Source organism: Actinomadura rugatobispora (genome assembly GCF_055379765.1).
Genome location: NZ_AP029191.1, coordinates 10,341,717 through 10,399,387, shown reverse-complemented (window position 1 = coordinate 10,399,387; position 57,671 = coordinate 10,341,717). Strand labels below are relative to the sequence as shown.

At 73.4% G+C, this 57,671-nt stretch carries 44 protein-coding genes (2 of these 44 cut by a window edge); 24 read left to right on the top strand and 20 right to left on the bottom strand.

What is annotated here, in order from left to right; all coding sequences use genetic code 11:
• From ACZ466_RS46430 to ACZ466_RS46410, 5 genes are all read left to right on the top strand, one after another.
• Nucleotides 1-2,190 carry the 3' portion of a thiamine pyrophosphate-binding protein gene (locus tag ACZ466_RS46430; RefSeq protein WP_464041969.1) on the top strand. The gene continues 1,041 nt to the left of window position 1, outside the view, so 2,190 of the gene's 3,231 nt are visible here — the last part of the coding sequence; its start codon lies off the left edge, out of view; its stop codon occupies nucleotides 2,188-2,190.
• Entirely contained in the window at nucleotides 2,187-2,873 is a 687-nt protein-coding gene (locus ACZ466_RS46425; RefSeq protein ID WP_378279402.1) for a transmembrane-type terpene cyclase, read from the top strand. The genes ACZ466_RS46430 and ACZ466_RS46425 overlap by 4 nt, the downstream gene beginning before the upstream one ends.
• Entirely contained in the window at nucleotides 2,870-3,100 is a 231-nt protein-coding gene (locus ACZ466_RS46420; RefSeq protein ID WP_378279400.1) for a ferredoxin, read from the top strand. Before ACZ466_RS46425 ends, ACZ466_RS46420 begins: the two co-directional genes overlap by 4 nt.
• A gap of 15 nt (nucleotides 3,101-3,115) precedes the next feature.
• Nucleotides 3,116-4,315: a cytochrome P450 gene (locus ACZ466_RS46415; RefSeq protein ID WP_378279398.1), complete on the top strand. Its 1,200-nt coding sequence runs from the start codon at nucleotides 3,116-3,118 to the stop codon at nucleotides 4,313-4,315.
• 111 nt (nucleotides 4,316-4,426) lie between these two features.
• Entirely contained in the window at nucleotides 4,427-5,203 is a 777-nt protein-coding gene (locus tag ACZ466_RS46410) for an aldo/keto reductase (protein ID WP_378279396.1), read from the top strand.
• An 18-nt stretch (nucleotides 5,204-5,221) separates the two neighbouring features.
• On the opposite strand, the gene ACZ466_RS46405 is transcribed toward ACZ466_RS46410, so the two are convergent.
• Together ACZ466_RS46405 and ACZ466_RS46400 are read right to left on the bottom strand one after the other, a co-directional pair.
• Nucleotides 5,222-8,554, bottom strand: a complete 3,333-nt coding sequence (locus tag ACZ466_RS46405) for a DUF4132 domain-containing protein (protein WP_378279394.1) — start codon at nucleotides 8,552-8,554, stop codon at nucleotides 5,222-5,224.
• Nucleotides 8,555-8,629: 75 nt separating this feature from the next.
• Nucleotides 8,630-9,559: a VOC family protein gene (locus ACZ466_RS46400; protein WP_378279393.1), complete on the bottom strand. Its 930-nt coding sequence runs from the start codon at nucleotides 9,557-9,559 to the stop codon at nucleotides 8,630-8,632.
• Nucleotides 9,560-9,639: 80 nt separating this feature from the next.
• Between ACZ466_RS46400 and ACZ466_RS46395 the strand changes: the two genes are divergently transcribed.
• Nucleotides 9,640-10,218, top strand: a complete 579-nt coding sequence (locus ACZ466_RS46395) for a TetR family transcriptional regulator (protein ID WP_378279391.1) — start codon at nucleotides 9,640-9,642, stop codon at nucleotides 10,216-10,218.
• A gap of 12 nt (nucleotides 10,219-10,230) precedes the next feature.
• Here ACZ466_RS46395 and ACZ466_RS46390 read toward each other — a convergent pair whose 3' ends face one another.
• Genes ACZ466_RS46390 through ACZ466_RS46355 form a run of 8 tightly spaced genes read right to left on the bottom strand, consistent with a single transcriptional unit; the run spans nucleotide 10,231 to nucleotide 17,153 of the window.
• Nucleotides 10,231-10,860, bottom strand: a complete 630-nt coding sequence (locus tag ACZ466_RS46390; RefSeq protein ID WP_378279389.1) for a LysE family translocator — start codon at nucleotides 10,858-10,860, stop codon at nucleotides 10,231-10,233.
• Between the two features lie 39 nt (nucleotides 10,861-10,899).
• Complete coding sequence (locus ACZ466_RS46385) at nucleotides 10,900-11,667, bottom strand: SDR family NAD(P)-dependent oxidoreductase (protein ID WP_378279387.1); 768 nt, start codon at nucleotides 11,665-11,667, stop codon at nucleotides 10,900-10,902.
• Entirely contained in the window at nucleotides 11,664-12,101 is a 438-nt protein-coding gene (locus ACZ466_RS46380) for a nitroreductase family deazaflavin-dependent oxidoreductase (protein ID WP_378279385.1), read from the bottom strand. Before ACZ466_RS46380 ends, ACZ466_RS46385 begins: the two co-directional genes overlap by 4 nt.
• A 23-nt stretch (nucleotides 12,102-12,124) precedes the next feature.
• Entirely contained in the window at nucleotides 12,125-12,886 is a 762-nt protein-coding gene (locus ACZ466_RS46375; protein ID WP_464041968.1) for a sugar phosphate isomerase/epimerase family protein, read from the bottom strand.
• Between the two features lies 1 nt (nucleotide 12,887).
• The gene (locus tag ACZ466_RS46370) at nucleotides 12,888-13,889 is read right to left on the bottom strand and encodes a TIGR03621 family F420-dependent LLM class oxidoreductase (RefSeq protein ID WP_378279381.1); all 1,002 of its coding nucleotides are present in this window, start codon (nucleotides 13,887-13,889) and stop codon (nucleotides 12,888-12,890) included.
• Nucleotides 13,886-15,082: a DUF1214 domain-containing protein gene (locus tag ACZ466_RS46365; RefSeq protein ID WP_378279379.1), complete on the bottom strand. Its 1,197-nt coding sequence runs from the start codon at nucleotides 15,080-15,082 to the stop codon at nucleotides 13,886-13,888. Before ACZ466_RS46365 ends, ACZ466_RS46370 begins: the two co-directional genes overlap by 4 nt.
• A gap of 5 nt (nucleotides 15,083-15,087) precedes the next feature.
• A complete protein-coding gene (locus ACZ466_RS46360; RefSeq protein ID WP_378279377.1) occupies nucleotides 15,088-16,230 on the bottom strand; it encodes a sulfotransferase family protein in 1,143 nt (380 codons plus the stop codon).
• Nucleotides 16,231-16,235: 5 nt separating this feature from the next.
• Complete coding sequence (locus tag ACZ466_RS46355) at nucleotides 16,236-17,153, bottom strand: NAD-dependent epimerase/dehydratase family protein (RefSeq protein ID WP_378279375.1); 918 nt, start codon at nucleotides 17,151-17,153, stop codon at nucleotides 16,236-16,238.
• 85 nt (nucleotides 17,154-17,238) lie between these two features.
• On the opposite strand from ACZ466_RS46355, the gene ACZ466_RS46350 reads away from it, so the two are divergent.
• Nucleotides 17,239-18,141 (top strand): acyl-CoA thioesterase, encoded by a 903-nt coding sequence (locus ACZ466_RS46350; protein ID WP_378279373.1) that lies wholly within the window; start codon nucleotides 17,239-17,241, stop codon nucleotides 18,139-18,141.
• A gap of 20 nt (nucleotides 18,142-18,161) precedes the next feature.
• On the top strand, nucleotides 18,162-18,737 hold the full coding sequence (locus tag ACZ466_RS46345) for a VOC family protein (RefSeq protein WP_378279371.1): 576 nt from the start codon (nucleotides 18,162-18,164) through the stop codon (nucleotides 18,735-18,737).
• Between the two features lie 23 nt (nucleotides 18,738-18,760).
• Here the strand turns inward: ACZ466_RS46345 and ACZ466_RS46340 are convergent, their stop codons facing one another.
• From ACZ466_RS46340 to ACZ466_RS46315, 6 genes are all read right to left on the bottom strand, one after another.
• The gene (locus ACZ466_RS46340; protein ID WP_378279369.1) at nucleotides 18,761-19,429 is read right to left on the bottom strand and encodes a GntR family transcriptional regulator; all 669 of its coding nucleotides are present in this window, start codon (nucleotides 19,427-19,429) and stop codon (nucleotides 18,761-18,763) included.
• Between the two features lie 143 nt (nucleotides 19,430-19,572).
• Nucleotides 19,573-21,498, bottom strand: a complete 1,926-nt coding sequence (cysN, locus tag ACZ466_RS46335) for a sulfate adenylyltransferase subunit CysN (protein ID WP_378279367.1) — start codon at nucleotides 21,496-21,498, stop codon at nucleotides 19,573-19,575.
• On the bottom strand, nucleotides 21,498-22,397 hold the full coding sequence (cysD, locus tag ACZ466_RS46330; protein WP_378279365.1) for a sulfate adenylyltransferase subunit CysD: 900 nt from the start codon (nucleotides 22,395-22,397) through the stop codon (nucleotides 21,498-21,500). Before cysD ends, cysN begins: the two co-directional genes overlap by 1 nt.
• A gap of 741 nt (nucleotides 22,398-23,138) precedes the next feature.
• A complete protein-coding gene (locus tag ACZ466_RS46325) occupies nucleotides 23,139-24,506 on the bottom strand; it encodes an NtaA/DmoA family FMN-dependent monooxygenase (RefSeq protein ID WP_378279363.1) in 1,368 nt (455 codons plus the stop codon).
• Entirely contained in the window at nucleotides 24,503-25,609 is a 1,107-nt protein-coding gene (locus ACZ466_RS46320) for an LLM class flavin-dependent oxidoreductase (RefSeq protein WP_378279361.1), read from the bottom strand. Before ACZ466_RS46320 ends, ACZ466_RS46325 begins: the two co-directional genes overlap by 4 nt.
• 175 nt (nucleotides 25,610-25,784) lie before the next feature.
• Nucleotides 25,785-27,017, bottom strand: coding sequence for a hypothetical protein (locus ACZ466_RS46315; RefSeq protein ID WP_378279360.1), 1,233 nt, complete (start codon nucleotides 27,015-27,017; stop codon nucleotides 25,785-25,787).
• Nucleotides 27,018-27,159: 142 nt separating this feature from the next.
• Here ACZ466_RS46315 and ACZ466_RS46310 point away from each other — a divergent pair, with 142 nt between their 5' ends.
• The 11 genes from ACZ466_RS46310 (at nucleotide 27,160) to ACZ466_RS46260 (ending at nucleotide 40,273) form a co-directional block, all read left to right on the top strand.
• Nucleotides 27,160-28,140, top strand: a complete 981-nt coding sequence (locus ACZ466_RS46310; protein ID WP_378279358.1) for an ABC transporter substrate-binding protein — start codon at nucleotides 27,160-27,162, stop codon at nucleotides 28,138-28,140.
• Entirely contained in the window at nucleotides 28,137-29,147 is a 1,011-nt protein-coding gene (locus ACZ466_RS46305) for a FecCD family ABC transporter permease (protein ID WP_378279356.1), read from the top strand. Before ACZ466_RS46310 ends, ACZ466_RS46305 begins: the two co-directional genes overlap by 4 nt.
• A complete protein-coding gene (locus ACZ466_RS46300; RefSeq protein WP_378279354.1) occupies nucleotides 29,144-30,220 on the top strand; it encodes a FecCD family ABC transporter permease in 1,077 nt (358 codons plus the stop codon). The genes ACZ466_RS46305 and ACZ466_RS46300 overlap by 4 nt, the downstream gene beginning before the upstream one ends.
• Before the next feature lie 60 nt (nucleotides 30,221-30,280).
• Nucleotides 30,281-31,141 (top strand): ABC transporter ATP-binding protein, encoded by an 861-nt coding sequence (locus tag ACZ466_RS46295; RefSeq protein ID WP_378279352.1) that lies wholly within the window; start codon nucleotides 30,281-30,283, stop codon nucleotides 31,139-31,141.
• A 76-nt stretch (nucleotides 31,142-31,217) separates the two neighbouring features.
• A complete protein-coding gene (gene amiA, locus ACZ466_RS46290) occupies nucleotides 31,218-31,334 on the top strand; it encodes a streptamidine family RiPP (RefSeq protein WP_378279350.1) in 117 nt (38 codons plus the stop codon).
• A 114-nt stretch (nucleotides 31,335-31,448) separates the two neighbouring features.
• Nucleotides 31,449-32,354: a hypothetical protein gene (locus tag ACZ466_RS46285; RefSeq protein WP_378279348.1), complete on the top strand. Its 906-nt coding sequence runs from the start codon at nucleotides 31,449-31,451 to the stop codon at nucleotides 32,352-32,354.
• A 14-nt stretch (nucleotides 32,355-32,368) separates the two neighbouring features.
• Nucleotides 32,369-33,910: a CocE/NonD family hydrolase gene (locus ACZ466_RS46280; protein ID WP_464041967.1), complete on the top strand. Its 1,542-nt coding sequence runs from the start codon at nucleotides 32,369-32,371 to the stop codon at nucleotides 33,908-33,910.
• Nucleotides 33,907-35,334: a YcaO-like family protein gene (locus ACZ466_RS46275; protein WP_378279345.1), complete on the top strand. Its 1,428-nt coding sequence runs from the start codon at nucleotides 33,907-33,909 to the stop codon at nucleotides 35,332-35,334. Before ACZ466_RS46280 ends, ACZ466_RS46275 begins: the two co-directional genes overlap by 4 nt.
• A 15-nt stretch (nucleotides 35,335-35,349) precedes the next feature.
• Nucleotides 35,350-36,798: a nitroreductase family protein gene (locus ACZ466_RS46270; protein ID WP_378279343.1), complete on the top strand. Its 1,449-nt coding sequence runs from the start codon at nucleotides 35,350-35,352 to the stop codon at nucleotides 36,796-36,798.
• The gene (locus ACZ466_RS46265; protein ID WP_378279342.1) at nucleotides 36,795-38,516 is read left to right on the top strand and encodes an ABC transporter ATP-binding protein/permease; all 1,722 of its coding nucleotides are present in this window, start codon (nucleotides 36,795-36,797) and stop codon (nucleotides 38,514-38,516) included. The genes ACZ466_RS46270 and ACZ466_RS46265 overlap by 4 nt, the downstream gene beginning before the upstream one ends.
• 17 nt (nucleotides 38,517-38,533) lie before the next feature.
• Nucleotides 38,534-40,273, top strand: a complete 1,740-nt coding sequence (locus tag ACZ466_RS46260) for an ABC transporter ATP-binding protein (protein ID WP_378279340.1) — start codon at nucleotides 38,534-38,536, stop codon at nucleotides 40,271-40,273.
• Nucleotides 40,274-40,291: 18 nt separating this feature from the next.
• Here the strand turns inward: ACZ466_RS46260 and ACZ466_RS46255 are convergent, their stop codons facing one another.
• The 3 genes from ACZ466_RS46255 to ACZ466_RS46245 form a co-directional block, all read right to left on the bottom strand.
• Nucleotides 40,292-41,707 (bottom strand): tetratricopeptide repeat protein, encoded by a 1,416-nt coding sequence (locus tag ACZ466_RS46255; RefSeq protein ID WP_378279338.1) that lies wholly within the window; start codon nucleotides 41,705-41,707, stop codon nucleotides 40,292-40,294.
• A gap of 84 nt (nucleotides 41,708-41,791) precedes the next feature.
• Complete coding sequence (locus ACZ466_RS46250) at nucleotides 41,792-43,732, bottom strand: arabinofuranosyltransferase (protein WP_378279337.1); 1,941 nt, start codon at nucleotides 43,730-43,732, stop codon at nucleotides 41,792-41,794.
• Between the two features lies 1 nt (nucleotide 43,733).
• Entirely contained in the window at nucleotides 43,734-47,261 is a 3,528-nt protein-coding gene (locus ACZ466_RS46245) for a bifunctional glycosyltransferase/CDP-glycerol:glycerophosphate glycerophosphotransferase (protein ID WP_378279335.1), read from the bottom strand.
• A gap of 220 nt (nucleotides 47,262-47,481) precedes the next feature.
• Between ACZ466_RS46245 and ACZ466_RS46240 the strand changes: the two genes are divergently transcribed.
• Genes ACZ466_RS46240 through ACZ466_RS46225 form a run of 4 tightly spaced genes read left to right on the top strand, consistent with a single transcriptional unit; the run spans nucleotide 47,482 to nucleotide 51,339 of the window.
• On the top strand, nucleotides 47,482-49,794 hold the full coding sequence (locus ACZ466_RS46240) for a hypothetical protein (protein WP_378279333.1): 2,313 nt from the start codon (nucleotides 47,482-47,484) through the stop codon (nucleotides 49,792-49,794).
• A 44-nt stretch (nucleotides 49,795-49,838) separates the two neighbouring features.
• Complete coding sequence (locus ACZ466_RS46235) at nucleotides 49,839-50,201, top strand: metalloregulator ArsR/SmtB family transcription factor (protein ID WP_378279330.1); 363 nt, start codon at nucleotides 49,839-49,841, stop codon at nucleotides 50,199-50,201.
• Nucleotides 50,198-50,701 carry an SRPBCC family protein gene (locus ACZ466_RS46230; RefSeq protein ID WP_378279328.1) on the top strand — a complete coding sequence of 168 codons (504 nt, stop codon included), beginning with the start codon at nucleotides 50,198-50,200 and terminating at the stop codon, nucleotides 50,699-50,701. The genes ACZ466_RS46235 and ACZ466_RS46230 overlap by 4 nt, the downstream gene beginning before the upstream one ends.
• Nucleotides 50,698-51,339, top strand: a complete 642-nt coding sequence (locus ACZ466_RS46225; RefSeq protein ID WP_378279327.1) for a class I SAM-dependent methyltransferase — start codon at nucleotides 50,698-50,700, stop codon at nucleotides 51,337-51,339. Before ACZ466_RS46230 ends, ACZ466_RS46225 begins: the two co-directional genes overlap by 4 nt.
• A gap of 21 nt (nucleotides 51,340-51,360) precedes the next feature.
• On the opposite strand, the gene ACZ466_RS46220 is transcribed toward ACZ466_RS46225, so the two are convergent.
• Nucleotides 51,361-52,365 carry a hypothetical protein gene (locus tag ACZ466_RS46220; protein ID WP_378279326.1) on the bottom strand — a complete coding sequence of 335 codons (1,005 nt, stop codon included), beginning with the start codon at nucleotides 52,363-52,365 and terminating at the stop codon, nucleotides 51,361-51,363.
• A 351-nt stretch (nucleotides 52,366-52,716) separates the two neighbouring features.
• Between ACZ466_RS46220 and ACZ466_RS46215 the strand changes: the two genes are divergently transcribed.
• Nucleotides 52,717-57,671: the 5' portion of a SpvB/TcaC N-terminal domain-containing protein gene (locus ACZ466_RS46215; RefSeq protein ID WP_464041966.1), read on the top strand. 2,767 nt of this gene lie beyond the right edge of the window; only the first 4,955 of its 7,722 coding nucleotides appear in the window; it begins with the start codon at nucleotides 52,717-52,719; its stop codon lies off the right edge, out of view.

Sequence of the window (57,671 nt, the reverse complement as noted above, 5' to 3'; positions counted from 1 at the left end):
CTGCGGACCGAGCCGTCCGGCCTGCCCTTCTGGGAGGCTCTCGACCGTTCACTGCCCGCCGACGCCGTGGTCGCCCTCGAACCCGGACGGATGCTCGACGGCGCGTTCGGCGCCCTGCCGGTCCGTGACAGGGTGCTGACCTCGTCCTACGGGCTGCGCGTCGCAGGCGCCGCCCTGCCCGCCGCCATCGGGGCGTCCTTCGCCCACCCCGACCGCCGCGTCCACGCCGTCACCACCGACCGCGGCCTCCAGGACTTCGCCGCCGAGCTGCTCACCCTGGCCCGCTACCGCCTGCCCGTCTCGCTGGTGTGCGTGGAGGAGGACCGCCGGACGGACGTGCGCCGCCTCGCCGCCGGGGGCGGGCTGGCCGCCGAGCGCGCCGCCTCGGTCGCCGACCTGGAGCGGCTGCTGGCGGCGCCCCCGGACGGGCCCTCCGTGATCACCGTCCCGGCGGACGGGCTCGTCGAGCCCGCGCGCGAAGAGGTCACCCTGACGACCCCGGCCGCCGGTTCGACCCGATCCGTGCTCGCCGAGGTCCTGGCCGGTCTCGACGTCGCCGCCGCCTACGTCCGGCCCGGCGCGGGCACCGAGCCGCTCGCCGCGCTGTGCCGCGACGCCGGGATCACCGTGCACGCCGTCCACCATCCGGAGTCGGCCGCGATGACGGCCTCGGCGGTCGCCAAGCACACCGGACGGCTCACCCTGTGCCTGACGGCCGCGGACGCCGACACGGTCCTCCAGTTGAACGGCCTCTACGACGCCTCGTTCGACCACGCCCCCCTCGCCGTCCTCGGACCGCCGGGCACGGTGGTGGACGGCACCAGCCTCCTGGCCGACGCCGCCCGCACGCTCCGGGTCGGCGACGACCCCGGCGCCGTCGCGGAGGCCGCCCACGCGCTCGGCACCGCCGCGTCCGAGGGCCGCGCCGTCTACCTGGAGATCGACCCCGCCGTCCTGGACCGGCCGGTGCGAGGGCCCCTCCCGGCCCCCGCACCCCCGGCCGCCACGGCCGTCCTGCCCGGGAACACCGAACTCGACGCCGCCGCCGCGCGCCTCGCCGGCGCCCGCCGGCCGGTCATCCTCGCCGGGCGGGGCGGCCGGGGGGCCGGGGCGGAGATCGCCGAACTGGCCGGCGCGCTCGGCGCGCCCGTCGTCAGCACCATGCCGGGCCGCGGCGTCCTGCCCGACCACCACCCGCACTACGCCGGGGCGGTCGGCTCGTCCGGCCACCAGTGCGCGACCGAGACCCTGGAGGCCGCCGACGTCGTCGTCGCCTTCGGCGTCTCACGGCGCGGCGCCTCCGCCTTCGACCTGCCCGGCGGCTACTTCCTCGTCCAGATCGACCACGACCTCGGCCGGCTCGCCGGCGCCGCCCGCGCCGACGTGGCCCTGCACGGCACCGCCCGGCACACCGCCCAGGCGCTCGCCGAGCGGATCGGCACCGCCGCCCCGCCCGAGGCCGGCCGGCAGGCGTTCGTGCGCGCCCGGCACGACAGGTTCCTGGCCACCCGGCGGCGGCGCAGCCGCATACCCACCCGGGCGAGCAGCCCGATCAGGCCGTCCGCGCTGGCGCTGGCGCTGGCCGACGAGCTCGCCCGGGGCCCCGCCGCTCCCCTGATCACCGTGGACGTCGGGCTCACCACCCTCTGGATCTACCGCTACCTCACCGGCCGGCAGGACTTCGTGTGGACCAGTTCGTTCGCCACGATGGGCTTCGCCGTGCCCGCCGCCGCCGGCATCGCCGCGTTCACCGACCGGCCCGTGCTGGCCGCCGCCGGCGACGGCGGAGTCGCCGTCACCCTCGGCGAGCTGGCCACGCTGCGCGACCTCGACCGGCCCGTCGTCGTGGTGGTCTTCGACAACGGGCGGCTCGGCGCCATCAAGTTCGAGCAGGAGATCATGGGCTGGCCCGAGTACGGCTCCGCCCTCCACAACGGCGACCTCGCCGAGATCGCCCGCGGCTACGGCCTCGCCGCCGAACGGGTCACCACGATGGCCGGGCTGCGCGCCGCACTGCGGGTCGCGCGCCTGGCGCGGCGCCCCTACCTGATCGACGTCGTGTGCGACGACAACGAGATCCCGGCGCCCGCGCAGCAGCGGCCCGCCGCCGCCCAGATCGTCGGCTACGCGCTGGCGCTGGCCCGCGAGGCCCGCCGGGGCCTGAGCCGATCCGGAGGTACGACGCGATGACCGGCATCATCATCCAGTCCCTGGCGGGCGTGATGTGGACGCTCGCCTACATCCTGATCATCCTGCGGTCCCGCCGCGACCGGATCTACGGCATGCCGCTGGTGGCGCTGTGCGCCAACCTGACCTGGGAGTTCTACTACACGCTGGTCGAGCTGCCCCCGCACGACGACCCCACCAAGCTGGCCGCCCAGTTCGTGGTCAACTTCGTCTGGCTGGTCTTCGACCTGGTCATCCTCGTCCAGGTGCTGCGCTACGGGCCGCGCCAGTTCGGCTGGCTCTCCCCCGCCACCTTCTACGGGCTCTTCGCGCTCACCCTGGCGATCACGGGCCCGACCATCGTCCTGCTGAACAAGGAGTTCGACGACATCTACGGGGTCCGCGCCTCGTTCGTGCAGAACCTGGCCATGTCCGCGCTGTTCCTGGTCATGCTCAACGCCCGCAGGTCGGACGCGGGCCAGTCGGTCGGCATCGCGGTCTGCAAGATGACCGGCACCGCCCTGGCCGCCCTCGGCGTCTACCTCTACCCGCCGGCCCCGGTCTACGACGAGTCCGTCCTGCTGCCGTTCCTCTACCTCGCCATCCTCGCCCTCGACCTCGTCTACACGGTCATGCTCGTGCGGATCCGCCGCGCACGGGCCGCCCGGGACGAGGCGTCGCCCGCCACGGAGGCGGTGCCGGCGTGAGCGAGGCGAACTGGAACGTCGAAGTGACCGCGGCCTGCATCGCCAGCGGGATGTGCGTCGGCACCGCACCCGGCCACTTCGAGCTGGACGGCGACCGCAACCGGTCCGTTCCCCGGTCGGCGCACCCCGCCCCCTCCGACCTCCTCCTCGCCGTGGCCGACTCCTGTCCGCTCGAAGCCATCCGCGTCCGCGACGCCGACGGCACACTCCTGGCACCCCTCGACTAGAAGGGCATCACCACCGTGACCGACAACGCCCCCGGCTACCCCTTCGGCGACGGAACCGGCCTCGCCCTCGAACCCGAATACGGGCACCTGCGCGCCGACGAGCCCGTCAGCCGCGTCCAGCTCCCCTTCGGCGGGCCGGCCTGGCTCGTCACCCGCCACGCCGACGTGCGGAAGGTGCTCACCGACCCCAGGTTCAGCAGCCGGGCCACCACCGCCAACCCCGACGGCCCCAGGTTCACCCCGCAGCCGCTGTTCCCGGCGGGGGTGATGAGCATGGACCCGCCCGAGCACACCCGGATCCGCAGCCTGGTCTCCAAGGCGTTCACAGGCAACAGGGTGGAGGCGCTGCGCCCCCGCATCGCCGAGATCGCCGGCGGCCTCGCCGACGCGATGCTGGAGCACGGCCCGCCCGCCGACCTGGTCTCCATGTTCGCGCTCCCGCTCCCGGTGACGGTGATCTGCGAGCTGCTCGGCGTCCCCTACGCCGACCGGGACCGCTTCCGCGAGCTGTCGGACGCCCTGCTGTCGACCACGGCGCTCCCGCCCGAGGAGATCTTCGCCGCGGTCATGGCGCTGAACGAGTACCTGGCCGGCCTGATCGAGGAGCGGCGGGCCGGGCCCCGCGACGACATGCTCAGCGATCTCGTCCGCGCCCGCGACGAGGACGACCGGCTCTCCGAGCAGGAACTGGTCGAGTTCGGCGTGGGCCTCCTGGTGACGGGCCACGAGACCGCCGCCACCCAGATCGGCAACTTCGTCTACATGCTGGCCCGCAACCCCGGGCAGCTCGCCGCCCTGCGCGCCGACCCCGCCCTCGTGCCGCGGGCGGTCGAGGAACTGCTGAGGCACACCCCGCTCGGCGCCGTCAGCGGCATCCCCCGCGTCGCGGTCGAGGACGTCGAGCTGTCCGGCGTCACCATCCGCGCCGGCGACTCGGTGATCCCGTCCATCAACTCGGCCAACCACGACGAGTCGGTGTTCGAGGACGCCCACCGCCTCGACGTCCACCGCCCGTCCAACCCCCACATCGCCTTCGGCCACGGCGTCCACTTCTGCCTGGGCGCCCAGCTGGCCCGGGCCGAACTCCGGACGGCCCTGGAGACCCTTCTCGTCCGCTTCCCCGGTCTCGAGCTCGTGGCCGGCGACGACGCCGGGCTCGCCTGGAAGAAGGGCCTCCTGATCCGGGGCTTCTCCGAACTTCCCGTCACCTGGTGAAACCGCCGCATCGGGCGCCCGGTCCGCACGGACCGGGCGTCCGATGCGGATCGGCGACAGGCGCACCGCCGTTGCACCGAACCGGAGGTGCCAGGGGGCACAATGCGGTGCATGATCCGCACTGTGAACCTGCCCGGCGGCACCGCGCTGCCGTTGATCGGTTTCGGGACCTGGGAGCTGCGGTCCAAGACCGCCTACGAGTCGGTGCGCGCGGCGCTCGATATCGGTTACCGGCACATCGACACCGCGACGCTGTACAAGAACGAGTCGGAGGTCGGCAGGGCCGTCAAGGACGGCGGCGTGGACCGGGAGCAGGTCTTCATCACCACCAAGCTGCGCCCCCAGGACGCGCGGCACGCCCGCCGCGCCCTGGAGTCGAGCCTCCGGCTGCTCGACACCGGCTACGTCGACCTGTGGCTGATCCACTGGCCGCCCGGCCGGGACGCGCTCGTCCCGGCGTGGGAGGAGCTGCTGGCGGCCCGGGACGCGGGACTGGCCCGCAACGTCGGGGTCAGCAACTACAGCCCGGCCCAGATCGACCTGCTGACCGAGGCCACCGGGCGGCGGCCGGCGGTCAACCAGATCCCGTGGAGCCCGGGACAGCACGATCCGGCCCTGCTGGACGAGCACCGCCGCCGCGGCGTGGTCGTCGAGGGCTACAGCGGCCTGAAGAACACCGACCTGAACGACCCTGCCCTCACCGAGATCGCCCAGCGGCACGGTGTCACTCCCGCGCAGGTCGTCCTGCGATGGCACCTGGAACACGACATCGTGATCCTCCCCAGGTCCTCGCACCGGGAGCGCATCGCCGCCAACTTCGACCTGGAAGGCTTCGACCTCACCGCCGAGGAGGTCGCCGCGATCGACACCCTCACCCGCACCGGCTGATCGGGCCCGGCGGTGCGTTCACTCCGCCGAGCCTTTCAGCTGGATCAGGTCGTCGAGGAGCTCGGAGGCGACGATCGGGTCGAGGTCGCCGAACCGCAGGGACGTGGGCTCGTCTCTCCGGTAGTGGTAGGGGTGCTGGGCGAGCCGGACGTCGACGAGGGTCTGCGGGCCGTTCTCGTCGGGCATGCCGATGCTCATGCCGGGATCGAGGGTGAGGACCAGGTGCCGGTCGTCCGCGACACGGCGGGAGATCCAGTGCTCGATGCCCGCATCCATCGGCGCCCCGCGCTCCCAGCCGCGCCGGACGAGGCCGAGAAGGGCACCGGCCGGGACTTCGAGACCCTCGAAGCGGGTCAGGCGCCCCGCGTCGCGCTCGTCCTCGTCGAGGGTGTGGACCGGATGCTCGAGCTGCGGGAACGGCTGCAGGATCTCGTAGTCGGCGAACAACTCCTTCCAGGCGGACAGGTCGTCGCCGAGGTCGATGGGGTGCGCGACGCCGATCCGCGCGGTCTCGGGGAGGGTGACGGTGTCGTCGACGGCGTTCGCGTACGTGCCGTCCTCGGCCACGCGGAAGGCCGCGGTGGCCCCCTCGCCGTTCTCGGCGACCCAGACCAGGCGGCGGACGATGTGCCCGACCAGCGGGTGCGCGACGAGGAACTCCCGGAACTCGCCACCGGGCCAGCGGCGGCCCGTGACCATGGCGGTCCTGAAGCGGGTGAGCTGGTCGGCGGCGGCCGTGCGGACGTCCTTCTTGAGGTCCGAGAACCGCTTGTACGCGGCGGGTGCCAGCTCCGGATCGTCTCCCTTTCCCGGCTTCGGGAGCGACCTGCGGGGCCTGCCGTCCTCGTCGGCGACGGTCGGCCTGAGCGACTCGTCGAACCCGATCACGAAGCGGCGGGGGCCGTAGTCCAGGAGCATCGTGCCGGACGCGGCCAGGCCGAAATCGGGGACGAGACGGTCGGCGAGCTGGTCACCGGTGAGTTCGAGCCCCGCCGCGACCTCCTCGATCTTCTCCCGGGCGCGGGCCTTGAGGCCCTTGAACTTCACCCGCTGGGAGATCGAGTGCAGGTGGATCAGTGCGCTGCCGGTGCCGATCGCGGCGAGGACGTCCAGGCCCGTCACCGCCCTGGCGTGACCGCCGTCGCCGGGCCACGCGCGGATCAGCGGGGTCAGGCGGCGGACGGTCCCGTCGTCTCCGGTCAGCCCCAGCTGGGTGAACGCCCAGTTCTCCCTTGAGTCGGCGCCGCACAGCTCCCACCAGCGGAACAGCGCCCACCCGAACTCGGCGAGCGACGCCGGGTCGCACAGCTCGCGGACGACCCGCACCCCCGCGTACACCTCGCGCGGCTTCGACATCGCCAGCATGGTGAGGACGTGCCCGACGGCGTCGTCCGGGAGGGTCTGCGCGCGGTCGCGCAGGAGGATCCGCGGGAGCATGCGCGGGTCGACCCAGCCGACGGCCGGGACCTTCGCCGGCACGTTGTCCAGCGGGCCGTCGGGGAGCATGGCCTCGATCGCGTCGGCGGCCTTGTCGCCGTGGCGGCGGGCGGCCTCGACGATCGGGGCTCTGCCGTGCCGCTCGGCGAGCATGCGCAAGGCCCCTTCGGCCGCGCGGCGAGCGGGGCCGGCCTTGCCGAGCGCGTCCGGGACGAGCGCGGGGACGGCGGCGAGGCCGTGCCGGGCGAACCAGGCGCGGGCGGTCTTGTCCAGCTTCTTGCGGCGGACGAGCCAGTCCGCCATCGTCCGCGCGATCTCGTCACTGAGCAGAGGCATCAGGGCCGCTCCGTCGGCGGCCTTGTCGCGGCGGGCGATGAACAGGGCGCAGTCGGCGGCGTCGGCCCCGAAGCGCGCGACGATGGCCAGGATGAACCGGTTCACGTGCCAGATGGCGCCGGGTTCCCAGCGCGCGAGCAGCGGGCGGGCCAGCTCGTCGGATCCGTTCATGAGGACGGCGGCCTGGTGGAAGGAGGAGATCTTGTCGAACTCCTCGGCCCACTCCTCGATGAGGTGGTCGGGTTTGTGCTCGGCCTCCGCCGCCCACGACTCCCGCTCGCCCGGCTCCCAGGCGGTCGCGCGGAGGCCGGGCATGGGCAGATCCCTGATGACGACGGGCTTGGCCTTGGGGCGGGTCCACGGCGGCGCGACGAGCAGGGGCGGCAGGTCGGTGGCGCTCGGGAAGCGGGTCGTGGCGTCCAGGATCTCCCGGACCCTCGCCCCGGCCTCGGCGGGAAGGCCGGGAAGCACGGTCTCGGCGAGGGACGGGTGGACGCGGACATGCGCGTTGAGGAGGTCGGCGGCCCGCGGAGCCTTCGACCGGGGCAGCAAACGCATCGCACGGGCGGGGTAGCGGCGGGCGGCGGCCACGAGAGCGGGCCCGACGTCCAGGTCGGGGCCTCGGTCGATGAGGGCCTGGAACGCCTCGTCCAGGGGGAAGGTGAGGAGGATGTCCTGCGGAGGCGGGGCGTCGTACCCGACGGCCGACCGGTCCACGGCATCGGCGAGGAGCGGCACGGCGGCCTCGGGGCCGACGCCGTCGATCAGCGAGGCGATGACGTCGATACCGTGCCCGGCGTCGAGCCGCAGGCCCAGCTCGGCGGGCTGGTGCGGCCCACCGAGTGCGCAGAACGGCATCCACCGCTGGAACGTTTCGGTCGCCGACGGTTCGGTGTTCGCGCACAGGTCGTCGACCCAGTCGTCTCTGGTCGGCACCAGGTAGGCGGTGATGAGCCGCTGCAACTGGTGCCCGCGTCGCGCCTCAAGGCATTCGACGGCCTCGGAGTAGACGTCGTCGGGCGCGGCGGCGAGAAGGGTGCGCAGCCACTTCACGGGCGTGCGGTTCAACCACCAGCCGGCCCGATGCTCGTTCGCGTTCCGGTACCGCACGCCCGTCCACCGGAACACATCGCGGAACGGCTCTCCCGGCGCCGGTTCCCTGACGGTTCGGCCGTCGGCCCAGATGCCGGCGAAATCCGCGTACGCGGCGACGGCGAAGGCGACGCCGTGATCGATGACCCAGGCGTCCGGGGCCGCGACAGGTTGTCCCGTCCTGTCCATCGGGCGCGCCGGGAAGGTGGCGACGAAGGCGACCGTCGCGGCACCGAGGGGATTCGGGTCGCCCTTCAGGTGGGCGCGGGCGGCGTCGGCGAGCTCCGGCACGGTGCCGGGGAGGGCGATGACCTCCTCGATGAGGTCCCGGGCTTGGTCCACGAGGGACCGCGCGTGTTCGGCGGCGGCCTCGTCCGGCGCGGCCAGCCGCGGAACGCCAGGACGGTCGCGGCGCGGGTGCCGCGCGCCGAGCCAGGAGTCCGGCATCACGAACGTGGTCTCATCGATCTCCGAGGCGTTGATCACGGTAATGACCGTAAAGGAGATCACCGACATCCCGCCGCAAATCACCGCGCGGCACCCGGCCGCGATCGGCTGCGCTCAGGCGTCCTGGCGGAAGGTGATCGCGGTGCCCAGCGCGGCGGCGGCCGGGACGAGGACTTCTCCCCGGCCGGTTCGCGTGGCCGGTACGCCGTTGCCGCGCAGCAGCCGCTCGGTGGCGGCGATGTCGCGCACCGACACCGCGTACCCGGCGAACGCGGGCAGGGCGGCGGGACGCTCGCCGGGCAGCAGGCCGGCGAGCGCCGACGCGGGCACGACGGTGAGCTTCGCCCGGTCGAGCCGCTCCCCGAAGTAGGCGCCGTAACGATGTTCCGTTTCGGGCAGGTCCCGGTCGGCGACGCACAGCACGCACCCGGCCAGGCCGGTCGCGCCGTTGGGATGGTCGATGTGCGGCTGCTCGCCCGGGGCGTTCTCGGCGAACCCGATCCTGCCCTCCGGCACGCGGCCGGCGGGCAGGCCGGGAGCGGAGATCTCCAGGTAGCGGGCCGGCTCCATCCTCGTCCCCGCGCCGGTCTCGACGGGGCGCTGGACCGCGTGCACGCCGCCGTGAACGACCCCGGCCGACGCCAGCCGCGCGGCGACGCCGTCGATGTCCGGAGTGTCGGCGATCATGATGTGGAGGCCCTCGAAGCGTTCGAGGAAGGACGTGATGTTCGCGGCGGTGGCGCGGATCGCGGCCGTCAACCGCGGCCGCTCGTCGTCGGGCACCCGCAGCGGGATCGGGCGGGCGCCGGCGGGCATGCGACCGGTGTCGTCGACCACGGCCACCAGTTCGACGAAGCCGCCGGGGAAGTGCACATGCGTGTTGGCCACCCCGAAAGGCTCGGCGGGACCTCCCGCGACGCGCGGCAGCACGGGATAGGCGGGCGCCGGCACGGTGAAGCCGAGCCGGCGGTACAGCTCCATGGCCTCACGCATGTCCCGCACGATGTGCCCCACATGATGCAGGCCGTTGATCGCGTCGCCCACCCGTCCACCTCCATAGAATTTGATAGTCGACCTTCAAATGAGAGGCTAGCATCACTTGAGTGCGCGATAGGGTTCGGCGCATGGGTGAGAGCGGGCTGCGCCAACGCAAGAAGGCCAGGACCAGGGAGACGATCCTGAACGAGGCGTTCAGGCTCTTCCGCGAGCGCGGCTACGGCGGCACCACCGTCGAGCAGATCGCCGAGGCCGCCGAGATCTCCCCCGCCACCTTCTTCCGCTACTTCCCGACCAAGGAGCACCTGGTCACGCTCGACCGGTTCCTGCCCCTCGCCGAGGCCCTGGCCGCCCAGCCGCCGGGTCCTCCGGTCACCGTGCTGCGCGGCGCGTTCCGCACGGCGTTCGCCGCCCTGTCCGCCGAGGAGATCGCCGGCGGGCACGCCCGGGAGGTGTTCGCGGCCACCGTGCCCGAGCTGCTGGTGGCCAACCTGCGCAGGAGCCCCGGCGTGATCCGCGAGGTCGGCGAGGCCGTGGCGGAGCGGGCCGCGTGCGCCGCGGACGATCCACGGCTGCGGAACGCCATCGGCGCGGTCTTCGGAGTCGTTGCCATCGTCTGGCTGCAGTGGGCGCATGACCCCGGCATGGACGGGCCCGCCGAGATCGACGCCGCGCTGGCGCACCTGGAGTCCGGCCTGAGCCCGTAGCCGGGGCGCCGGTCAGCTCTCGGCGGCGAGGGTGACGCCCATGCCGATGAACACGCTTCCGGTCGCCGCGTCGATCCTGCGGCGGACCGCCTTGCGGCCGCGCAGCCAGCCGCCGATCCGCCCGGCCAGGACGCCGACCGCGCCATCGGCCAGGAACTCCAGGACGATCAGGACTCCCCCGAGAATCGCGAACTGCAGCCAGACCGGCCCCGCGGCGGGGTCGATGAACTGCGGCAGGAAGGCGACCATGAACGTGAACGTCTGCGGGTTGGCCGCCGACGACACCACGCCGTTGAGGTAGGCGCGCCGGCCCGACATCCCGCCGGCCGCCGGATCGTCGTCCAGGCCGTTCCTCCGCTTGCGGATCATCTGCACGCCGAGGTGGATCAGGTACGCGGCACCCGCGATCCGCAGCACCGTGAACGCGACCGGGAAGGCCGTGAGCAGCGCGGCGAGCCCGGCGGCCGCGGCGGCGATGTACAGCGCGTCCCCCGTGATCACGCCGAGCGTGGCCAGCAGCCCGGCGCGGGCGCCGCCCCGCACCCCGCACCCGAGCACGAAGAGCATGTCGGGCCCCGGGGTGATGAGGGCGACGATGGTGGTCACCGTGAACACGGCGAGCAGCTGCGGGTCGATCGGCATTCCCTGATGATCTCACCCTCCCGCCCGTTGCGCCCGCGCTCAGCGCATGGTCGCGCCGCCGTCCACGCTGAGGATCTGGCCGTTGACCCAGGCGGCGTCGTCGGAGAGCAGGAAGGCGACGGCGGCGGCGATGTCCGCGGGTTCGCCGAGCCGGGTGGACGGCAGCGCGGCGAGGGAGCGTTCCAGGACGGTCGTGTCCCCGGCGGCGCGGGCGAGGACGCCCTCGGTCAGGACGTGGCCGGGCGCCACGACGTTGGAGCGGACGCGCTGCTTGCCGTAGGCGTGGGCGACGTGCCGCGACAGCGACAGGATCCCGCCCTTCGACATCGCGTACGCGCCGCGCCCCGACGTGCCGGTGACGGCCGCCGCCGACGCGGTGTACACGATGCTGCCGCCGCGCTCGCGCAGCTCGGGCAGGACGCGTCTCGTGACGAGGAGATGGCCGCGGAGATTCACCGCGATGGTGCGGTCGAAGACCTCCAGCGGCACCGCCGCGGGGTCGGCGTCCCGCCCGAGCGTGCCCGGCAACAGGTCGGCGGCGTTGACGTGGACGCCGTCGACGCGGCCGAAGGCGTCGAGCGTCCGCCGGACGAGCGCGTCGACCGACGGCTCGTCGGCGATGTCGAACGGCACGGCGATCGCGGAGGCGCCCTGCCCGATCCGGTCCGCGACCCGTTCCGCGTTCCCGGCGTCGAGGTCGCCGACGACGACCGACGCGCCCTCCTCGGCCAGCCGCACGGCGGTGGCGGCGCCGATCCCGGAACCGCCCCCGGCGACGATGCAGACCTTCCCGGCGAGGCCTCTCATCGCGGACTCAGCACCACGACGGGGATGATCCGGTCGGTGCGCGCCTGGTAGACGTCGTAGTTCGGCCACAGGCCGGTCATGATCTTCCAGAGGCGCGGTTTCTCGTCCTCCGCCGCGGTGCGCGCCGTGACCTGGAGGATCTCCCGCCTGACCTGGATCTCGGCCTCCGGGTCCGCCTGGAGGTTGAGGTACCAGTGCGGATGCTTCGGCGCGCCGCCGCGCGAGGCGACGAGCAGGTGATCGGCGCCGACGCGGCCGTAGATGATCGGGATCGTCCGCGGCAGGCCGCTGCGGCGGCCGGTGGTCGTCAGCAGCAGGGTGGGGGCGCCGTTCCAGATGTAGCCGACCTCGCCGCCGCTCTCGCGGTACGCGCGGACGTGGTTCTCGCCGAGGAGCGAGTAGTCGTGCTCGCCGGGGAAGTCGGGCTTTGTCATGACACTCCTGGTTCCACGGGGGCTCATCGCCAGTACCGGACGGTGGTCTCGAAGGCCAGTCTCGAGAATTCGGGGACGGGGAGCTCGCGCAGCCGGGCGTTGAGCACCTCGACGCTCACCAGACCCGACCAGCCCCGCTCCAGCAGGGTCGAGGCGAACCGGTCGAGCTCGAAGGTCCCGTCGCCGGGCATGACGCGGCGGTGCATCGTCTCCTTCATCGCGCCGTCCGACACCGCGGGCGGGGCGTCGTCGAACTGGACGTAGGCGATCCGGTCGAGCGGCACCCGCTCCAGCTGCTCCCAGGTGCCGTCCCCGCGGAAGAAGTGCCAGGAGTCGATCAGCACCCCGGCCCTGGCGGCGCCGGCGGCCTCGACCACGTCCAGGGCGGCGGAGATCGAGGTGACCGCGCCGAGCGGGCTGAACTCGACCGCCATTCCCGTGCCGGCCTCGGCGAGCACCTCCGCGCATCGCCGGATCAGCGGGGCGGTGGTTCCGTCCAGCGGCACTGTGAACGTGGTCAGCACCCACGGCGCCTTCACGGCCGCCGCCGCCTCGGCGAGCCGGCGCGTGTGGCGCAGCGTGGACTCCTCGTCGCCGGTCACCACCAGGGCCAGCACCTCGTGGCACCGCAATCCGGCATCGGCCAGTGCCCTCGCGCAGGCGGCATCGGCATGCCGGGCGAGCATTCCGACGGCGGAGAAACCGGCGCCGGCGGCCGCCGCGGCAAGGCCCGCGCCGTCGACGTCCCACGTGCCGTCCGGGGTCAGCGCGAAATCGATCGTCATGTCACCGCCCCGACAGCCGTTCGATGACCGGTGCCAGCGATTCGGGCCTCGCCCCGATCGGGGCCATGAGATAGCTGATCCCGAAGCGCTCCCGGGTCAGCAGGAGTCTCTCGCACACCTCGTCCAGCGTCCCGATCGCGAGCAGCGGCGAGGCGCGGAGCTCGTCCCGGGACGGGACCGCGTCGCCGAGCCGCCGGCCGAACCGCTGGAAGAAGACCTCGAAACGCTCGTCCGGGTCGTCGGTGATCGCCAGCTCCAGCAGCTGGGCGCCCAGTTCGATGTCGTCGAAGCGGTCCCCGGCGGCCTCCCGGATCCAGCCGATCCGCTCCTCGTAGGCGTCCGCGGTGAACGGGCGCGGCCCGCCCGCTCCGGCTCCCGTCGATCCGGTGCCCGCTCCCCCGAGAGGGCGGGGCAGGATCTGCACGATGTCGGCCTGGCGACCGGCGGCCGACAGCAGCCCGCGGCCGCCGCCGCCGATCATGATCGGCGGGTGCGGGCGCTGCACCGGCTTCGGCGTCCCGTCCAAGGCCGCGATGGTGACGTGCTTCCCGCCGAAGGTGAAGGGGCCCTCGGCGAACAGCCCCTTGAGGACGGCGACGACCTCCTCGAGCCGCTCGATCCGCGCCGGCGCCGAGTCGAAGGCGATGCCGGCCTGCTCGTACTCGGCACGCATCCAGCCGGCGCCGATCCCGATCTCCAGCCGGCCCTCGGACAGCACGTCCAGCGTGGCCAGTTCCTTGGCGAGCACGGCGGGGTGCCGGAAGTCCTGGTTCAGGACGGTCTGGGTGACCCGCACGGTGCTCGTCGCGTCGGCGACCGCCTGCAGGGCGAGCAGCGGGGCGAACGGCATCGTGAAATGGTCGGGCAGGGCGAAGGTCGCGTAGCCGAGCCGCTCGATGGTCCTGCCCGCCTCGACGAGCGCGGCGCGGTCGGGAAGCCTGCCCGGGCCGGCGCAGAACCGGAACGGCCGGACGGCGGCCGCGGCACGCCCGCTCCGCCTCACCAGATCCGCCGGAGCTGCGCGCCCTCACGCCGGGCGCGCAGCTGCTCCCGCCGCTCGGCCGGCGTCAGGACGGGCGTGCCGGACGGCAGGTGCTCGCGCACCTCGGCGAAGGGGACCCTGGTGACCGTGGCCTCCGGGTACGCGTTCGCCCGGTAGAAGCGCATCTGGATGATGCCCCAGCGGAAGTCCGCCTTGTCCAGCCAGTTGTGCACGCCCGGGTCCTGCTTGGAGATGACGACGCGGAGCGTGCCGTCGCCGTCGACGCGCGCCTGCAGGTCGTTGAGGCTCGACTGGCGATTCACCCAGTCGACGGTGGCGAAGCGGTCGTCGGCGACGAGGATCTGCCAGTAGTGGCACCGCTCGGGGAGGGGCACCTCGACGATCAGGGCCTCGTCGTCGCCGATCTCGTGGATCCCGTCGTAGTACGCCTGCTTCGCCAGCCCGCCCACATCCTCGATCCACTGGGAGCGCAGCAGGACGTTGATCCCGTGGTGCTCCCTGTAGTAGCGGACCAGCAGCATGTCGAACTCGATCATTCCCTGGATCCACACCGCCATGTCGGAGAAGCGGCGGGCGATCTCCTCGGGCGTCATGTCCTCGCCCGGATCGTCCAGGCGGTTGACCGCGACCCGGGCGTCCTCCTCGTGCTTCCAGTCGCACGAGCACTTGCGCATCAGCAGCCGCCGGGTGCGCGGGTCGAGCGGCCACCAGTCGCCGGTGTGGCCCTCGGGCCGCTCGGCGCTGACGATGACGCTGAAGTAGCCGTCGTCGCCGAGGGTGAGCTCGTCGAGGTCGTTGGTGACGCGCAGCGGCGGTCCGGTGCGCGGCTCGGTCAGGAGCTTCGGGGTGGTCATCTCCGGTTCCTGCTGCGTGATCTCCACGAAGCGGGTCGTCCCGCGGTACCCCGAGATCTGGTAGACGCCTTCCGGGTCGACCTCGATCATCGAGTACACGTAGTCGGGGTTGGGGCCGCCCTGGTTGCACGCGTAGTTCCACAGCGGCATGAACACGGGGCGGCGGGCGTCGGTGTACACCCGGCACATGTACCCGCAGGCGAGGATCGAGAGCGCGAGCTTGTTCATGTCCTGCACCTCGGCCTCGGTCGCGCCGTCCGGGCGCCAGGTGGCGAGGAGGTCGTCCACCACGCCTTCGAGGGCCTGCATCTGGTCGGACCAGGTCGGGAGTTCGCTCATCTTCGTCAGCCCTCCAGCGCGACGTCGAACCGGCGGATGTAGGCGTCGTAGTCGGAACGGATCTGACCGGTGCTGAGGCCGAACCGCTCGGCGGTGTACCGGTGGGTGCCGTGGGCGCCGACGCGGTTGGCCTCCTGCCAGTCGCGGATCGACTCCTCGACGGGCGGCGTGAGCTCCATGCCGAGCCAGTCGTACACGTCGCGGACGGTGCCCATGGGGTCGGCGATCAGCCGCCGGTGGTGGACGTCCAGGAACCGGTCCTCGCCGATGCGGGAGCGCGCTCCGATGGCGTGTTCCATGCCGATCCGCAGGTGGTCGCAGATCTCCCGGCCCAGCCTGGCCAGATCGCGCTCGCCGTCGGCGGGCGGGGTGATCGAGGAGACCAGGCTCGCGTACGACGGCACCACCTTGGCCGGGTCCCGGTGGGTCATGACGAAGCGGATGTCCGGATAGGCCGCCGCGAGCGCCTCCAGGTGGAACTTGTGGTGCGGTGCCTTGAACAGCCACAGGTCCGGCGGGCGGCGCGACCCCAGGAGCTTCACCACGCGCCGGTGGTAGCGGTAGGTCTCGGTGAGGTCGGCCTCCCGCCACCAGTCGCGGTAGCCGGGCACCGGCAGCACCATCTGCTGGCCGTGGAAGGCCATCCCGAGGAGGTCGGTGTCCTCCATCGTGGCGTCGAGCTCGAAGATGTGCATCGCGCGGTGCTCGGCCGACTGGTTCTCCCAGTCCCTGGCGAACTTCACGCGCCGCGGGTCGGCGGCCTCGTTCTCGCGGACCGGGGGCGGGCAGGGTCTGGCCTGCTCCCAGCCCCGCAGGCAGCGGAACCGGGGGTCGAGGGAGAGCATGTCGGCGAGCGCGGTCGTGCCCGTCCGCGGCAGGCCGTTGATGTCGACGGGGCCGCGCACGGCGACGTCCTCGACCTCGGGGTGCCCGGCGTACCACGCCTCGACCTCGAGCCGGTTGACCAGCCGCCTGCGGAAGTCCCCGATCACCTGCGCGTCGGCCTCCGGGCAGAGGTCGCCGTCGCGTTCCAGGCTGCCGAGCAGGACCTCGAGGCCCTCGCGGAAGTCCCCGGGGCCGAAGTCGGAACGACCGGCTTCCTCGATCGCCTCGGCCATCAGCCGTTCGGCCGTCGGATAGCGTCCCATCGGCCTCAGCCCGCCTTGACGCGGTCGGGGTAGAAGCGGGCGGCCATGCGGCGGAACCCGTCCCGCCAGTGCACCCGGCACGGACCGGTGATCGAGGACCGCCTGGTGTGGTCGCCGACGGAGCCGATCGACGCGCCGGGCACGGGCTCGACCACCACCTCGGCCTCGGTGCCGAGCAGCTCGGTGAAGTACGCCGACCACTGCTGCACGCTCACGGCCTCGTCCCCGGCCCAATTCACGATCGCGGCCGGCACGCCCGCCGCGTCGAGCAGCGGCTCCAGCTGGGCGCCGATGTCGTCGTCGTGGATCGGCGTGTAGGGCAGCGGATCCCAGCGGGCCGTCACCTTCTGACCCGCGGCGATGGCGTGCAGGTAGGAGGCGGGGAGGCCGCCGCGGTCGCCGTAGGCGCTGCCCATGCGGGCGATCGTGACGGGGAGGTCGAACGCCCGGGCGCAGTAGCGCGCCACGGCCTCTTCGGCGATCTTACCGATCGAGTACGGCTTCGGATGCGGCAGCCCGGCGTCGCCCAGCGGGTCGTCCTCGGCGAAGGGGTGCCAGGGATCGGGGTGCGGCTTGTACACGGTGACCGTCGACATCACCAGGGCGGCCTTCGCGCGGCGGCAGTGCGCGAGCAGGAGCCCCGTGCCCTCCGCGTTCACCCGCAGGGCCCGCTCGTAGTCGTCGCCGAAGTCGGCGGCGATGTGCAGGAGGTAGGTGAAGTCGGACGGAAGGTCGCCGAAGTCGCCGCCGCCGATGTCGACGGCGCGGGTCGTCACCCCCAGCGCCTCGACCTCCGCGCGGGTCGCGGGGTCGCCGAAGCGGGCGATCCCCCAGACCTCGTTCGCGGCGGCGAGGGACCGGGCGAGGCCGAACGCGATACGCCCGGCGGGCCCGGTCACCAGGATCTTCTCACCGCTCAGCATGGGACCACCGGACGAGACCACCGCATGAGACCGCCTTTGATCTTTGAGCTTTGATCTTTGATCCAACTTGCGCCACAATAACAGGGTGCTCACCGATATCGGCAACCCCCTCGGGCCGGCGATCCTCGCCTCGCTCGACGGCATCCTCGCGGCGCTGCGGCTGCGACCGGCCGGAGACGACAGGTTCCGGGTGCCGTCCGAGCCCGGACGGTTACAGGACCGCGTCTTCGGCGGTCAGCTCCTCGCGCAGGCGCTGCTCGCGGCGGACGCGACGGTGTCCGGGAAGGCCCCGCACTCCCTGCACGCCGCCTTCGTCGAGGCCGGCGCACCCGGCCGTACGGTCGACCTGGCGGTGGAGCGCGTGCGCGACGGGCGGTCGGTGTCGACTCGCCGGGTGACGGTGCTCCAGGAGGACCGGCCGCGGCTGGTCGCGATCGTCTCCTTCCACGCCGGCGCCACCGAGCCGGACGTCCACGCCGCGCCACCCGACGTTCCGCGCCCGGAGGAACTACCGCTGCTCCAGCACTGGGCACAGGCACTCCCCGCCGAGCAGCGGGAGGCGGGCCGCAGCTGGATCGACCGGCCGCCTCCCCTGGAGATGCGCATCGGCGAGGCGCCGACCTTCCTCGGAGGCGCCTCGGCGGACGGGCCCCGGTCGCACTGGATGCGGCTCCCGCGCGACATCGGCGACGACCGGGCGCTGCACTCCGCGCTCCTCGCCTACGCCAGCGACTTCCTTCTCATGGACATGGCCTTCCGCTCCCACCCCGGCGGGACCGGGGTGGGCAGGCTCACCGGCTACAGCCTCGATCACGCCCTCTGGCTCCACCGGCCGGTCCACTTCGACCGCTGGCACCTCCACACGCAGGAGACGATCGCCCTCACCGGCGACCGCGGCCTCACGCGAGGCGCCATCCACGACTCCGACGGGCGTCTCGTGGCGAGCGTGACGCAGGAGGTACTCGTCCGGCCCCTGACGGCACGATGAACGGGACAGGTCACGACGCGATGGGCGAAACGGCGCACCCACTGTTCGACCAGGATTGGCCGGAGGGCGAATACCGGTTCTTCCAGCTCGGCTTCCTCGTCGACGATCTCCTGGACGCCGCGGCGACGTGGGCCCGCGTCTTCGGCGTCGGCCCCTTCCACGTCCTGCCGGTCGTCGACCAGCACGCGACGTACCGCGGGAAAGCGGCGACGGTGACCCTCCAGGTCGCGGTGGCGCAGGCGGGTCCGGTGCAGATCGAACTCGTCCGGCAGCACTGCGACCGCCCCAGCATCTTCCGGGAATGGCACCGCGGCCGGGTCTCCGGGCTCCACCAGCTGTGCACCGTGACCGAGGACTACGAGGGCAAGAGGGCGCACTACGAGCGGCTGGGCTACGAACTCGCCGCAGAGAGCGACAACGGGAGCTTCCGCGTCGCCTACTTCGACACCGCCGCCGACTTCGGCTTCTTCACCGAGGTGGTCGAGCACACGCCGGGCTTCCTCGTGCGGCTGGACCGCATCGCGCGGACCTGCGCGGCGTGGGACGGCACCGACCCCGTCCGCCTGCTCACACGCGACGGCTACCGGGTCCCCTGAAGCACGTCCGGCGCCGCCAGTGATCAGGCGCCGCTGAGGACGCCGCGCCGCTCGAGTTCCGCCACGACCCGCCTGCCGGCGTCCCGGAAGTCCTCCAGCCGGTGCCGGGCCGCCTCCTCGCCGTCGCCGGCGACGATGGCGCGCACCACGAGGTCGTGCGCCTCGACGGTCCTGGCGTGGCTGCGGCCCGCGCCGACCCGGAACGCCTGGGGCAGGTATCCGTGGTAGGAGCGCAGTTCGGCGCGCAGCCGGCGCGACCCGCCGGCCCGCTGCTCCAGCGTGATGATCTGCTGCACCAGCTCGAAGACGCGGTCCCGGTCCTCGGGGTCGGCCGAGCGCAGCTCCTCGACGAGGCCCTGGAGGGCGGCGATGGTCTCGGTGTCCTGCTTCTCGGCGAGCCGGCGCACCGCGATGCCGCTCAGCACCCCCATGATCTCGAAGTCGTCCATGATCGACTCGGCGTCGAAGGGTTCGACGTAGACGCCGCGGTGGTACTTGGTCGAGACGATCCCGTCCCGTTCGAGCATCACGATCGCCTCGCGGACGGGGAGGCGGCTGACGCCGAGCGCCTCGCAGACCTCGTCCAGGTCGATCCGGTCACCCGACTTGAGCCTTCCCTCGAAGAGCTCCTCGAGCACGTAGTCGACGACGACAGCACGTGTCTTCGTTCGAACGAGACGGCGCTGTTGCACGTTCGCAGTTGCCTTCCACTCGCACACCCCGAGGGTGCTGGGCGGTTACGGCGGACAGCTGTCATCGTAGCGGGCCGGGTGACACGCCGGCCTGCGCCTTTCCCGGTCGCGATCAAGGAGTCGTGCCGGGGACGGCGGCACCCTCAGCGGTCGTCCGCGGGCGGTTGGAGCAGCCCGGCGCGGCGGAGGTGCTCGACGACGAGGCCGGCGTTGTCCTCGGCCGGCACCGTCCCGCCGGCGTCGAGGCGCAGCTCCGGCGCCTCGGGCGCTTCGTACGGCGAGTCGATGCCGGTGAAGTTCACGAGCTCGCCGCGGCGTGCCTTGGCGTACAGGCCCTTGCGATCACGGCCCTCGGCGACCTCGAGCGGGGCGTCGACGTGCACCTCGACGAACTCGCCGTCCCCGAGCAGCTCGCGGGCCAGCCGGCGCTCGGCGCGGAACGGGGAGATGAACGAGGCGAGCACGATCACCCCCGCGTCGACCAGCAGCCTGCACACCTCGGCGACCCGGCGGACGTTCTCGACCCGGTCGGCGTCGGTGAAGCCGAGGTCCTTGTTGAGCCCGTGGCGCACGTTGTCGCCGTCGAGCAGGTAGGTGTGGAACCCCTGCTCGTGGAGCCTGCGCTCGACCAGGTTGGCGATGGTGGACTTCCCGGCGCCGGACAGGCCGGTGAACCAGACGAGGGCCGGCCTCTGGCCCTTGATCCGGGCGCGGGACCGCTTGTCGACGTCGACCGCCTGCCAGTGGACGTTGTGCGCGCGGCGGAGCGCGAAGTCGATGAGCCCCGCGCCCACCGTGTCGTTGGTGAAGCGGTCGATGAGGACGAAGCCGCCCATGTCGCGGTCGTCGGCATAGGGGTCGAAGGCGATCGGCCGGTCGAGATTGATGGTCGCGACGCCGATCTCGTTCAGTTCGAGCGTCTTGGCGGCGGTGCGTTCGAGGGTGTTGACGTTGACGCGGTACTTCGGGCGCGCGATGCTCGCGCCGGTGGTGCGGGTGCCCATCTTGAGCAGGTAGGGGCGGCCGGGCAGCATCGGCCGCTCGCTCATCCAGACCAGATGGCACTCGAACTGGTCCGCGACGGCGGGCGGGTCCGTGGCGGCGGCGATGACGTCGCCGCGGCTGGCGTCGACCTCGTCGGCGAGGGTCAGCGTCACCGACCGCCCCGCGGCGGCCTCGTCGAGATCGCCGTCGTAGGTCACGATGCGCGCGACCGTCGACTCGCGGCCCGAGGGCAGCACCCGGACCCGGTCCCCGGTGCGGACGGCGCCGCCCAGGACCCGGCCGGAGAAGCCGCGGAAGTCCAGGTCGGGCCGGTTGACCCACTGCACCGGCATCCGGAACGGACGGCCCTTGGGCTCGTCGTCGATGACGACGGTCTCCAGATGGCCGACGAGCGTGGGGCCGTCGTACCAGGGCGTGTTGGGGCTGGGCTCGGTGACGTTGTCACCGCGCAGGGCGGACATCGGGACGCAGGTGATGTCGGTCAGCCCGATGCTCGCGGCGAAGCCGCGGTAGTCCGCCTCGATGGCCTCGAAGACCTGCCGCGAGTAGCCCTCCAGGTCGAGCTTGTTGACCGCGAGGACGACCTGGCGGATGCCGAGCAGCGAGACGAGGTAGCTGTGGCGGCGGGTCTGGGTCAGCACGCCCTTGCGCGCGTCGACGAGGATCACGGCGAGGTCCGCGGTGGAGGCGCCCGTGACCATGTTGCGCGTGTACTGCTCGTGGCCGGGGGTGTCGGCCACGATGAACTTGCGCTTCCCGGTGGAGAAGAACCGGTAGGCGACGTCGATGGTGATGCCCTGCTCGCGCTCGGCGGCGAGACCGTCGACGAGCAGGGCGAAGTCGAGCTCGCCGCCCTGGGTGCCGACCTTCCTGGAGTCGGCCTCCAAGGCGGAGAGCTGGTCTTCGAAGACCAGCTTGGAGTCGTAGAGGAGCCGCCCGATCAGCGTGCTCTTGCCGTCGTCGACGCTGCCGCAGGTGATGAACCGCAGCATGGACTTGCGCTCGTGCTGCGCCAGGTAGGACTCGATGTCGCCCGCGATGAGGTCGGAGCTGGCGTGCGCCATCAGAAGTAGCCCTCCTGCTTCTTCTTCTCCATCGACCCGGCCGAGTCGTGGTCGATGGCGCGGCCCTGGCGTTCCGACGTCGTGGTCAGCAGCATCTCCTGGATGATCTCGGGAAGCGTCGACGCGGTGCTCTCGACGGCACCGCTGAGCGGGTAGCAGCCGAGGGTGCGGAAGCGGACGCTGCGCATCCGGGGCTCCTCGCCCGGGTGCAGGCGCATGCGGTCGTCGTCGGCCATCACCAGCATCCCGTCGCGCTCGACGACCGGGCGGGGCTCGGCGTAGTAGAGCGGGACGATCGGGATGCCCTCCTTGTAGATGTACTGCCAGACGTCGAGTTCGGTCCAGTCCGACAGCGGGAAGACGCGCACGCTCTCCCCCGGGTGCTTGCGCGCGTTGTAGAGGCGCCACAGCTCCGGCCGCTGGGCCTTGGGGTCCCAGCGGTGCCGGTCCGAGCGGAAGGAGAAGACCCGCTCCTTCGCGCGCGACTTCTCCTCGTCCCGGCGCGCCCCGCCGAAGGCGAGGTCGAAACGGTGCAGGTCCAGCGCCTGTTTGAGCCCCTCGGTCTTCCACATGTCGGTGTGCAGCGCGGAGCCGTGGTCGAAGGGGTTGATGCCGCGCTCCAGGCACTCGGGGTTCTGGTGCACCAGCAGCTCCAGATCCAGCTCGGCCACCGTGGAGTCGCGGAAGTCGTACATCGCCCTGAACTTCCACGTCGTGTCGACGTGGAGCAGGGGGAACGGGGGCTTCGACGGGTGGAACGCCTTCATCGCCAGGTGCAGCATCACCGAGCTGTCCTTGCCGACCGAGTACAGCATCACCGGGCGCTCGGACTCGGCCGCGGCCTCGCGGAGGATCTGGATGCTCTCCGCCTCCAGCCGCTGCAGGTGGGTCAGCCGCATCGTGTTCGTCCGTGATCAGGCATGTCGCGAGTGTTCCCTTCTCCGCACCTCGGGGGAGCCCCGGCCCATCCCGAGCAAGGTAACAGATCAAAGATCAAAGATCCATGGACGCGCTACCGCCTGGTGGCGCCGCTGGGCTCACCGGGACGTGAAGCCCAGCTCGCCCGGGTTCATCGCGCCCGAGCGGCTGCGCGATGAGCCCGCCGGACCGGCGTCGGACCTGTGGTCGCCGGCCGCGCTCGGTGCGGCCCTCGCCGGGGAGGTCCCGTCGCCCGTCCGGGCGGGAGCGCCAGCGCTGCTGCTCGGGCGGCTGCTGGACAAGGATCCCGCGACGCGCATCGGAGGCCGGGGCCGCGCTGCGCCGCACCGCGGCGGGCGCCGTGGCGGCGAGCGTTCCCTTCACGCGCGGCCACGGCGCCGATCCCGAGGCCGACGGGCGGCCGTGGATCGTGATGGAGCTGCTGTCGGGCCGGTCCACGCGGGCCGCACGCCGTTCGCCAGGTCGACGGCGATGGGCGTGCTGGGCGCGGTAAGGACCCTGCCGACCGTCTCACCACCGCGCAGGCTCGGCGCGAGCTGGCCGGGCCCGCCACCCGGCCGCGTGGTGGCGGGACCTCCGGCGAGCGGACGTTCCGGGATTACGAGGCCGTCGTGGTCCTCCGTACCGGCAACCTGGTGTTATGGACGGCCGCCGCCCTGCGCACCGGATGCCCGGTGGCCTGAACGGCGGGCGGCACGTCCTCAAACGACCGGCGGCAGCCCGAGGTGTTCGCGCAGGGTCGTGCCCTCGTAGTGCGTACGGTACGCACCGCGCTCCTGCAGTTCCGGGACGAGCTTGTCGACGATCTCCTCCAACTGGGACGGGATCAGATGCGGGCCGATGTTGAACCCGTCCACCGCCCGGGTGCGAACGAACCGCGTCCACTCGTCCGCGACCTGTGACGGCGTGCCGACGAACCCGGAGTGCCGGGGCGCCACCTCGCGGGCCAGTTCCAGCAGCGACAGCCCGCGCTCTTCCGACAGTTCCCGCCAACGGGCGATGGTCCGGAACTTGCCGGTGCGCAGCTCGATCGGGATGGTGCCGCGGGACGGGTCGAGCTCGCCCTCGACGGGGTCGATGCCGGGCAGCGGCCCGTGCGGGTCGTAGCCGGACAGGTCGGTGCCCCAGTACTGCTCGAAGAACGCGATCGCGCGCACTGGTGACATCTGTTCATCGCGCACCCAGCGCGCCTTCTCCTCGGCCTCGCCGGGCGTGTCGCCGAGGATGACGCCCGCGCCGGGCAGGATCCGCACCGCGTCCACCGGGCGGCCGTGCCGGACCAGCCGTTCGCGCAGGTCGGCGGCGTAGGCGGCGGCCTTGGCATAGTCGGTGTTGGCGGAGAACACGACGTCGGCGTGGGCGGCGGCGAGCTCCCGCCCGCCGGCCGAGTCGCCCGCCTGGAACAGCACGGGGCGGCCCTGCCGACCGGCCGGGACGGTCGCCACCGCCCGGAAGTCCACGAGGTCGGTGTGCCGGGCGACCTCGCCGATCGAGCCGGGACGGGCCCAGCTCTTGGCGCCCCCGGAGTCGGCGACGGCGTCCGGCTCCCAGGAGGCCCACAGCGCCTTGGCGGCCTCGACGAACTGGGTCGCCCGCTCGTAGCGGCGTTCGTGCTCCAGCCAGCCGCCGCGCCGGAAGTTCTCCCCCGTCCAGGCGTTGTCGGTGGTGACGATGTTCCAGCCGGCCCGGCCGTCCGACAGCAGGTCCAGGCTCGCCAGCCGGCGGGCGAGGTCGGCGGGGTGGTTGTAGGTGGCGTTCTGGGTGGCGACGAGCCCGATCCGCTCGGTGGCGGCGGCGAGGGCGGACAGCTGCGTGATCGCGTCCGGGCGGCCGGAGATGTCCTGATCGTGGATCCTGCCGCGGTTCTCCCGGACCCGCTGGCCGTCGCCGAGGAAGAACGCGTCGAACAGGCCGCGCTCCAGCAGCCGCGCGACCTCGACGAACGTCTCGATCGCGACGTGGTCGGCGCAGGCCGGATCGGTCCAGATCAGCTGCGGTCCGACGCCGGGGTAGAAGACCCCGAGGTGGACCTGGGCGTTCGGGTCGTAGGGGGCGCCTGTCTCGGTCATCGGGCGGTCACCTCATTCCGCGGCCCGGCCTGTGCGGCGGCGAACCGATTCGCGGGCCGGGGCAGGCCGAGCGCGGCGCGGAGCGTCGCGCCCGGCTCGGGAGGCCGGTGCAGGCCCGCCGCCGCGAGCGCGGGCAGCACCGCACCGGCGAGTACCGGCAGGTCGGCGGCGAGGACGGCGGGACGCAGCCGCACCCCGTCCACAACGTCGGCGAGAGAGGACAGCAGGCGGGTGAGCTCCTCCGCCGTTCCGGTGAACCGGAGCCCACCGCCGTCCGGCCACGGCGTGTCCTCGTCCAGCAGAGCGGCCCGCTCGGCGGCCGTGGCACCGAGGACGACCTCGATCTCGGCGAACACCAGCGGGACGCCGGTCTCCCGGGCGCGTCCGGCCCGCTCCTCGATCGCGCCGGGATCCGGTGCGGCGACCAGAGCGATGTCGGCGCGCCCACCGAGGCCCAGCGTGTCGGGGGCCAGCACCACGACCTGGCCTTGCGGTGGCCGGGGCGTGATCAGCGGGCCCTTGACCGTGAACGTCGCACCCTCGAAGTCGACGTGGTGCACCTTGTCAGCGTCCAGGTAGCGCCCGGACGCTGCGTCCCGGATGACCGCGTCGTCCTCCCAGGAGTCCCAGAGCAGCCGGGACACCTCGACCACGTCGAGCACCTCCCGCCGCAGTGCCTCAGGAGCGGGCGGCTCGGCGCCGATCGTCGCGAACGCGTCCGGGTCGGCGGCGGCGCCCACGATCCATGCCGCACGGCCTCGGCTCGCGTGATCGAGGCTCGCGAGCTGGGTGGCGGTGTGGAAGGGCTCCGTCGTGGTGGCGTGCAGGGTGGGCGCCAGGCCGATCCGGCCGGTGACGGTCGCGGCGAACGCCGCGCGGGTGCCCGCCTCCAGCCGACCCGCGGCGTTCGGGCCGCCGGACGGGGGCAGCGGTCCGTCGTCGAACGTCACCAGCGCGAACCCCGCCCGTTCCGCTTCGGTCACCGTCGCGCGCAGCGCGCTCCCGGTGAACACGGCGCCGGGCGGGCGGCCCGAGTGCCGCCACGCGGCGGGGTGGGCGCCGTCCCCGTCCAGGTCGATGGCGAGGTGCAGAGGCCTGGTCATCCGAGCGTGCCCGGCGCGGTTGCGGATGCCCGAAGGCTCGACGTTCTCACTGAAAGGCTCTCCTCGTCAGCTGCCGACCACACGGCCCACGGCGGGACCCGGCAGGGGTGTCCGCCGACACGGTAGGCACCAAGCAGGTTACCCGTCAATACCTACCTATATAGTAGGGATACGTTCAGCGGCCGACGGTGTCCTTCGCCGAGTGGTCGCCGACTGCGACCATGGCCATGTGGCCGCCCTCGTCAAAGGGTGTGGGCAGGTCGAGTGTGCGCAGGTCGGTGCAGGCCTGGGCGTCGATGAGGTGGATCTGCCCATGTCCGCCGCGGGTGACGGCGACGAGGGGGGCGGCGGGTGAGGCGGCGATGGCGCGGCGTTGCACGCCGTCCCAGGGAGTGCCTCCTCGGCGCGGGGCGCCGTCCATCGGCGGAAGCGGGACGCGGGCGAGCACCGCGGGCCGGTCCGCGCCGACCACGATCAACTCGTCCCCGTCGGGGTGAACGCGGGTGAAGACGACGCGGTCGGCGCCGAAGGCGAGCCGGAAGACCAGGCCGGGTCCGAGGGGAACCCGTCCTGTGGTGCCCTCGTCCAGCCGGTGCCACCAGGCGTCGTTGGTCCACTGCGGCCACCGGTCCGGTTCGGCGGGTCCGCCGCGCACGGTGCTCCACAGGGTGCGGTGCGCCGCGTCGAGCCGCAGGTAGTAGCCCCGTCCCCCGCTGCGGTGCGGCGTATCCCAGGGCAAGGGCTCCTCGGGGCGCAGGTCGGAGCCGCGGAGGCGGGCGCGGTGCACGCCGGTGCCGGTGGCGGCGAACACCTGTCCTGTCGCGGGGTCCACGGCGTCTCCGTGCCCGTCGTCGGGGAGGGGAAGCCGCAGGAGCGGCTCTGCCGCCGGGCAGGCCGGGGGCGCTGCCAGCAGTTCGTGCAGGCGGTAGACGTCCAAGGAGCCCGGCATCCGGTGCCGCAGGACGACCAGGGGGTCGGGGCCGGCCAGGAGGGTGACGCCCGGTTCGCCGATGCGGGTCCGCACCCGCACCGAACGGGGACGGACGGGCCGGCCCAGGTCGACGACGGTGAGCAGGTCGCTCCAGGGCTCCCATGAGCGGCCGCAACCGCTGGTCACCGCGACGTAGCGGCCGCTGGGGTCGGCGGCCAGATGCTCGGCGGGGACGGCGACCGGGGCGGTCGCCACCACCGGCGGATCCGCGGTCCCGGCGGCGAAGGGATCGAGGACGACCAGTTCGCCGGCGAGGTCGTCGACGAAGGCGAGCCTGCCTCCGGCCAGGTGCAGGAAACCCGCGTGCTCGGCGAGGTGGCGCCCCTCGAGCCGGGCCAGTGGGCGGCCGGTGGACGGCTCGATGACGTGGACGACGCCGGCGACGTGGTCGGCCGCGACGAGCCGCACAGATGCCACGGATTGCCTCCCGGGAAGAGCTGGTCCGATGTACAGCGACAATGAAAACGATTATCATGCCGGGACGTTGTGCGGATAGGGCTTGCGTCACGCAGGCCGTCCGCCGCGTGCGTGACCGCCCCCTGACGAGAGAGAAACGACCATGCCGCGCACCCTGAGCCGCCTTCTGCGGCCTGCCGTCGCGCTCGCCGCGGCCGGCGCCCTGCTGGCCGGCTGCGGCGGAGCCGCAGACGACCGCACCGGCGCCGGTGCGGGCGACCCGAGCGTGGCGGGCCTGCCGCCCGTCCAGCCGGTCGCCGACGCCGACAGCATCACCGACGTCCGCGGCAAGAGGGTCGCGCCCAGGCGCACCCCCGAGCGCGTGGTCTGCCTGGTCGCCCTCTGCGACGACATGCTGACCGAGCTCGGCCTCGTGCCGGCCGCCACCAACTCCGCGCTGCTCGCCCACCCGCGGTTCCTCGGCAAGCAGCGGGCGGCGCAGGTCCCGGTCGTCCCGGGCGGCTTCATCGCCCCGGAGGTGGAGGCGATCCTGTCCCACAAGCCCGATCTGGTCATCGGGCTGGAGGACACGCACGGCAAGCTCGCCCCCGCGCTGCAGGGCGCCACCACCTTCTGGCCCCTGCAACCAGCCACCTGGCAGGACAGCGTCGCCTACCTGCGCTCGCTGGCCGCGCTCACCCGCCGCGGCGACAGGGCGGTCGCCGCCGAACGGCGGTTGCGCGGCAAGCTGGCCGCCGCTGAGAAGGCCCGGAGCGGCAAGACCGCACTGATCGTGTTCGGCAGTGACGAGAACTTCGGCGTGGCCACGCCGGGCAACGACGTGGCGGCCGGGCTGTTCCCGCGTTTCAGCGACTACCCGTGGAAGAGCCGCGGCGTCGAGGGGACCTACAGCCTGGAGGAGATCCTGGCCAAGGACGTCGACGTGCTGTTCGTGGAGACGATCGCGTTCGGTGCGCCCGGCGCGAAGCTGTCGGAGAAGATGGCCCGCAACGCCCTGTGGTCGCAGATCCCCGCGGTCAAGAACGGCAAGGTGGTCGAGGTCGACCCGGAGGTGTGGGCCAAGGGCCGGGGCACGCGCTCCCTTGAGGTCGTCCTGGACGAGGCGACGGCCGCCCTGCGATGAGCCGGACGGTCGTCCTGGCCGCCGGGTTGCTGGCCGCCGCGGCCCTGTGCGCGCTGTGCCTCGGCACGCCCAACATCGTGCCGTCACGCCTGGTCGCGCTGCTGCCCGGCGGCGCCGCGGACGGGCTGGAGACGGTGGTGGTCCGGGAGGTCCGGCTGCCCCGGCTGCTGCTGGCCCTGGCCGCCGGGGCCTGCCTGGGAGCCGCGGGGCTCGTCATGCAGGAGGCGCTGCGCAACCCGCTGGCCGTCCCGGAGATGCTCGGCGTCTCCTCCGGGGCGGCGCTGGGGGTCGCCGCTCCCCTGGTCCTCGCGCTGACGCTGCCCGGCTGGTCCTACCCGCTGCTCGCCCTGGCGGGGGCCGGGATCGGCGGCGCGGTGACGCTCGTCGCCGCCGGTTTCGGCCGGAGCCCGTCGGCGGTGCTGCTCACCGGGGCGGCGGTGGCGGCCGCGCTGCAGGCCGCGCTGCTGGTGCTGATGGTGATGGCCGACCAGCTCGACCTCCAGGTGATCTTCCGCTATCTGCTGGGCAGCCTCTCCGGCCGCACCTGGGACGCCTGGCACGACGTGTGGCCGTGGCTGCTGGCGGCGGTACCGCTGCTGGTGCTGTGCGCGCCGATGCTGTCGGTGCTGCGGCTGGGCGATGAGGACGCCGGCGCCCTCGGGTTGCGGGTGCGGCACGCCCGGCTGGGCGCGCTGGCCGTCGCCGTGCTGCTCATCGCCCCCGTGGTCGCGGTCTGCGGCCCGATCGCGTGGGTGGGGTTCCTGGCCCCGCACCTGGCGCGGCGGCTGCGCCCGGACGCCGGCGTCCTGCGGTGGCTGCCCTGGACGGTGGCGTGGGGCGCGGTGATCACCGTGTGGGCCGACCAGGCCGCGCGTCTGGTGCTGAAACCGGTGGAGACTCCGGCCGGGGCCTGGACCGCGCTGATCGGCGTGCCCGTGGGGGTGGCGCTGCTGCGCGGCCCGCGCACCGAGCCGCGCCGTGCAGAACCTGGGGGCGATGCCCGATGACGCTCATCGAGCGGCGGGAGTCCTTGACCGCGTCCGGCGTGCTGCGCCCGGCGCGACGGCGGCGCCGGCCACTGCTGGCCTTCGGTGTGCTGCTGCTCGCGGTCCCGCTGGTGTTCATGACCGATCTGGTCGCGGGGCGCGCCCTGACGGTCGGCGAGACCTGGCACGCGTTCACGGGCGGCGCGGCGGACCCGACCGTCCAGCATCTGGTCTGGCGGGTCCGACTGCCCAGGGCGCTGGTCGCGCTCGGCGCCGGTGCGAGCCTGGGCCTGGCGGGGCTGATCCTGCAGGCGGCGCTGCGCAACCCGCTGGCGGCGCCCGAGGTCACCGGAGTCACCCCGGGCGCGGTGCTCGGCGCGGTCGCCGCGACCGGGACGGGCCTGGCCGACTGGGCGTCACCGGCCGCCGTCGTGATCGCCGCGGTGGCCGGTGGATGCGGCGGGGCGGGGCTGCTGTGGCTGCTGACCGGAAGGGCGCGCTCGGATCCGGCCTCGGTCGCGGTGCACGGCGTGCTGGTGTCCGCGGCCCTGGGCGGGCTGACGGCGGTGACCCTGCTGGCGGCACCGGGCGAGATCGGCAGCGTCGTGCAGTGGATGGTCGGCACGACCGAGGCGCGCACGTGGCAGCACTGGAATCTGCTGTGGCCGTGGACCCTGTGCTGGGGCCTGGTCGCCTGCCTGACGGCGGGCCCGCTGATGCTGCTGCGCTGCGGCGACGGGGTCGCCGAGTCGGCGGGGCTGGCTCCGGCGCGGGCACGCGGGTTCGCGCTGTTGTGCGCGGTGGCCCTGACCGCGGGCGCGGTGGCCTCGGTGGGGGCGCTCGGGTTCGTGGGGCTGGTCGTGCCGCACGCGGCGCTCGCCCTGTTCGGGGCCGACCTGCGGGTCGCGCTTCCGGGGGCGGTGCTGGCCGGTGGGATCGCCGTGTGCGGGGCCGACGCCGTCGCCCAGCTGGTCTCGCGAGCGGTCACCGCCTGGGGGGCCGAGCATCTCAGCGTTCCGGTCGGCGCGGTGACCACCTGCGTCGGCGCGGCGGTACTGCTGGTGATCGCCCGCCGGCACGCCGTCGAGCCGTGACCCGGCGCCCGAACATCCCCCCGGCGAACAAGGCTCCCCAGGTGAGCAAGGAGTGAGATCGTGTCCGAACTGATCGGCGCCCCCGGCACCACGGCGGCGGCGCCCGAGGCGGCCGAGGGGCGGACCGGCTCCGGGGCCGCCATGCTGCACATCGATCGGGTGCGGTTCGGCTACCCCGGACGGCGCGTGCTCGACGAGGTGAGCCTGCGGGTGCGCCCCGGCGAACTGGTCGCCCTGGTCGGCCTGAACGGGTGCGGCAAGAGCACCCTGCTGCGCCTTGCGGCGGGCGTGCTGCGCCCGGAATCCGGACGCGTGCTGGTGGACGGCGCCGACATGACCCGGGTCTCCCGCCGCGACGCCGCCCGCAGGGTCGCCCTGCTGCACCAGTCCGCGCCCGCCGTGCCGGGCCTGACGGTACGCCAGATGGTCCGCCAGGGACGCTATGCCGCGCGAGGCCCGCTGGGCATGCTGCGCGTCGGTGACGACGCCGTGACCGTCCGGGCGATGCGCGACGTCGGAGTGGAGGGGTGGGCGGACCGGCCGGTGGAGGCCCTGTCGGGCGGAGAACGCCAGCGGGTTCGCCTCGCCTTGGCACTGGCCCAGGACACACCCGTGCTCCTGCTGGACGAGCCGACCACCTACCTCGACCTGCGGCACCAGCTGGAGGTGCTGCAACTGGCGGCCAGGCTGCGCGAGGAACGGCGGCTGACCGTGCTGATGGTGCTGCACGACCTGGGCCTGGCCGCGCGCTTCGCCGAACGGCTGGTGGCGCTGCGGGACGGGCGCGTGGCCGCGCAGGGCCCGCCGGAGCGCGTGGTGACACCCGAGCTGCTGCGGGAGGTGTTCGGCGTCGAGGGGAGGGTCGGCCGGGATCCCGAACACGGATGGCCCATCTGTTATCCCGACAAACCCACCTATTGATATTGATAACCGTTTTCATTATTGTTCATTCTGGCGCCCACCCGGGGTGCCGCTCCCCGACTCCTTGGAGGAACGTATGGAGCAGCAGCAGCCGGTCTTCACCCCGATCGCCGAGCAGGCCCAGCTCGCGCACCTGTCCGCCACCCACTCCAACGCCCTCGTCGAGAACCCCTTCGACGACGACCAGGAGTAGGCGGCGCAGGCGGGCCCGTCCGGAGCCGCTCCGGACGGGCCCGTCCCCGTCCCGGCCGCCCGGCCCGCACGAGGCTCATGAGGACACGAGGACACGAGGACACGAGGAGGAGACTTGCCGCGGCCCCGACTCGCCCCCGGCGTCGACATCGTCGCCGCGCACGGGCATCCCTTGGCTGTGCGCACACCCGACGGCGAATTCCTGCGCCTCAACACCTCCCCCGAGGCCGCCGCCAGGCTGCTGGAGCTGCTCGGCACCCCGGTCAACGACGAGGTCCCGTCCAACGGTGACGGCCCCCAACGCGCTCGGCCAGAGGAGAGCGAGGAGGTGCAGCGGCTGCTGGACGCCTTCGCCGAGGCCGGGTACCTCGACGCGCCTCCCTCCTGGCCGTCGCACCGCTCCGACGTGCTGGTGCTCGGCGACGAGCGGCTGACCTCGCCGCTGGTCGATTTCCTGTCCTCCGCGGGCGCGTGCCCCCGTCCCGCGACACCGCAGGAGGTCGCGGCGCTCGCCGGCACACCGGCACCCGGCGGACAGCGCTCCCGGAGGCGGGAGCGCGGGCCCGCGGCGGTGGTGTGGTGCCTGGATCGTCCCGTCCCCCCAGGTTTGTGGGAGGAGGCCGACCGGCTGCCCGAGCGGGGAATCGCCTGGGCCCGCTGCCATCGCGAAGGCCGGCAGGTCTGGATCGAACCGATCGCCGCCGCCCCGGGCGACGTGCTCTCCGCCCACGTGGCCGCGCGCCGCCTCGCCGCCACCCCGGCCCATCACGAACTGGCCGCCTACTGGGCCGGAGCCGCCGCGAACGGCGGGCACCCGGTGACCGGGCCCGCGCAGGCGGCGGCCATCGCCGCGCTGCTGGCCGCCGACCTGGCCGCGTGGGCCCACGGCAGCACGCCGAGGGAGGGCCGCACGCCCCCTCGCCGCCGCCTGCGCAGGCTCGACCTGCGAGATCTGACGACCACCGAGCACTGCGTCCTGCCCGTCCCGCGGGTCGCCCCGATCAGCGGACGCCGCGCATGACCCGGTGCCACGACATGCACGTCACCACCGACGACGGCACGACGCTGGCCGCCGACCTCTGCCTGCCCGAGGGACCGGGGCCGTTTCCCTGCGTCCTGATCCGCACTCCCTACGGCCGCGGTTCGCACCTCGCGGAGCTGCGCGCCTGGGCACGCCGGGGTTTCGCCGCCGTGGCCCAGGACGTGCGCGGACGGCACGGCTCCAGCGGACCGTGGCACCCCTATCTCCACGAAGCCGACGACGGCGCGGCGACCGTGCGGGTGCTGCGCCGCCAGCGGTGGAGCGACGGCGTGATCGTGGCCTGCGGGTCCTCCTATGCGGCGCACTGCGCCCTGGTCATCGCGCTGCACGCCGATCCGGACGTCCGCCCCCATGCGGTCATCGCCGCCGTGCCGGCGCTGGGCCTGGCCGAGACCGCACGCGAGTCGAGCGGAGTGGAACGGCTGCTCGCGCGCGCGGGCTGGTGGGCCGCACACGGCGACCGGTGTGACAGCGACCCCTCCGCGCTGGAGCGGGCCATGACCGCCGATCCCGCCCTTCTCGACCACCTGCCGCTGCTGGACCTGCCCCGGCGACTCGGACGACCGCTGCCCTCATGGGAACGGCTCTGGTCCGCCGAACGCTCAGGCGACGCCGCCGGAACGCTCGGGACCGGCACCGGTTCGGACGGTCACAGGCTGCGCGCCGAAACGGGAACGGTCCCCCTGCTCGCCGTAGGCGGAAGTTACGACCCCTTCATCACCGACGTCATGGCGCTGTGGCGGGCATGGGGGCGCCAAGGCTCGGGAGCCGCCCGGTTGCTGATCGGCCCTTGGGGCCACGCGCTCACCGCGTCCCCCGGTCCGGGGGCCGGTGCGGGCCACCGGCTCGCGCTGGGACCGCTGTACGTCAGGTTCGCGCGGGCAGCACTGGGCGGGTCGCTCAAGGGACGGCGCGGCGCGGTGGGCCTGGCGGGCACCGGCCGCTGGCTGGCCGCCCACGAACTGGATCGTCCGCCACGGCACGTGGGCATGGATCTGCGGGTGGTCCGGGGCGAGGAGTTCGTCGCGGACCCGGAACATCCGGTGCGGTCGGACCGTCTCGACGTGCCCGCGAGCGGACGGCCTGACCGGTTCCTGGCCGTCGGCGAGCCCCTCCCCGACGCCCTCGACCTGGCCGGGGACGGCGAAGCCCGGATCCTGGCCACCGCGGACACGCCCACCGCCGACTGGGCCGCTCGCCTGATCGCCCTCACCCCGCGCGGCACCGCCGAGCCCCTGGCCGCCGGCATCGTACGCAGCCGGGCACCGGCCGGGTCGCCCAGCCGGATCAGCATCCCGCTGGGTCCGCTGTTCCGCCGCCTGCCCGCGGGCGCCCGGCTGCGACTGGAGATAGCGGGACACCATTTCCCCGCCCACGCCCGCAATCCGCACACCGGGCACGACCCGGTACGCGCCACCGACCTGCGGCCTTCCCTGCGCACCGTCGTACCGGCGCAGAGCCGCCTGCTGCTGCCCGCCCTCGTCCCGGACGCCACGGCCCTCCCCATCAACCCCGCCGAGGAGATCACCCGATGACCGCCCGCACCGAGACCGCCGCCGAGACCGCCGATGCCCCCGCCGACGCGCCCGCGTCCTCGCTCCCGGTGGAGGCTCTGGTCGACCCGGTGTGCGGGCTGGTCCGGTCGGTGGCGCCGGTGGAGCACCCTGCCGGAACCCCGGCCCGCTATGTGGCGATGACCGCTGAGGTCAGCGATGCCCGCCGGTTCGGCGCCTGGCCCGCCGATCGGGTCGCCCTGGGCACCACCTTCGACGACCCCGGCGGAGCCCGTGTGGCGGCCATCGCCGAAGCGGTGGAGCGCTACTGCGGCAACCGCCTGCCGCCACCCGGCGAACCGGGCGCACCGCTGCGCGCCACCGCCGCCGACCTCGCCGGTCGGAACCATCTCACCCCCGCCGAACTCCCCGACTACGCCCCATGGCAGTACGACCGGCCGCGCTTCCCCTACCGGCGGTTCACCGACACCACCGAGGCCCTGTGGGCACTGGGCACCGAGCACCTGCCCGGCGGCGGTGAGCGCGACTGCCTGGCCCCGGTGGCACTGACCCATCTCAACTGGCGGCAGGGCGACCTGAGGTCGCTGCCACGCACCCACCACCTCAACTACGCGGGCATCGCGACCGGAGCCGGCCTCGACGACGCCGTCGAACGCGCGCTGCTTGAGGTCGTCGAGCGCGACGCCCTCGAGGTGTGGTGGCACCTGGACGGTCCGACGCGCGGCATCCACCTGGACAGCGTCCCCGGACTGCCGGCCGACCTCGCCGGGTCGCCGCTGCGGACCTGGGTGGTGGAGATGCCCAACGAGTTCGCCCCGGCCATGGCCGCTCTGGTGCACGACGCCGATCGCGGGCTGTACGCGGCCGGGTTCGCCTGCCGGTACGACCCCGCCGAGGCCGCCCGCAAAGCCGTCCTGGAGGCCGTGCACACCTGGGTGTTCACCCAGGGCCTCACCGACCCCGGCGGATGGGTGTTCCAGGCGATCGACGCCGGAATGCTCGCCAAGGGCCTCTACCTGGAGCACCGGCCGGACCGCCGCTACCTCGACGACGCGGGGGAGCACTTCGGCCGCGTCCGGGACCTGGGTGCCCACGTGCAGGTATGGCTGGACGATCGCATGGCGCCCTTGGCTCGGCGATTCACCCACCCCGCCGAGTCCGTGCCGGTCGACCTGGTCGCGCCCGGCTCGCCCGAACGTCTGCGAGAACGGCTCGCCCGCGGCGGGCACCGCGTGGTCACCTTCGACCTCACCACGCCCGACGTGGCCGAGACGCCGCTGCGGGTGGCCCGTGTCCTGGTCACCGGTCTGGTGCCCAACGCCCCCGCCGCCTTCGCCTACTGCGGGTGCCCGCGCTTCGGGCAGGCGGCGCTGGCCCGCGGATGGCGCACCACCGCCCCTGCCTCACCCGGCGAGTTCACCCTCGCCCCTCCCCCGCATATGTAGAGGTGCGACACGAGCATGACCGTCACCCCCACCTCCGACCGGCTCGCCGCCGACGCGCTCGCCGAGGCCCGTTCCACCCGGCCGGTCGCCCCCGACACCTCCGCCGGACCGGCCGGGCAACGCTGGACAGGCGACCCGGCCGGCCTCGCGTCGGGCGCGCACCCCGGGGCGGGCCCGCTCGACCTGGATCCGCTGCTGGCCTACTCCCTCAAAGCCGGGCCGATCACTCGCGGCGCCCTCGACCGGGACGAGCATGATGCCGGTGGCCCCGCTCCCGGAGCGCTCTCGACGCGGCTGCGGCCCGTGGCCTCCGCCGGCGGGCTGCACCCGGTCAACGCCCATCTCCTGGTCGGGCCGGGATGCTCGCTGCCGCCGGGACGCTACGCCTACGACCCGCTGGAGCACCGGGCTCACCGCCGCGGCCCCGCACCGCTGGGCGCTCCCGGCGGCACGGTCGTCGTGTTCACCGTCACCGCCCAGCGCACCGCATCCCACTACGGCCACCGTGCCTGGCCGCTGCTGCTCCTGGACACCGGACACGCCGTGGCCGCCTTGGCGATGGCCGCGCTCGCCCACGGCCACCGTGCCCGCCTGACCCTGGACGCGGACGCATCGACACTGGCCGGCGCCGCCGGGCTGCCCCCACCCGACCGGTGGCACACCGAGTGGCCCGGCACCACACCGGAGCACCCGCTGGCCGCCGTCCAAATCACCGTTCGGGCCCAGGGCCATGGCCCCGGCCTCACCGCCCCGTGCCCGCTCACCGCCTGGACCGACGAGCCGCCGGCAGCGCCTCCGGCTCCCGGCCCGGCACCCGGCCCTGCCGGGCGGCACGCCGGAGCGGTCCTGGCCGCCCTCACCCGTGACACGGCCGCCGCCACCTGGCAGCCGGCGGAGTCCCCGATCACGGGTGAGGACTCGTTTCCCGCGAGGGCCATCGCCGACCGCCGCAGCGCGCCACCGCCCCTGGACGGCGAGCCGGATCCGGGCGACCTCGCCACCGTGCTGACCGCAGCCGTCAAAGCCGGTTCCCTCGTCCCCTCCCCAAGCGGCTTGTCCTGGTGCGCCGCCGTCGGCGGGCGTTCCCCGGGCTTGGTGACCGCCGACCCGGCGCGGCCCGGGACGCCGCGTCCCGTCGCCGGTGGAGAAGCACGGCCGACCCTGGCGGTGTGGGCGGCCGCGCAGGGCTGGATCGCCGAGGCGGGAGCCGTTCTGCTGGCCGACGGCATCCCGGACTCGGCTCCACCCGGGCGGATACGCACCGAACACTTGGCCGCGGGCTACGCCGTGGCCTGCGCGGAACTCACCGCGACCGCGCTCGGCCTGCGCACCCGCCCCGTGGGCTCCTGGCAGGGCGCCGACCTGGGAGCCGCGCTCGGCGGGCCCGCCCGGCAACGGTGGCTCGTCCACGGCCTCGCGCTGGCCTCCGCCTCCCCACCTTCTCTCCGGAGTGACCGCCGATGATGCTGCACCCCGAGTTGCTGCGCGCCACCCGTACCGCGCCGGGGCCGCTGCTGCGCGCCACGGCGTTGCTCACCGCGGTCACGGCCGGCCATGTCGCCCAGGCGGCGCTGCTGGCCGTCACGCTGGCCGACATCGCCGCCGGCCGCACCGGCCGGCTGCCCGCCCTGCTCGGCGCGGTGGCCGCCGTACTGCTCCTGCGCGCCTTCCTCACCTGGCGGCAGCGACTGGCCGCCGCCGAAGCCGGGGCGCGGATCCGGTCGGCGCTGCGTGACGAACTGCTGGTCCAGCTCGGCCATCTCGGCCCGGCCCACAGCACCGCCGCCCGGGCCGGGGCCCTGCGCGCGACCGTCGTCGACGGCGTGGAGGGCGTCAACACCTACCTGTCGCGCTACCTCCCTCAGTTCGCCGTCGTGTGCCTGGTCACCCCCGCGCTCCTGGTGTGGATCGCCACCCTCGATCCGTGGGCGGCGGTCGCCCTGTCCGCGGCCGTCGCCGCGGCCCTGCTCCTCCCCCGCCTCTGGGACCGGGCGCTGGCCGAGCGCGGCAAGGACCACTGGGACAGCTACGAGGACCTGGCCGCCGACTACCTGGAATCGCTCCAGCACATGGCCACCCTGCGCGCGACCGGCGCCGCCGGGCGCAGGCGCCGGGTCCTGGAGGACCGCTCGCGACGGCTGCACCGCGCCATCGTCGCCAAGCTGCGCGTCTCGCTGGTCGACACCGCCCTCACCGACCTCGCCATCCAGGCGGGCACCCTCGCCGCGGTCCTGCTGGCCTGCGCGTCCGCCGCCACCGGCCATGCGACCGGGGCCGTGTCCTACCTGCTGCTGATGCTCGCCTCCGAGTGCTTCCGGCCGCTGCGGGACCTGTCCAGGGAATGGCACGCCGGCTACGTGGGCCTGTCGGCCGCCGACAGCATCGCCGCGCTGCGCACCGCCCGGCCCGCCGTGCCCGACACCGGCACGCTCGCACCCGTCCGGCCCTCGGCGCCCGCCCTGTCGTTCACCGGCATCCGCTTCGCCTACCCGGGCACCGACCGCCCCGCCCTCGACGGCGTCGACGTCCACTGCCCGGCCGGACGCACCACCGCGCTGGTCGGCCCGTCGGGGGCAGGCAAGTCCACGCTGCTGGCGCTGCTGCAACGCCACCACGACCCCGACGCCGGCGCGGTGCTGCTCGACGGCGTCGACGTCCGTGAGCTGTCCCTGGCCGCGCTGCGCCGCACGGTCGCCGTGGTCTCCCAGGACACCTACCTGTTCGCCGCCTCGATCGCCGACAACCTGCGCCTGGCCGACCCCGGCGCCTCCGCCGACAGGCTCGTCGCCGCCTGCCGCGACGCGGGCGTCCACGACGAGATCACCGCGCTCCCCGACGGGTATGCGACCGTCCTCGGCGAACGCGGCGCCACTCTGTCCGGCGGCCAGCGGCAACGCCTGGCGCTGGCCCGCGCTCTCCTGTGCGACGCCCCCGTCCTGGTACTGGACGAGGCCACCAGCGCCGTGGACGAGCAACGCGAACACCGCATCACGCTGGCGCTGCGCCGCGCCGCGCACGGCCGGACCTGCCTCATCATCGCCCACCGCCTGGCCGCCGTCAGGCACGCCGACCAGATCGTCGTCCTGGACGGCGGCCGCGTCGACGCCGTCGGCGACCCCGCGGCCCTGGCCGGCGACGGCGGCGTCTACGCCGCGCTGGCCACCGCGGACCTGCGCGACTGATCCACCCGAGGACTGCCATGAACCCCCAACCGCCCGCCCGGCGCGTCCTGCGCGGCCTGCTCCCCGCGCTGCGGCCGCACCGCCGGATGGTCGCCCGCACGATCCTCGCCTGCCTGATCGACCAGGCCGCCCTCGTGGTCCTGATCACCTGGCTGGCCCACACCGTCGGACGCGCCGTGATCGACGGCGCCGCGCCCGGTCCCGGCACCGCCTGCGCGCTGGCCGGGCTGGTCCTGCTGCGGGCCGTCGCGACCTGGCGGCAGATGGACCTCTCGCACGACCTGGCCTACCGCGTCCTGGCCGAACTGCGGGTGCGCATCTACGACGGCCTGGCCCGCAGCGCGCCCGCCCGCGTCGCCGGACGGCGCAGCGGCGACCTGGCGGCGACCGCGATGAACGACATCGAGGCGCTGGAGTTCTTCTACGCCCACACCACCGCCCAGCTCCTGGCCACCGGCATGGTCTTCACCGCGGGCACGGCCGTCCTGGGCGTACTGCACCCGTGGCTGGCGGCCGCCGTCCTTGCCGTGGCCATCGCCCTGGCCGCGCATCCACTGCTGGGAGACCGGGGCCGCAACGTTCGCGGGGAGCGCGTCCGAAGCGCCACGGCCCGCTTGTCCGCCGACGCCGTCGACACCACCGACGGCATCCGCGAACTCCTCGCCCACAACGCCCTGGACCAGCGCCGCCGCCAACTCGCCCACGCCGCACGCCGCCTCGCCCAGGCCCAGCGCGCCGAGGCCCGCCACGACGGCGCCTTCACCGCCGTCCAGGACATCCTGGTCGTGCTGGCCCTGATCGCCGTCGTCGCCGTCGTCGCCACCGCGGACGGCCGTCCGCACGGCGCCTGGGCCCCCGCCACGCTGGCCCTGGCGATCTCCATCCTGGCCCCCGTGGCCGCCGGGGCCGACGCGCTCCGCCAAGCCGGGGCCCTGCGTGCCGCCGCCGCGCGGGTCACGGCGGCGATCGGCGCACCGCCGACCGCGTCACCCCCGGCCCGCCCCGTCCCACTGCCCCGAGGCCCGCTCGGCGTCCGGCTGCGCGACGTCCACTTCTCCTACGGCACCGATCCCGTGCTGCGCGGCCTCGATCTCACCGTCCCTCCAGAACGCACCATCGCCCTCGTCGGAGCCTCGGGAGCGGGCAAGACCACCCTCGCCCATCTCCTCGCCCGCTTCTGGGACCCCTCCAGCGGCGCCGTGGAACTCATCACCGCCGACCGCACCGTCGACATACGTGACCTCACCGACGCCGACCTGCGCTCCGCGATCGCCCTGGTCGGCCAGGACGCCTCGCTCTTCCACGGCACGCTCAGAGACAACCTGCGCCTGGCCGCGCCCCATGCCGATGACGACGACCTGGAGCGGGTCATCAAGGGATGCGGCGTGGATCGCATCGCGGCCGCCCTGCCCGACGGCCTGGACAGCATCGTCGGAGAACGCGGCGCTACCCTCTCCGGAGGCCAGCGCGCCCGCGTCGCGCTCGCCCGCGCCCTGCTGACCGACCCCAGGATCCTGATCCTCGACGAAGCGACCGCGCACATCGACAATGTCGGCGACGCCGAACTCGCCCGTCTCCTCGCCGGGCGCGGCACCACCACGATCGTCATCGCCCACCGCCCGGCCACCATCCGCCGCGCCCGCCACATCGCCGTCCTCCACGACGGCCACGTCACCGAACAAGGCACCTGGGACACCCTCGCCTCGTCCGACAGCGCCCTCTCTCGCCTCCTGGCCGGCCACACCAGGCCGACATGACGCTCGCACGCTCATCGTTCACCGGTCGTGGCCGGGGACGGAGGTTCTCAGGCCGTCCGCGCGGGTCCGGGCCGCGGCGGCCGCGGCGCGGTCGCCCAGGGCCTCGGTCACCTCGGCGTGCTTGAGCCAGTTGAAGGGGCTGGTGGGCCGGAGGTTGAGGCGTTCGCTGACCAGGACGCGCGCCAGGTCGGCGTGTCCCGATCTGATCGCCGATTCCAGCAGCGTGCGCTGGACGACGTCGCGCTGGGCGTGGCTGCCTCCGAACTCGTTGACGTGATGCCTGACCGGGTAGAGGAGGTCCACGACCTCCTCGTGCTCTCCGCGCACGTACCGCACGAAGGCGCGGCAGACGGGCAGGCCGACGCGGGCGGTCATGGCCTGGTTGGTGACACCGGGGCGGTCCTCGGCCAGGTAGGACTCGCGGTCGGCGATCAGCCGCTCGGCCTCGGCGACGCGGCCGGAGGCGGCGAACGCCATCACGGCGTGCATGTCGTTGAACGCGTAGAACGCCTCCCCGGCCTTGGGCGCCCAGGCGTCGGCCAGTGCCGCCCAGCGCTCCGCCTGGTCGTCGCCCTCCAGAAGGAGCCGCCAGAGGAGGGCTGCCGCGTCGAGCATCTCCAGCGCGGTGCCGGTTCTGTCGGGGCCTTGTAGAACGGTGTCGTAGATGTGGAGGGCGCGGGCGGTGTCCCCGGCCTCCAGCGCGTAGAGGCCGTAGTGCCACCAGTTGTGGACGTTGAAGAACGTGCCGGTCGACCAGTCGTCCAGCCGGTCGTCGAGGTAGCGGATGCCGTGCTGGAAGCGTCCCTGCATCTCGTAGGTGTGGACGACCGCGTGGATGCCCCAGACGTCCCGGGGATCGAGTTCGACCGCCCGCAGCCCGACCTCCTCGGACCGGTCGTAGTGCCCGGCCTCCTCCAGGCCGAACGCGTACATGCCCAGGACGTTGCCGAAGTGCCGGTCGTCCTCGTGCCAGGCCGACAGGGCGCCGCCGATCCGGTCGCGCAGGGCGCGGGCGTCTCCGGTGAAGAAGTCGATCTGGTGGCCCGCGGCCAGGGCGAGGGCGTCCCGCGGATACTCCTCGGTGATGCGCCCCAGCAGGGCCCCGCAGGTGGTGAAGTCGCCGTCCAGCAGGGACTCGACCGCCTCCACGTGGGCCCGCTCGCGGGGCGGCAGGCGGGAGGTGTCGAGGTCCGCGCGGAACGGCGCGAAACGCTCGCGCGCGGCGCGGGCGTCGTCGGGTTCGGTGGTCAGCAGGCCCAGGTACGCCGCCAGGACGTGCCCGAGCGGGAAGCCCGGGTCCTCGTCGAGGGCGAGGCGCGCCTCATCGACGACCTCCGCGCGGAAGTGCAGGAGTTCGTGGATCGCGTTGTCGTAGTGCCGGACGGCCGCCGGGCTCGCCGATCCCAGTGCCAGGCCGTGCTCGTCGATCGCCACAGTGCTCCCCGCCCCGTCCGTCGAAGGCCGTCACGTACGGCTCCATCCTCACGCCGATCCTGCCGCACGCGTGCGCCTTCCGTCTCACCGGCCGGGCCGGCGGATCGCCACGACCGTGTTCTCCGGAAGCCCGGGGATGACGGCGAAGGCGGCGGGATCGAACTGGCGGGGCGCGAAGCGGATGTCGCCCCAGGTCCAGCTCCCGCCCTCGGTCCGGAGGACGAAGAGATCGATGCGGCCGAAGGCGGTGCGCGCGGCGGCCCGGGAGAAGGCGGCCGGATCGGTGACGGCCGCGAGCCGGGCGAGGGCGGCTCGGCGCTCGTCCCAGCGGACGAGGCTGCTGGCGGAGGTGCGGTCCGCGGTGGTGTAACCGGGCCAGGGCAGGTACGAGAACAGGCGCTCGTCGTAGGAGAGGGTCCGCGGTGCGGCGCCCGGCCCGAGCACGCTCGCGACCGCGTTCCGGATCGGGGTCACCGGGAACCAGGGCACCTCCGGCCGGGCCGGGGCGTACCGGGGACGCCTCCCGTCCGGCAGCGGCTCGGTGTGCGCGCGTGCCGCGTAGCCGCCCGGTGAGGTGCGGGCGGCGCCGGGATCGGGTTTCCACGCCTGCCAGTAGACGGCGCCGGTCCAGGCAATGAGGACGGCGAGAGCCGTGGCGGCGAACCCGGCGGGCGCGGCGGGGCGGCCGGCCAGCCGCCGGGCCAGCCCCGGCCCCGCCCGCACGATGGTGAGCACGCCGGCGACGATGAGCGCGAGGCCGACCATCCGGGTGGAGTGGTAGAAGAGCCCGGTGTGGCCGGTGACCGCGAAACGGACCATGCCGATGACGCGGTACGCGTACGTGCCGGCGACGAGACACAGCAGCGGCGCGGCCCACCAGGCGGTGCGGCGGTACCAGAGGAGCCCCGCGAGCCCGATCGCCTCGAGCACGCCGGGCGGCGTCATGGCCGTGAAGGGGAACGGGTTCTCGTCGATGGCCGGGGCGCGGTACAGGTCGGCGACGAGCTGGCCGCCGTCGCGGGCCAGCGTCCAGGCGTACGGAACCAGGTACCAGGCGGACACGGCGGCCGCGACCAGCGTCAGCTTCACCAGGTGCAGCAGGCAGGCCCGGCGGTCCTCGGCGGCGCGCCAGGTCAGGGCGGCGAGCGCGACCAGGCCCAGGGACGCCCAGAGGAGGTATCCCTGGTAGGTGAGGACGAGCAGCCCGCCCAGGAGGCCCGCGGGCAGCCAGTGCCAGCGCCCGCGCGGGGGCGTGCCGATCGCCGCCAGGACCCACGGGACGAAGACGAACAGGGCGATGACCTCGTACGCCTTGCGCGGGTCGGCGAACACGGCGAGCCCGGCCGCGGCGACGGCCAGCGCCACCGGTGCCCCGACGAGCCGCCGCCACAGCAGGAAGGACACGAGCACCGCCGCGGAGACCGTCAAAACCTCGGCCTCCCCCAGCAGCCGCCAGGCCGGGACGTCCGCCAGCGCGGCGGTGCGGCCGATCAGCCACGGGTACAGCGGCGGGTACTCGCCGGGAACGTCGGCGACGATGCCGTCCGCGCTGGCCGCCGTCGCGCTGTACCGGGTGGCCAGCGCGGTGAGGCGGCCCATGTCGCCGGCCAGGCCGGCGAACCCGAACGGCGTGCCGTGCAGCATCGTGCGCAGCATGAGCGCCACCCACGCGGCCAGCGCCCCGGCCGCCGCCCCCGCGAGGGGATCGCGCAGCGGCCGCCATCTCCCGCGGGTCAGGGCGCAGGCCGCGAGACCTCCTGCCGCCAGCATTCCCATCAATGCGAGCGGCAGGATCGTTCCCCTGGGCGTGAACGGATCGGCGCGGGCCCATGACGGCAGTGACATGGCCACCGGAAGCAGCACCGCCCAGGAGACGACCGCGGCGACCTCCGGGCGGCGGAACGCCCGGACCGCCCTCGGCGGCGTGCGCCGGGGCCACCGGACCGAAGCACCGTCACCCCGCGCCGCCCCCGGTACCGGTGCCGGCGCCGATCCGCGCACGGGCCTGACCGCGTCGTGCGGCATGTCAGCCGGTCCCCAGGAGCCGGTCGACGACGCGGATGGCCGCCTTGCCGTCGTCGAGGTCGCAGAACCGCTCGGTGAACCGGTGGTGGCGTCCCGCGTGCGCGCGCGCCACGTCGTCGAGCGACCCCAGCGCGTCGATCACCTCGTCGGAGGTGGCCAGCAGCGGGCCGGGCGCCTCCCCCTCGAAGTCGAAGTAGAACCCGCGGAGCTCGTCGCGGTACCGCTCCAGGTCGTAGGTGAAGAACAGCATCGGACGGCCCGTGTTGGCGTAGTCGAACATCAGCGACGAGTAGTCGGTGAGCAGCACGTCCGCGGCCAGGAACAGCTCCGCGATGTCCGGGTAGTCCGAGACGTCGCGGACGAAGCCGTCGCCGGTCTCGGGCACGGTGTCGACGACGTTCGGATGGCGGCGCACCAGCAGGACGAAGTCGCCGCCCAGCGCCGCCGCGGCCGCCTCCAGGTCGAGGCGGAGGTCGAGCCGGTACCTGCCCGGCCCGTAGAAGCTGTCGTCGCGCCAGGTCGGAGCGTAGAGCACCGCGCGCTTGCCCTGGGGCAGCCCGAGGCGGCGCCGCACCCGCTCCCCCAGCAGGTCGCGGTCGGGGTCGCGGAGGACGTCGTTGCGCGGATACCCGGTCTCGATGATCTCGCCGCCGAACCGGAAGGCGCGGCGCAGGATCGGCGTGCTGAAGCGGTTCGGCGAGATCAGCCCGCTCCAGTGCCGCACTTCCTCGGCGAGCTTCTCCAGGTAGGCGGAGTCGGCGAACTTCACCTCCCCGATGTCGAAGCCGATGCGTTTCAGCGGCGTGCCGTGCCAGGTCTGCAGCACGACCTGGCCCTCCCGGCGGCGGAACCAGTGCGGCAGGTGCGCGTTGGTGACGATGTAGCGGCTGCGCGCCAGCGCCTCGTACCACTCCCTGCCCCACAACCGCACCGGGCGGGCCGTGTCGGGGACCACCACCTGGGCGTCGCGGACGACCCACAGGTGCTCCAGGTCGGTGCCGCGCCGGGTCAGTTCCTCGTGGACGGCGCGCGGACTGTCGGAGTACTGCCTGCCCCTGTAGCTGTCGTAGAGCACCGCGGGCCGCGGGGGCGCCAGGCGGCTGGGCAGGGCGTGCGGGAGCCGGTAGTGCCGGACCCGTACGCGGCGCTGGGCGTACGGGCCGCGCTCGTCCGGGCGCAGATCGGACGAGACCTCCAGCACCACCTCGTCCGGGCCGTTGTCCCGCAGGCCGTAGCTCCGCCCGTCCCTCTCGAACTCGATCGGCAGCCCGTCGCGGAACCCGGGGCCGGGCCGCGCGGCGGGCATGGGATCCGCGGCGGCCGCGCCGGCGGCCCGGACCCGCATGATCCACTTGCCCGCGCGCAGCGGAAGCACCCCGGCCGGGGTGGTCAGCGCCGTGACCGGAAGCTCGGCGCGGAACCGCCCGTCCTCGACGATCATCGGAAAGGCCCGCTGCTCGGTGCGTTCCCGGCTGGACAGGACGATCGCGTGGCCGCTCCCGCCGGCCCCCGCGCACTCCCCTGTGATCGTGAGGGTCCCGTCGGGTCCCCAGGCGGCGCCGGTCACCACCGGGCGCGATATCCCGGCGGACAACCGCGCGTAGCCCTCGCGGCACCGGGACACGATGACCTCGCGGCCGGGGACGGCGTGGCGCGCCTCGCCGAGAGCCTCGTCCAGGACGAGGCGCAGCGGCTCGTCCTCGGCGTGGCCGGCCAGTTCGAGGCGCCAGGCCGACTCGCCGGGCTGCTCGTCCGCGCTCCCCGTCCCCGGCAGGTCGCGCAGGGGGATGCGGGCGGTGAAGGACGTGCCGGCGGCCTCGGCGGCGGTGGTGATCGGGCACGTCAGGGCCACCGTGCCCGCCTCGCCCCGGAGCAGGAGTGCGTCGCCGTGCCGGGTGCCGGCGCAGACCGTCCCCGAGACCTCCAGGCCGGTCCCGGAAAGGCGGTGGCCGGTCACCTTCGCGCGGACGTTCTCCACCTTCAGCCGCAGCGTCCCGCCGCGAGTGATCAGCGGGATGACGCGGACGTCGGCGGCCACGTAGTGCCAGGGAGGGTGCGCTCCGCTGCCCGAGGCCGCCGCGGCCAGCGCGCCGCGGCGGAACACGCCGCGCCCGTAGACCCCGACCGCCACGAGCCAGGTGCCGTCCACGTAGCGGTCCCCGTCGCGCAGCCGCTTCGGGTCCAGGGCGAAGGAGAAGCCGGCGCCGTGGTAGCTGAACTGCGCCTGCCGCGAACCGGCGGTGGCCTCCGGGCACCGCCGGGGCCGGGCCGGCAGCAGCGTGGTGCGCCCGGTGCGCTCCTCCCGCAGGGCGACGGCCTTGAGCGCGGACCAGGGCCACGGCATGCCGACGTATCTGATGTACGCGTGGCCGGACACCCGCAGCCTGCCGCCCCGCCACCCCACCTCGTGCAGCCGGGCGCTCATCGCGAGCTCCTCGCGGAGCCGGAAGATCCGCTTCGGGATCCGCAGCCCGCGGCGCCGCTTCCAGAACGGGTACTTGGCGTAGCGGCGGTGCAGGCGGCGCGCCACCGGAATCCTTCCGCCGGCGCGCTCGGACTCGATGACCTCCCGCACCTCGTCCAGGAGGCCGCGGCCGACCAGGTGCCACTTGAGCTTCATGATCGCGGGCAGGCGGTCCAGGACGCCCGGCTCGGCCCGCCGCAGGAAATCGGCGGCGAGCTCGCCGAAGCGGGCCCGGAACGCCGCGTCGCCCTCGGGCAGGACGTTCAGGAAGATCCGCAGGTCGCTGCGCAGCGCGACCTGCTCGTAGGCCTTCTTGTGCGGGCGGTGCCCCGGGCGGGCGCCGAGGAAGTCCCGCACCGCCTCGACCGCGGCGAAACGGTCGTCGAGGGCCTTGATCTCCGTACGGCGCTGGGTGATGGACGGATCGCCGCCGTCCCGCCGGCGCCAGTGGTAGACGGGCTCGTCCACCACGTCCACGGCCGACGCCAGGAAATGCGCCGGCAAGGTCACCGGAATGTCCTCGTACAGCACGCCCTCGGGAAAGCGAAAGCCGTGCCGCCGCCAGAAACTCCGGCGGAAGACCTTGTTCGGGACCAGCCGGTCGTACATCAGGAGCGGATCGCGGGTGATGTGCGTCCGCATCCGGGTCGCGCCCATCGGCCGACGGTGCATCGGCGACTGCAGGAGGCCGGCCGGGGTCAGCAGGAGGGTGTTGCCGGAGGCGAAGTCCGAGCCGGTGCGCTCCAGCGTCCCGACGAGCAGTTCGTAGGCGTGGCCGGGCAGGACGTCGTCGCTGTCGACGAAGGCCAGGTACTCGCCGCGCGCCTCCCGGGCCCCCGTGTTGCGGGCGTGGCCGAGGCCGTGGTTGTCCTGGCGGATCAGGCGGAACCGGCCGTCCCGGGCGGCGTGGGCCGCCGCGATCTCGGCGCTCGCGTCGGTCGAGCCGTCGTCCACCATGACCACGTCCAGGTCGCCCAGCGTCTGCGCCGCGATGGAGTCCAGGCATTCCTCGAGATATGGCGCGACATTGTAAATCGGGACGACGACCGTTACCCGTGGCTTCATGCGCCCTCCACAGATCACCCCGGCCCGGCCGAAAGCGCGCCAAGGCCCCCGTCCACATGCTGTCAGGAGACGGGCCTGCTTTTGTTGAAGGAACGCTTCATAATTCGTCTTGGATTCTCAGAAGCGCAAAACATAAACTAAACGGGGTTAATGGGGAATTCCGGGGGGTAAGTGGATAAGTTGGTGTCCGGCAGCGCATACTTTGCCCCGGAGGCGCCACATGGGGATAGGACAGTGGAAGGCCGAGCGGCTCGTGCGCCGGGCCTCGGAACCGGGCGGCGAGCCGCAGCTGGCCAGGCTGGCCCGGCGGGCCGCGGCGCGCGGTCCGGAGCTGGCACTGGTCGTCGCGGTGGCGGTCAGGAAGGAACATCGGGCGCACCCGCTGCGCGCCTGGTCGCGGGACCGGGTCGTGCGCGTGTGGGCACGGAACCGGGACCCCGTGCTCCGCGCAGTCATACGCAAGCACGGCCTGCTCGCCGACGACGGCCGCGCGCGCTGGACGGCCGCGGCCCTGCATGACCGCCTCCTCGACGAGTGGGCCGACGGCGCCGAACGGGCGATGCCCGCGCTCCTCACCGACGCCGACGAGGACGTGCGCGCGGGCGCGCGGCACGCGTGCGAAGGCGCCGCCGAGCCCGTGCTCGGCGCCCTGTGGCAGTCCCTCGGCGGCGTGCGGGGCGAGGGACGCGGGGCACTTGTGGACGCGCTGCTCCGCAACCCCCGCACCCTCGGGCGCGCGACGCTCGCGCACGCCTGGCAGGGCTGGCTCGACGAGCCCGTACCGGGGCTGTGGGCGTTCCTCCGCGAGATCGGGCGGGAGGCGCCGGGCTCTGACTCGTCCACGGCGCGGCATCTCAGCCGGCTGGCGCTCGGAACCGCCCCGCCGGACGAGCTGTGCCGGGGCGCGCTCGACGACCGCACGCCCGAGCACGTGCGGCAGCTCGTCATCCGGACCTGCGCGGACCGCGGGCTCGTCCCCGACGACCCGGTGGAGCGCGCGGCGTGCCTGCTGGTCACCGGGCGGTACGAGGAGTACCGGGCGGCCGACCCGGACGGCGCGCTGCTGGCCGCCGCGTACGCGGGCGGGTCGGCCGGGCTGCGCTCCCGGATGCGCTCGGCGGTCGCCGCCGCGGGCGAACTGGACCTGGTGCGGGTCCTGGTGGCCACCACGCCGCCGCGGGCGATGAGCGTCCGGGAGCGCGGGTTCCTGGCCGGGCGGCTGGCCGCCGAGGAGGCGTGGCCGGAGCTGTGGCGGCTCGCCCGCGACCTCCCGCCCGCCGAGGCGCTCGCCGCGCTCCGGCCGGTCGCCGGGTGGTGCCCGCCCGGCCTGTCGCGCGAGGCGTTCGACCGGCTGCTCCGCATGCCGCCGGACCGGATCCGGGCGGCGCTGTCCACCCTCGACCTGCGCAGCCCGCTGCGGCCCGCGCTCGGCCTCGCCGTCGTCGAGCAGTGCGCCCTGTCCCCGGACGGGACCCGCCTCGCCGTCGCGGGCAGGAGGAGCCCCGCCGGCCCCTCCGTCCTCATCGAGTACGCCCTGCCCGAGGGCGAGGTCGTCGCCTCGTACACGAGCGCGGGCCGCGCGGAGCAGTGGCGGACGCTGCTCCACACCGGCGACGCCGTGATCGCGATCGTGGGGTTTCCGGGTGGCAGCCTGGTCCGCTACGCCGGCGGTGAACGCGCGTGCCTCATCGACCCGCCGCGCAAGGAGGGGCACGTCCGCGACGAGATCTGCGCCGTCGCGCTCGCGCCCGGCGGCGCGCTCGTCGCCACGAGCTTCCGCCACCTCCACGTGTTCGCACCGCCCCACGACGGCGCCCGGCACACCCTCTCCTTCGGCGCCCTGGGGCTCGCGGAGGTGTGGGGGTTCGCGATGGACGTGGAGCCGGAGACCGGGCTGGTCGCCGTGGGCGGCTGGACCCCCGCGGTGCTGGACGTCCAGGCCGGAACGGTGGTCGCGCGGGGGGAGGACATCCGCGACAGGGCCGAAGGGGTGGCCTTCACGTCGCGGTCCAGGCTGGTCACCTCGGGCATTTCCGGCACCCTGACGGGCTGGCGGCTCGACGGCGGCGCGCTGCGTCCCGAGGTGTCCCGGACGTACGGCCAGGGCGGCCCCGGCCTGGCCTCCCTCCCCGCGCACGGCCGGGTCTGGGCCAAGTCGGGCGGCGTGTACGCCGACGCGGAGACCCTGCGGGAGACGGAGCCGCCGAACGGATCCCGGCCCGATCCCCGGTGGGTCTGGAGCACGCCGTCCGGCGCCCGCTTCGTCGTCGCCGACCTCGACCGGATCGAGGTGCACGGGACGTACCGGGACGCGGCGGCACGATTGCTCGACCGGCCGCTCGCCGACGCCGTCCCCGACGATCTGGCGCGGGCCGACGCGCTCCTCGGCTCCGGACGCTACAGCGGCGACGCGGCCGAGCTGCTGGCCCTGCTGCGCATCTTCCTGGACGAGCGCTACGGCGCCGATGTCGCCCTGGGTCCCGCGATCTCCCCCGGCACCGACACCGACATCGCCCTGGGCCAGGGCGCCTGATCACCACCCGGCAAACACGTAACCAGTATGTTACGCTTCTACGCGTGGACGAGGTGGCGGGAGCGATCGCCGACCCGGTGCGCCGGCAGATCATGGTCATGCTGCGCGAGGGTCGGCTCTCGGCCGGGCAGATCGCCGGGCGCTTCCAGATCAGCAGGCCGGCCGTGAGCCGCCACCTGCGCGTGCTCAGGGAGAGCGGGCTGGTGCGCGACGAACTCGTCGGCAGGCAGCGGCTCTACGAGCTCGACACCGAGCGGCTCGGCGAGCTGGCGGCCTGGCTCGCCCAGTTCGTCCGGCCCCCCGTCGCCGAGCACCACCTCGACGCACTGGAGACAGAGGTCTACCGGACCCGGCGCGACCATCGTGCGGGCTATGCGGCCGACCAGGCAAAGGAGAACACGGCATGACCCCCACCCCTACGGGACGGCTCTTCCGTACCGGCGACGGAAGCGACCTGGTCCTCACCCGGACGCTCCGCGCGCCCATCGACGACGTGTGGGCCGGCGTCACCGAATCCGAGCGCACCGCCCGCTGGTTCGGACCGTGGGAGGGCGACGCCGCACCCGGCGGCTCGATCAAGGTGCAGATGGTGCACGAGGACCAGGCGCCGTGGATGGACATGCGCATCGACGCCTGCGAGCCGCCGCGGAGGCTGGCCCTCTCGGCGACCGACGAGCACGGAAACTGGCGGATCGAGCTGCTGCTGTCCGAAGCCGGCGGCTCAACGCTGCTGCAGCTCGTGCAGCACCTCGAGAACGAGGACGGCCTCGGCGAGATCGGGCCCGGCTGGGAGTACTACCTCGACATGCTCGTCGCGGCCCGGGAGGGATCACCCAAGCCCGACTTCGACGCCTACTACCCCGCGATGAAGGCGTACTTCGACCAGCTGCCCACCAGGGTTTCATGAGCGACCTGTCGAACTTCCAGAACCCCCGATTCGCGCGCGCGTACGAGCGCGTCAGCCGCGAGGCCGAGGCCCGGGGCACCGCGCGGCACCGCGAGCGGGCGCTGGCCGGGCTGACCGGGCGGGTCATCGAGATCGGCGCCGGCAACGGCCTGAACTTCCCCCACTACCCCGGCGGGGTCACCGAGGTCGTGGCCGTCGAGCCCGAGAACCTGCTCCGCGCCTCCGCCGAGCGCGCGGCGGCGAGCAGCGCGGTGCCCGTCCGCGTCGTCCCCGGGCACGCCGGGGCTCTCCCGGCGGACGACGCGGGCTTCGACGCGGCGGTGCTGTCCCTCGTGCTGTGCTCGCTGCCGTCCCCCGCCGAGGCGCTGGCCGAGGTGCGGCGGGTGCTCAGACCCGGCGGCGAGCTGCACTTCTTCGAGCACGTGCGGTCCGAGCGACGGCTGCTCGCCCTGTTCCAGGACCTCATCAAGCCGGTCTGGCGGCTCGGAAGCGGAGGCTGCCACCTCAACCGCGACAGCGCGGGCGCGATCCGCACGGCGGGCTTCGAGATCAAGGAGCTCGACCGGTTCTCCTACGCTCCCCTGCGCTTGGTGCCCCCGCATTCCCACATCCTGGGCACCGCCCAAGCGCCGCACTGACCGAGTCCCCCCGGCGAGTGTTCAGCCGGTGATCCGGAAGATGCCGATGTCATCGTCGGCGGTCCCGTTCTGTGTCGTCTGGTTCAGTGACGCCTCGACGCCCACCCAGCCGTGGAAGCGTCCATCGTCGCCGATGACCTGGAGCATTGGCTTCACATGGGAGTTTCCCGTGTAGCAGATCTCGCCGCGGGCGTCGGCGAGGTTCGTCCGCCAGTGCCACAGGGTGTCGCGCCGGTTCTCGACGGACGTGCCGGCCGGCGCGATGTAGTACATGGTGCGGACCGTGCCGTCGGGCGCGTGGGTCTGGGCCCCCAGGCAGCGCCGATCCCGGCATGGCGTCCAGTGCGTCACCCAGAACGGCTCACCGTCGCCATGGTCGATGTACGGGGTGTAGCCGGTGTCAGCCGAGTACGCGGTCTTCCACAGGTAGTACCGGTGCGTGAAGGCGGTGTGGTCGGCGGCGGCGACCTTGGCCGCCGGGACCCGGGTCGTCCACGAGACGTTGCTTCCGTTGCCGAAACCGTGTGTGGCGCCCAGGCTGTTGCCTTCGAGTTCGACGCCCGCCAGCGTGCCCTTCGCCAGGGATGTGAGCGTCCAGTCCTCCCATTGCCCGTCCTCCCAGGAGATGTGCAGCCTGTCCCCGTCGACTCTGTAGCGCCCCTCCAGTAGCAAGGACGCTTCGGTGGACTGCCATCCGGCCGCCGTCGGCACGACGCAGTCCCGCTCCGTGCAGCCCGCGGCGGCGTTGCCCGTGCTCACCCGTACCGTGCGCGTGAGCTGGGACCACTGCCAGTACTGCTCCGAGACCGTTCCATCGTCGGAGAAGGTGTACTGCCCGAGTCGGACCCAGTTCGCGGTGGAGTCCGCGCGGAGGCCGCCCATGGCGATCGCGAAGTTCGACTTTCCCAAGGGCGTGCGCGTTGGCCGCGCGTCCGGCGGCTTGCCGGCCGCCATGGCGAGCGGGGCCGCCATCACCAGCGACGCGGCCAGGCCGAAGGCCGCGAGCGTCGTGCTGAAAGAACGCATGATTCGTTCTTCCTCCGGTTCGGATCCTCGTGAGGCAGGCAAGCCTGCACGGGGACGCCGGACTCCGGCTCGTCCACCACGCGGTGCCTTACGGCCACGAGGACGAGGTTCGGCCGCCCCATGCCGAAACGATGGGCCCTCCTTGGGGCGGTCCCGCGGTACGCGCCGGCTCGACCGGCCCCGCCGGAAGGCCGGATGACCGCAGCCCTCTTGCGATAAATGTCCGGAAATCAGGTGGCCACATGGTGTCATATCCGGTCGGCGGCTTTACAGGGCAGGTAAAGCGGCCCATAGTGAGCGGCAGGGCGGTCGGGGATTGGGGTTGAGATCATCAACGCACACCTTCCTCATGTGAAAGACGGCCGGGCCGAAAGTCCCGCATACGCGGAAATATCCGCGCCACCTGCGCTGTCCTCGCCCGCGCAGTACCCGCCCGAACAGCACTCGCCCGCACAATCGCCGACCATTTCGCTCCCCAAGGGCGGGGGCGCCATTCGTGGCATCGGCGAGAAATTCGCGGCCAATCCGGTGACCGGGGCGGGGGCGGCGACCGTTCCCATCGCCACCAGCCCGGGTCGTTCCGGCCTCGGACCGCGACTCTCCCTCTCCTATGACTCGGGGGCGGGAAACGGCCCGTTCGGCTTCGGCTGGTCGCTCGGCCTCCCGCAGATCTCCCGCCAGACGGACAAGGGGCTGCCGCAGTACCGTGACGCCGAGGAGTCGGACGTCTTCCTGCTCTCCGGCACCGAAGACCTCGTCCCGGTGCTCGATTCGGACGGTGGCCGTTTCGCGGACGAGACCACCGCGCCGGGGCACGCCGTTCATCGGTACCGTCCGCGCGTCGAAGGGCTCTGGGCCCGTATCGAGCGCTGGACCCGCAACTCCGACGGCGACGTGCATTGGCGCACGTTCACCAAGGACAACGTCCTCAGCGTTTACGGAAAGGACCGGCGGTCCCGTATCGCCGACCCGGCGGACCCGCACCGGATCTTCGCGTGGTTGATCTGTGAAACCCGCGACGACAAGGGCGACGGCGTCGTCTACGAGTACAAGCAAGACGACGGCGTCGGCGTGGACCCGGCCCATTCCCACGAGGGCAACCGCGGCGCTCTCGACGATCCGCGCCGGACGACCAACCGCTATGTCAAGCGCATCCGCTACGGCAATCGGAGGTCACTGCTCGACGATTCCGGCGGCCGCCCGGACGTGCTCACCGACGGCCAGGTCGAGAACGCCGGGTGGATGTTCGAGGTGGTCTTCGACTACGGCGAGCACGACGCCGTCCGCCCGACACCGGGCGACAGCGGTCCATGGGGCCATCGCGAAGACGCGTTCTCCTCCTACCGCGCCGGCTTCGAAGTGCGCACCAGCCGCCTTTGCCGGCGCGTGCTGATGTTCCATCATTTCGAGCACGAGGACGGCGTCGGCGACGACTGCCTCGTGCGCTCCACCGACCTCTCCTTCTCCCCTGAACGGACTCCCGCGAGCGCGCGCGAGCCCGTGTACGCCTTTCTGCGCGCCGTCACCCAGACCGGCTATCAGCGAAAGGGCGAAGGGTACCTCCGGCGCAGCATGCCGGCGGTCGAGTACGAATACACCCAGGCCGTCGTGCAGCACACGGTGCACGACGTCGACCCCTCGGATCTGGAGAATCTGCCGATCGGGCTGGACGGCTCGGTCTACCAGTGGACCGACCTGCACGGCGAGGGCATCCCCGGAGTCTTCAGTGAGCAGGGCGACGCCTGGTTCTACAAGGCCAACCTCAGCCCGATCAGCTCACGGCAGGTCGAACTCGCGCCGATGGAACGTGCGGCGAGCAAGCCCAACGTCGCCATGGCCACGGGACAGGCGCAGTTCATGGACCTGGCCGGTGACGGCCGGCCCGACGTGGTGGTACTGGACGGTCCCATGGCCGGCTGGTACGAACACGACGGCGATCGGGGGTGGGATCCCTTCCGCCCGTTCGCGTTTCGCCTCAACCGCGATACGCGCGATCCCAACCTGAGGTTCGTCGACCTGACCGGCGACGGCAATGCCGATGTGCTGATCACCGAGGACGACGCCTTCGTCTGGCACGATTCCCTGGGCGAGCAGGGCTTCGGCCCGGCCCGCCGGGTCCCCCGGGCGCTCGACGAGGAAACGGGTCCGCGCCTGGTCTTCGCCGATGGCACCCAGTCCATCTATCTGGGCGACATGTCCGGCGACGGCCTCACCGATCTGGTGCGCATCCGCGAGGGCGAGGTCTGCTACTGGCCGAACCTCGGCTACGGCCGCTTCGGCGCCAAGGTCACCATGGACAACGCGCCCCGTTTCGACCGTCCGGACCAGTTCGACCACGCCCGTATCAGAGTGGGCGACATCGACGGCAGCGGCACCACCGACATCGTCTACCTGGGCGGCGACGGTGTGCGGCTCTACTTCAACCAGTCCGGGAACGGCTGGAGCGAGCCCCGGTCTTTGGACGCGTTTCCGCAGGTGGACAATCTCGCCGCGGTCACGCTCGCCGACCTTCTCGGCAACGGCACCGCCTGCCTGGTGTGGTCGTCGCGCCTGCCGGGCGATACGCGGCGCCGCATGCGCTATGTCAATCTCATGGGCGAGCACAAGCCGCATCTGCTCGTCGGGACGGTCAACAACCTCGGCGCCCGGACACGGATCGACTACACCTCGTCCGTCAAGTTCTATCTCCAGGACAAGTACGCGGGTAAGCCGTGGATCACCAAGCTTCCGTTTCCGGTGCACGTGGTCGAACGGATCGAGACCACCGACGCCGTCAGCGGCAATCGCTTCGTCACCCGCTACGCCTACCATCACGGCCATTTCGACGGGGTCGAACGCGAGTTCCACGGCTTCGGCATGGTCGAGAAATGGGACACCGAGAAGTTCGGGTTCCGCTCGGGCAGCAACGAGGACCCCGCCACCGATCTGCCGCCGGTGCTCACCCGCACCTGGTTCCATACCGGCGCCCATGTCGATACCGACCGGATGAGCGGCCATTTCGCCGGCGAGTACTACCGGGAGGACGCCCCTGCCCCCGGCGCCTCCGGACCGGGCACGGCAGAGCAGGCCGCCATGCTGCTCGCCGACACCCTGCTGCCCGACACCGTGCTCCGGCCGGACGGATCCCGGTCTCCGTGGCCGCTGAGCGCGGAGGAGGAGCGGGAAGCGTGCCGGGCGCTGCGCGGTTCGGTGCTGCGGGAGGAGATCTACGCCCTCGACGGCACCGAGGCGGCCGACCGGCCGTATCTCGTCAGCGAGCGCAACCACACCGTGGAACTGCTGCAGCCGCGCGTCGCCGGCAACCGGCATGCCGTCTTCTTCACCCACCCCCGGGAAAGCGTCGAGTTCCATTACGAGCGAGCCCTGTACGGACCGGACGGCGACCGGTTCGCCGACCCCCGGGTCACCCACGCCGTGACGCTGGACGTGGACGTGTTCGGGAACGTGCGGCGCGCGGTGTCGATCGCCTACGGCCGCCGGGTCGCCGACCCTGATCCGGTCCTCACCGACGACGACCGCGCGAAGCAGCGGCGCCCCCTGCTCACCTGCACCGAGACCGACTACACCAACCCGGTCCACACGCCGGGCGCGCACCGCGTCCCGCTGCCGTGCGCGAGCCGGACCTACGAGCTGCTCCAGATGACGCCGGCGGCACCGGGCCTCGGCGAGACCGGCCGTCCGGTCACCCCGCTGTTCACCTTCGACGAGCTGCGCACACGCCTGGACGAGGCCGCGGCGCCCGGCCGGGAACTGCCGTACGAGGACGTGGACCACGCGGGCATCACCGCCTCCGGTCCGCACCGGCGGCTGATCGAGCACGTGCGCACCCGGTACCGCGCGGACGATCTGACCGGTCTGCTGGGCGCCGGCGAGGTCCAGCCGCGGGCGCTGCCCGGCGAGTCTTACCGCCTGGCCTACACCCCCGGCCTGCTCACCGGCGTGTACCACCGTGACGGGCAGGAGCTGCTGCCCGCCGATCCCGCCGACCTGTTGAACGGTGAAGGCGGGTACGTCCGGCTCGACGGCGACCCGGGCTGGTGGATCCCGTCCGGCCGCGTCTTCCACCACCCGGACGGACCCGCGACGCCCGATCAGGAGCAGCCGTTCGCCGCGCAAGAGCTGTCCTTCGCCCGCGAGCACTTCTTCCTCCCGCACCGGTTCGTCGACGCCTTCGGTGAGGCCACCGTGGTGGGCTACGACGCCCACAGCCTGCAGGTCGCCCGCACCCGCGACCCGGTGGGCAACACCGTCCGCGCCGAACACGACTACCGGGTCCTCGCCCCGCGGCGGGTCACCGACGCGAACGGCAACCGCGGCGAGGCCGCGTTCGACTGCCTGGGGATGGTCGCCGCGACCGCCGTCATGGGGAAGGCCGCGCAGAATCTGGGCGACTCCCTGGCCGCGTTCGCCGCCGACCCGGAGTTCACCGACCCCGATCTGCCGGCGCTGCAGGCCTTCGTGGCCGATCCGCACGGCCGGTCGGCCGCATTGCTCGACTCCGCGAGCACCCGGGTGGTGTACGACCTGCACCGTTTCGCGCGCTGCGGGCAGCCGCCGTTCGCCGCGGTGCTGACCAGGGAGGTCCACGCCGACCAGCCCGCACCCCCCGGCGGGGTGCGCATCCAGGTCGTCATCGTCTACTCCGACGGTTTCGGACGGCAGGTGCAGACCAAGATCCCGGCCGAGCCGGGCGACGCGCCGGTGCGTGACGCCGACCTCCCAGTGGAGGCGGGCGATCCGCCGCGGCCCACCGGCGACGTCCGGCCCGGCCCGTTGCGGGACGGCGGCGCCGTGACCCCGGTCGCCCGCAGGTGGGTGGGCCAGGGCCGCACCGTCTACGACAACAAGGGCAACCCGGTCCGCCAGTACGAACCGTTCTTCTCCTCCACCCATCTGTGCGAGGAGGAGAGGGAGCTGACCGACACCGGGGTCTCACCGCTGTTCTGCCACGACCCGGTGGGGCGTGTCGTCGTCACGCTGCGGCCCGACGACACCTACGAGAAGGTCGTCTTCGACCCGTGGCGGCAGGCGAACTGGGACGCCAATGACACCGTACGGCTCGATCCCCGGACCGACCCGGACATCGCCGCCCTCGTCCGCGGCCACTTCGCCGACCGTCCCGCCACCTGGCAGACCTGGTTCGACCAGCGCATCGGCGGAGCGCACGGGACGACACCGGCCGACCGGGCGGCCGCCCGGAACGCCGCCGAGAAGGCGGCCGATCACGCGGCGACGCCCGGACTCTCCTTCTCCGACAGCCTCGGACGGGCGTTCCTGACCGTGGCGGACAACGGGCCGGGCGGCCA

Bases quoted from the DNA above. Each gene is read 5' to 3' on its own strand.
- cysN (WP_378279367.1), bottom strand. From the start codon at position 21,498: ATGGCGCACGCCAGCTCCGACCTCATCGCGGGCGACATCGAGTCCTAC.
- ACZ466_RS46345 (WP_378279371.1), top strand. From the start codon at position 18,162: ATGGGCGAAACGGCGCACCCACTGTTCGACCAGGATTGGCCGGAGGGC.
- ACZ466_RS46380 (WP_378279385.1), bottom strand. From the start codon at position 12,101: ATGACAAAGCCCGACTTCCCCGGCGAGCACGACTACTCGCTCCTCGGC.
- ACZ466_RS46305 (WP_378279356.1), top strand. From the start codon at position 28,137: ATGAGCCGGACGGTCGTCCTGGCCGCCGGGTTGCTGGCCGCCGCGGCC.
- ACZ466_RS46355 (WP_378279375.1), bottom strand. From the start codon at position 17,153: ATGCTGAGCGGTGAGAAGATCCTGGTGACCGGGCCCGCCGGGCGTATC.
- ACZ466_RS46225 (WP_378279327.1), top strand. From the start codon at position 50,698: ATGAGCGACCTGTCGAACTTCCAGAACCCCCGATTCGCGCGCGCGTAC.
- ACZ466_RS46265 (WP_378279342.1), top strand. From the start codon at position 36,795: ATGATGCTGCACCCCGAGTTGCTGCGCGCCACCCGTACCGCGCCGGGG.
- ACZ466_RS46280 (WP_464041967.1), top strand. From the start codon at position 32,369: ATGCACGTCACCACCGACGACGGCACGACGCTGGCCGCCGACCTCTGC.
- ACZ466_RS46250 (WP_378279337.1), bottom strand. From the start codon at position 43,732: ATGCCGCACGACGCGGTCAGGCCCGTGCGCGGATCGGCGCCGGCACCG.
- ACZ466_RS46275 (WP_378279345.1), top strand. From the start codon at position 33,907: ATGACCGCCCGCACCGAGACCGCCGCCGAGACCGCCGATGCCCCCGCC.
- ACZ466_RS46310 (WP_378279358.1), top strand. From the start codon at position 27,160: ATGCCGCGCACCCTGAGCCGCCTTCTGCGGCCTGCCGTCGCGCTCGCC.
- ACZ466_RS46260 (WP_378279340.1), top strand. From the start codon at position 38,534: ATGAACCCCCAACCGCCCGCCCGGCGCGTCCTGCGCGGCCTGCTCCCC.
- ACZ466_RS46425 (WP_378279402.1), top strand. From the start codon at position 2,187: ATGACCGGCATCATCATCCAGTCCCTGGCGGGCGTGATGTGGACGCTC.
- ACZ466_RS46270 (WP_378279343.1), top strand. From the start codon at position 35,350: ATGACCGTCACCCCCACCTCCGACCGGCTCGCCGCCGACGCGCTCGCC.
- ACZ466_RS46220 (WP_378279326.1), bottom strand. From the start codon at position 52,365: ATGCGTTCTTTCAGCACGACGCTCGCGGCCTTCGGCCTGGCCGCGTCG.
- ACZ466_RS46385 (WP_378279387.1), bottom strand. From the start codon at position 11,667: ATGAGAGGCCTCGCCGGGAAGGTCTGCATCGTCGCCGGGGGCGGTTCC.
- amiA (WP_378279350.1), top strand. From the start codon at position 31,218: ATGGAGCAGCAGCAGCCGGTCTTCACCCCGATCGCCGAGCAGGCCCAG.
- ACZ466_RS46320 (WP_378279361.1), bottom strand. From the start codon at position 25,609: ATGACCAGGCCTCTGCACCTCGCCATCGACCTGGACGGGGACGGCGCC.
- ACZ466_RS46325 (WP_378279363.1), bottom strand. From the start codon at position 24,506: ATGACCGAGACAGGCGCCCCCTACGACCCGAACGCCCAGGTCCACCTC.
- ACZ466_RS46395 (WP_378279391.1), top strand. From the start codon at position 9,640: ATGGGTGAGAGCGGGCTGCGCCAACGCAAGAAGGCCAGGACCAGGGAG.
- ACZ466_RS46410 (WP_378279396.1), top strand. From the start codon at position 4,427: ATGATCCGCACTGTGAACCTGCCCGGCGGCACCGCGCTGCCGTTGATC.
- ACZ466_RS46390 (WP_378279389.1), bottom strand. From the start codon at position 10,860: ATGCCGATCGACCCGCAGCTGCTCGCCGTGTTCACGGTGACCACCATC.
- ACZ466_RS46360 (WP_378279377.1), bottom strand. From the start codon at position 16,230: ATGGGACGCTATCCGACGGCCGAACGGCTGATGGCCGAGGCGATCGAG.
- ACZ466_RS46245 (WP_378279335.1), bottom strand. From the start codon at position 47,261: ATGAAGCCACGGGTAACGGTCGTCGTCCCGATTTACAATGTCGCGCCA.
- ACZ466_RS46300 (WP_378279354.1), top strand. From the start codon at position 29,144: ATGACGCTCATCGAGCGGCGGGAGTCCTTGACCGCGTCCGGCGTGCTG.
- cysD (WP_378279365.1), bottom strand. From the start codon at position 22,397: ATGCGGCTGACCCACCTGCAGCGGCTGGAGGCGGAGAGCATCCAGATC.
- ACZ466_RS46375 (WP_464041968.1), bottom strand. From the start codon at position 12,886: ATGACGATCGATTTCGCGCTGACCCCGGACGGCACGTGGGACGTCGAC.
- ACZ466_RS46230 (WP_378279328.1), top strand. From the start codon at position 50,198: ATGACCCCCACCCCTACGGGACGGCTCTTCCGTACCGGCGACGGAAGC.
- ACZ466_RS46365 (WP_378279379.1), bottom strand. From the start codon at position 15,082: ATGAGCGAACTCCCGACCTGGTCCGACCAGATGCAGGCCCTCGAAGGC.
- ACZ466_RS46240 (WP_378279333.1), top strand. From the start codon at position 47,482: ATGGGGATAGGACAGTGGAAGGCCGAGCGGCTCGTGCGCCGGGCCTCG.